Source organism: Micromonospora olivasterospora, assembly GCF_007830265.1.
In the GTDB taxonomy this organism is placed as follows: domain Bacteria; phylum Actinomycetota; class Actinomycetes; order Mycobacteriales; family Micromonosporaceae; genus Micromonospora; species Micromonospora olivasterospora.
Genome location: NZ_VLKE01000001.1, coordinates 5,789,829 through 5,847,499 on the forward strand (window position 1 = coordinate 5,789,829; position 57,671 = coordinate 5,847,499).

The 57,671-nt window shown below is 75.4% G+C and carries 46 protein-coding genes and 9 pseudogenes (2 of these 55 cut by a window edge); 26 read left to right on the forward strand and 29 right to left on the reverse strand.

The window, feature by feature from the left end:
- From JD77_RS26590 to JD77_RS26630, 9 genes and pseudogenes are all read right to left on the reverse strand, one after another.
- Positions 1-1,105: pseudogene (locus JD77_RS26590) on the reverse strand (MFS transporter); it reaches 121 nt to the left of the window's first position.
- 356 nt (positions 1,106-1,461) lie between these two features.
- On the reverse strand, positions 1,462-2,352 hold the full coding sequence (locus tag JD77_RS26595; RefSeq protein WP_145776654.1) for an SPFH domain-containing protein: 891 nt from the start codon (positions 2,350-2,352) through the stop codon (positions 1,462-1,464).
- A gap of 345 nt (positions 2,353-2,697) precedes the next feature.
- Complete coding sequence (locus tag JD77_RS26600) at positions 2,698-3,474, reverse strand: RibD family protein (RefSeq protein ID WP_145776655.1); 777 nt, start codon at positions 3,472-3,474, stop codon at positions 2,698-2,700.
- 56 nt (positions 3,475-3,530) lie between these two features.
- Positions 3,531-4,184: a GTP cyclohydrolase II gene (locus JD77_RS26605; RefSeq protein WP_145776656.1), complete on the reverse strand. Its 654-nt coding sequence runs from the start codon at positions 4,182-4,184 to the stop codon at positions 3,531-3,533.
- 12 nt (positions 4,185-4,196) lie between these two features.
- The gene (locus tag JD77_RS26610) at positions 4,197-5,162 is read right to left on the reverse strand and encodes a lysylphosphatidylglycerol synthase transmembrane domain-containing protein (RefSeq protein WP_145776657.1); all 966 of its coding nucleotides are present in this window, start codon (positions 5,160-5,162) and stop codon (positions 4,197-4,199) included.
- A pseudogene (locus tag JD77_RS26615) lies at positions 5,159-5,994 on the reverse strand (class I SAM-dependent methyltransferase). Before JD77_RS26615 ends, JD77_RS26610 begins: the two are co-directional and overlap by 4 nt.
- Before the next feature lie 73 nt (positions 5,995-6,067).
- On the reverse strand, positions 6,068-7,114 hold the full coding sequence (locus JD77_RS26620; RefSeq protein ID WP_246141352.1) for a glycosyltransferase family 4 protein: 1,047 nt from the start codon (positions 7,112-7,114) through the stop codon (positions 6,068-6,070).
- A 32-nt stretch (positions 7,115-7,146) separates the two neighbouring features.
- On the reverse strand, positions 7,147-7,545 hold the full coding sequence (locus JD77_RS26625) for a 6-pyruvoyl trahydropterin synthase family protein (RefSeq protein ID WP_145776658.1): 399 nt from the start codon (positions 7,543-7,545) through the stop codon (positions 7,147-7,149).
- Positions 7,546-7,549: 4 nt separating this feature from the next.
- Positions 7,550-8,551 carry a zinc-dependent alcohol dehydrogenase gene (locus JD77_RS26630; RefSeq protein ID WP_145776659.1) on the reverse strand — a complete coding sequence of 334 codons (1,002 nt, stop codon included), beginning with the start codon at positions 8,549-8,551 and terminating at the stop codon, positions 7,550-7,552.
- A gap of 110 nt (positions 8,552-8,661) precedes the next feature.
- Between JD77_RS26630 and JD77_RS26640 the strand changes: the two are divergent.
- Positions 8,662-11,090, forward strand: a pseudogene (locus JD77_RS26640) (CDP-alcohol phosphatidyltransferase family protein).
- 39 nt (positions 11,091-11,129) lie between these two features.
- On the opposite strand, the gene JD77_RS26645 reads toward JD77_RS26640, so the two are convergent.
- Entirely contained in the window at positions 11,130-11,390 is a 261-nt protein-coding gene (locus JD77_RS26645; RefSeq protein ID WP_170286317.1) for a hypothetical protein, read from the reverse strand.
- A 123-nt stretch (positions 11,391-11,513) separates the two neighbouring features.
- Here JD77_RS26645 and JD77_RS26650 point away from each other — a divergent pair, with 123 nt between their 5' ends.
- On the forward strand, positions 11,514-11,783 hold the full coding sequence (locus JD77_RS26650) for a DUF1343 domain-containing protein (RefSeq protein WP_145776662.1): 270 nt from the start codon (positions 11,514-11,516) through the stop codon (positions 11,781-11,783).
- A 67-nt stretch (positions 11,784-11,850) separates the two neighbouring features.
- On the opposite strand, the gene JD77_RS26655 is transcribed toward JD77_RS26650, so the two are convergent.
- A complete protein-coding gene (locus JD77_RS26655) occupies positions 11,851-12,594 on the reverse strand; it encodes a GntR family transcriptional regulator (protein WP_145776663.1) in 744 nt (247 codons plus the stop codon).
- Between the two features lie 268 nt (positions 12,595-12,862).
- Between JD77_RS26655 and JD77_RS26660 the strand changes: the two genes are divergently transcribed.
- The 8 genes and pseudogenes from JD77_RS26660 (at position 12,863) to JD77_RS26690 (ending at position 21,952) form a co-directional block, all read left to right on the forward strand.
- Complete coding sequence (locus tag JD77_RS26660) at positions 12,863-13,969, forward strand: ABC transporter substrate-binding protein (protein WP_145776664.1); 1,107 nt, start codon at positions 12,863-12,865, stop codon at positions 13,967-13,969.
- Positions 13,970-14,076: 107 nt separating this feature from the next.
- A pseudogene (locus tag JD77_RS35660) lies at positions 14,077-14,652 on the forward strand (ATP-binding cassette domain-containing protein); the annotation flags it as partial.
- Positions 14,653-14,865: 213 nt separating this feature from the next.
- Positions 14,866-15,684, forward strand: coding sequence for an ATP-binding cassette domain-containing protein (locus tag JD77_RS35665; RefSeq protein ID WP_425463599.1), 819 nt, complete (start codon positions 14,866-14,868; stop codon positions 15,682-15,684).
- Positions 15,681-16,640 (forward strand): ABC transporter permease, encoded by a 960-nt coding sequence (locus JD77_RS26670; protein ID WP_145776666.1) that lies wholly within the window; start codon positions 15,681-15,683, stop codon positions 16,638-16,640. The genes JD77_RS35665 and JD77_RS26670 overlap by 4 nt, the downstream gene beginning before the upstream one ends.
- Positions 16,640-17,659, forward strand: a complete 1,020-nt coding sequence (locus JD77_RS26675; protein WP_145776667.1) for an ABC transporter permease — start codon at positions 16,640-16,642, stop codon at positions 17,657-17,659. The genes JD77_RS26670 and JD77_RS26675 overlap by 1 nt, the downstream gene beginning before the upstream one ends.
- Positions 17,652-18,536 carry a 3-hydroxy-5-phosphonooxypentane-2,4-dione thiolase gene (gene lsrF / locus JD77_RS26680; protein ID WP_145776668.1) on the forward strand — a complete coding sequence of 295 codons (885 nt, stop codon included), beginning with the start codon at positions 17,652-17,654 and terminating at the stop codon, positions 18,534-18,536. Before JD77_RS26675 ends, lsrF begins: the two co-directional genes overlap by 8 nt.
- 66 nt (positions 18,537-18,602) lie before the next feature.
- Complete coding sequence (locus tag JD77_RS26685; protein WP_145776669.1) at positions 18,603-20,264, forward strand: glycerol-3-phosphate dehydrogenase/oxidase; 1,662 nt, start codon at positions 18,603-18,605, stop codon at positions 20,262-20,264.
- A complete protein-coding gene (locus tag JD77_RS26690) occupies positions 20,261-21,952 on the forward strand; it encodes an FGGY-family carbohydrate kinase (RefSeq protein WP_211372681.1) in 1,692 nt (563 codons plus the stop codon). Before JD77_RS26685 ends, JD77_RS26690 begins: the two co-directional genes overlap by 4 nt.
- A gap of 55 nt (positions 21,953-22,007) precedes the next feature.
- Here JD77_RS26690 and JD77_RS34205 read toward each other — a convergent pair.
- Positions 22,008-22,709 (reverse strand): annotated as a pseudogene (locus JD77_RS34205) (snapalysin family zinc-dependent metalloprotease); the annotation flags it as partial.
- 197 nt (positions 22,710-22,906) lie between these two features.
- Here JD77_RS34205 and JD77_RS26700 point away from each other — a divergent pair.
- The 3 genes from JD77_RS26700 to JD77_RS26710 all read left to right on the forward strand — a co-directional run bounded on the left by JD77_RS26700 (position 22,907) and on the right by JD77_RS26710 (position 25,184).
- The gene (locus JD77_RS26700) at positions 22,907-23,317 is read left to right on the forward strand and encodes a VOC family protein (protein ID WP_145776670.1); all 411 of its coding nucleotides are present in this window, start codon (positions 22,907-22,909) and stop codon (positions 23,315-23,317) included.
- Between the two features lie 131 nt (positions 23,318-23,448).
- Positions 23,449-24,042 carry a glucoamylase family protein gene (locus tag JD77_RS26705; protein ID WP_211372682.1) on the forward strand — a complete coding sequence of 198 codons (594 nt, stop codon included), beginning with the start codon at positions 23,449-23,451 and terminating at the stop codon, positions 24,040-24,042.
- Between the two features lie 50 nt (positions 24,043-24,092).
- On the forward strand, positions 24,093-25,184 hold the full coding sequence (locus tag JD77_RS26710) for an SRPBCC family protein (RefSeq protein WP_145776672.1): 1,092 nt from the start codon (positions 24,093-24,095) through the stop codon (positions 25,182-25,184).
- Between the two features lie 17 nt (positions 25,185-25,201).
- Here JD77_RS26710 and JD77_RS34210 read toward each other — a convergent pair whose 3' ends face one another.
- The 5 genes and pseudogenes from JD77_RS34210 to JD77_RS26730 all read right to left on the reverse strand — a co-directional run bounded on the left by JD77_RS34210 (position 25,202) and on the right by JD77_RS26730 (position 29,866).
- Positions 25,202-25,525, reverse strand: a complete 324-nt coding sequence (locus JD77_RS34210) for a flippase-like domain-containing protein (protein ID WP_246141353.1) — start codon at positions 25,523-25,525, stop codon at positions 25,202-25,204.
- A gap of 32 nt (positions 25,526-25,557) precedes the next feature.
- Positions 25,558-27,543 (reverse strand): annotated as a pseudogene (locus tag JD77_RS26715) (phosphatase PAP2 family protein); the annotation flags it as partial.
- A 30-nt stretch (positions 27,544-27,573) separates the two neighbouring features.
- Positions 27,574-28,755 (reverse strand): YncE family protein, encoded by a 1,182-nt coding sequence (locus JD77_RS26720; RefSeq protein ID WP_170286553.1) that lies wholly within the window; start codon positions 28,753-28,755, stop codon positions 27,574-27,576.
- A gap of 92 nt (positions 28,756-28,847) precedes the next feature.
- Entirely contained in the window at positions 28,848-29,372 is a 525-nt protein-coding gene (locus JD77_RS26725) for an MFS transporter (protein ID WP_145776673.1), read from the reverse strand.
- A gap of 128 nt (positions 29,373-29,500) precedes the next feature.
- Positions 29,501-29,866 carry a hypothetical protein gene (locus tag JD77_RS26730; RefSeq protein ID WP_145776674.1) on the reverse strand — a complete coding sequence of 122 codons (366 nt, stop codon included), beginning with the start codon at positions 29,864-29,866 and terminating at the stop codon, positions 29,501-29,503.
- Positions 29,867-29,989: 123 nt separating this feature from the next.
- Here JD77_RS26730 and JD77_RS34215 point away from each other — a divergent pair, with 123 nt between their 5' ends.
- A complete protein-coding gene (locus JD77_RS34215) occupies positions 29,990-30,790 on the forward strand; it encodes a sigma factor (protein WP_145776675.1) in 801 nt (266 codons plus the stop codon).
- On the opposite strand, the gene JD77_RS26740 is transcribed toward JD77_RS34215, so the two are convergent.
- The 9 genes and pseudogenes from JD77_RS26740 to JD77_RS35675 all read right to left on the reverse strand — a co-directional run.
- Complete coding sequence (locus JD77_RS26740) at positions 30,756-30,953, reverse strand: hypothetical protein (protein ID WP_145776676.1); 198 nt, start codon at positions 30,951-30,953, stop codon at positions 30,756-30,758. The two genes, JD77_RS34215 and JD77_RS26740, sit on opposite strands and share 35 nt — an antisense overlap.
- A 61-nt stretch (positions 30,954-31,014) precedes the next feature.
- Positions 31,015-31,458: a signal peptidase I gene (gene lepB / locus JD77_RS26745; RefSeq protein WP_145776677.1), complete on the reverse strand. Its 444-nt coding sequence runs from the start codon at positions 31,456-31,458 to the stop codon at positions 31,015-31,017.
- A complete protein-coding gene (locus JD77_RS26750) occupies positions 31,455-33,257 on the reverse strand; it encodes an ABC transporter ATP-binding protein (protein WP_145776678.1) in 1,803 nt (600 codons plus the stop codon). Before JD77_RS26750 ends, lepB begins: the two co-directional genes overlap by 4 nt.
- Positions 33,254-33,763: a thioredoxin domain-containing protein gene (locus tag JD77_RS26755; RefSeq protein WP_145776679.1), complete on the reverse strand. Its 510-nt coding sequence runs from the start codon at positions 33,761-33,763 to the stop codon at positions 33,254-33,256. Before JD77_RS26755 ends, JD77_RS26750 begins: the two co-directional genes overlap by 4 nt.
- Before the next feature lie 120 nt (positions 33,764-33,883).
- The gene (locus JD77_RS26760) at positions 33,884-35,281 is read right to left on the reverse strand and encodes an NB-ARC domain-containing protein (RefSeq protein WP_145776680.1); all 1,398 of its coding nucleotides are present in this window, start codon (positions 35,279-35,281) and stop codon (positions 33,884-33,886) included.
- 69 nt (positions 35,282-35,350) lie between these two features.
- Entirely contained in the window at positions 35,351-35,878 is a 528-nt protein-coding gene (locus JD77_RS26765; RefSeq protein ID WP_145776681.1) for a MauE/DoxX family redox-associated membrane protein, read from the reverse strand.
- Between the two features lie 112 nt (positions 35,879-35,990).
- Positions 35,991-36,404: a tetratricopeptide repeat protein gene (locus JD77_RS34220; protein WP_246140975.1), complete on the reverse strand. Its 414-nt coding sequence runs from the start codon at positions 36,402-36,404 to the stop codon at positions 35,991-35,993.
- Positions 36,405-36,488: 84 nt separating this feature from the next.
- Positions 36,489-37,475, reverse strand: a pseudogene (locus JD77_RS35670) (tetratricopeptide repeat protein); the annotation flags it as partial.
- A gap of 11 nt (positions 37,476-37,486) precedes the next feature.
- A pseudogene (locus JD77_RS35675) lies at positions 37,487-38,794 on the reverse strand (AfsR/SARP family transcriptional regulator); the annotation flags it as partial.
- Positions 38,795-39,004: 210 nt separating this feature from the next.
- Between JD77_RS35675 and JD77_RS26780 the strand changes: the two are divergent.
- From JD77_RS26780 to JD77_RS26800, 6 genes are all read left to right on the forward strand, one after another.
- Positions 39,005-39,193: a hypothetical protein gene (locus JD77_RS26780; protein WP_145776684.1), complete on the forward strand. Its 189-nt coding sequence runs from the start codon at positions 39,005-39,007 to the stop codon at positions 39,191-39,193.
- Between the two features lie 111 nt (positions 39,194-39,304).
- On the forward strand, positions 39,305-39,850 hold the full coding sequence (locus JD77_RS26785; RefSeq protein ID WP_145776685.1) for a TlpA family protein disulfide reductase: 546 nt from the start codon (positions 39,305-39,307) through the stop codon (positions 39,848-39,850).
- Entirely contained in the window at positions 39,847-41,715 is a 1,869-nt protein-coding gene (locus tag JD77_RS26790; protein ID WP_145776686.1) for an ABC transporter ATP-binding protein, read from the forward strand. The genes JD77_RS26785 and JD77_RS26790 overlap by 4 nt, the downstream gene beginning before the upstream one ends.
- Positions 41,715-42,395, forward strand: a complete 681-nt coding sequence (locus JD77_RS26795) for a S26 family signal peptidase (RefSeq protein ID WP_145776687.1) — start codon at positions 41,715-41,717, stop codon at positions 42,393-42,395. Before JD77_RS26790 ends, JD77_RS26795 begins: the two co-directional genes overlap by 1 nt.
- 165 nt (positions 42,396-42,560) lie before the next feature.
- A complete protein-coding gene (locus JD77_RS32525; RefSeq protein ID WP_170286554.1) occupies positions 42,561-42,728 on the forward strand; it encodes a hypothetical protein in 168 nt (55 codons plus the stop codon).
- A gap of 133 nt (positions 42,729-42,861) precedes the next feature.
- Positions 42,862-43,059 carry a hypothetical protein gene (locus JD77_RS26800; RefSeq protein WP_145776688.1) on the forward strand — a complete coding sequence of 66 codons (198 nt, stop codon included), beginning with the start codon at positions 42,862-42,864 and terminating at the stop codon, positions 43,057-43,059.
- A gap of 33 nt (positions 43,060-43,092) precedes the next feature.
- Here JD77_RS26800 and JD77_RS26805 read toward each other — a convergent pair whose 3' ends face one another.
- Positions 43,093-45,651 carry a helix-turn-helix transcriptional regulator gene (locus JD77_RS26805; RefSeq protein WP_211372683.1) on the reverse strand — a complete coding sequence of 853 codons (2,559 nt, stop codon included), beginning with the start codon at positions 45,649-45,651 and terminating at the stop codon, positions 43,093-43,095.
- Positions 45,648-46,931 carry an Hsp70 family protein gene (locus JD77_RS26810; protein ID WP_170286555.1) on the reverse strand — a complete coding sequence of 428 codons (1,284 nt, stop codon included), beginning with the start codon at positions 46,929-46,931 and terminating at the stop codon, positions 45,648-45,650. The genes JD77_RS26805 and JD77_RS26810 overlap by 4 nt, the downstream gene beginning before the upstream one ends.
- Before the next feature lie 252 nt (positions 46,932-47,183).
- On the opposite strand from JD77_RS26810, the gene JD77_RS26815 reads away from it, so the two are divergent.
- From JD77_RS26815 to JD77_RS26825, 3 genes are all read left to right on the forward strand, one after another.
- A complete protein-coding gene (locus tag JD77_RS26815; RefSeq protein WP_145776690.1) occupies positions 47,184-48,176 on the forward strand; it encodes an IniB N-terminal domain-containing protein in 993 nt (330 codons plus the stop codon).
- Positions 48,177-48,293: 117 nt separating this feature from the next.
- Complete coding sequence (locus JD77_RS26820; RefSeq protein WP_145776691.1) at positions 48,294-50,150, forward strand: dynamin family protein; 1,857 nt, start codon at positions 48,294-48,296, stop codon at positions 50,148-50,150.
- A gap of 232 nt (positions 50,151-50,382) precedes the next feature.
- On the forward strand, positions 50,383-51,849 hold the full coding sequence (locus JD77_RS26825; RefSeq protein WP_145776692.1) for a P-loop NTPase family protein: 1,467 nt from the start codon (positions 50,383-50,385) through the stop codon (positions 51,847-51,849).
- Positions 51,850-51,937: 88 nt separating this feature from the next.
- On the opposite strand, the gene JD77_RS26830 is transcribed toward JD77_RS26825, so the two are convergent.
- Positions 51,938-52,519 (reverse strand): type 1 glutamine amidotransferase domain-containing protein, encoded by a 582-nt coding sequence (locus tag JD77_RS26830; protein WP_145776693.1) that lies wholly within the window; start codon positions 52,517-52,519, stop codon positions 51,938-51,940.
- Positions 52,520-53,030: 511 nt separating this feature from the next.
- Here JD77_RS26830 and JD77_RS35680 point away from each other — a divergent pair.
- From JD77_RS35680 to JD77_RS26845, 3 genes and pseudogenes are all read left to right on the forward strand, one after another.
- Positions 53,031-53,206: pseudogene (locus tag JD77_RS35680) on the forward strand (transposase); the annotation flags it as partial.
- 328 nt (positions 53,207-53,534) lie between these two features.
- The gene (locus JD77_RS33025; protein WP_211372684.1) at positions 53,535-54,437 is read left to right on the forward strand and encodes a hypothetical protein; all 903 of its coding nucleotides are present in this window, start codon (positions 53,535-53,537) and stop codon (positions 54,435-54,437) included.
- Positions 54,434-57,671, forward strand: partial view of a hypothetical protein gene (locus JD77_RS26845; protein ID WP_145776694.1) — the 5' portion only. Its footprint extends 2,741 nt past the window's final position; 3,238 of the gene's 5,979 nt are visible here — the first part of the coding sequence; its start codon is at positions 54,434-54,436; the stop codon falls past the right edge of the window. The genes JD77_RS33025 and JD77_RS26845 overlap by 4 nt, the downstream gene beginning before the upstream one ends.

Genomic DNA, 57,671 nt, shown 5'->3' on the forward strand with positions numbered 1-57,671 from the left:
ACGCCCACGATGGTCAGGTCGGTGCCCATCCCCGCCAGCGAGGTGACCGTGGCCCGACCCGGCCCGGTGATGCTCGCCTGCAACCGGGCGCCGGTCAGCACGGTCGCGAGCTGGAACGCCGCGAACGCCACGGCGATCAACACGAACCCGGCCGGACGCCCGACGCCCGCCCCGGCCGCCAGGGCCGACGCGGCCAGCGCCAGCAGCCCGGCGAGGCCGCGCCGGCCCCACCGCTCCCCCACCGGGGCGAGCAGGCCTCCGACGGTCACCCCGGCCCACACCAGCAGGACCAGCAGCGGCACCGTCGACTCTGCCACGCCGGATTCCCGGGCCAGCAGCGGCACGTACTCGCCGACCGCGTCCCACACCGCGGTCACGACCGCCACCAGCAGCACTGCCCGGCGTACGCGGGCATCGGCGCGGACCTCGGCCAGGCCGCACCGCAGGCTGCCCCACCAGCCCCGCCCCTCGCCGGGCCCCCGGGCACGCGCGCCGCGGCTCCGGCGGGGACGTCGGCCGCGCGGTGCTCGGGGAAGCCGGTGGCGACGGCGGCGGCGAGCAGGCACACCAGCACGCTGGCCGCCCCTACGGCCGGGTACCCACCCCAGGCGAACACCGGCCCGGCCAGCGCGATCGACGCCATGACCGCCAGCACCTCCGCCGTGCGGGCGCGGCCGATGACCCGGGCGTACCGGCCGGCCGCGCCCCCGCGGTCCAGCTCGGTGAAGACGAGCGCCTCCAGCGCCCCGGTGCGCAGCGCCCCGCCCGCGCCCCAGAGCACGAAGCCGGCCGCGAACGCCGGATACGACGGCACGAGCACCCACAGCGCGAACCCGGCGGCGGCGCACAGCGGCGCGAGGCACAGCAGCAGCCGACGCGACACCGTGTCGGCCCACGCCCCCGACGGGAGTTCCAGCACCAGACCGGCCGCCGACCAGACGGCGAACAGGGCGGAGATCTGCCACACGGACAGCCCGGTGTCGCTGAACAGCAGCGCGTACAGCGGATAGAGCAGGACGAGGTCGGACAGGAACGCGTAGCCGTACAGGGTGGCCGCCAGCCGGCGGACCGACGTGTCGGGCACGCGGGTGGAGATCAGAACCATGGGACCTTCCACGGGGATGCGGACGGACACCCGAGGTACGCATCCCCGGCGGCCCACTGACGGCGGTCGTCGACGTCGGATCAACCTCGCCAGGGCCGGAATCGTTTCGGCAGGTGACGCGCGGCGTGCCGCGCCACCTGCCGCCCCCGGACACGCCCGCCGCCCCGCCGAATCGGCGCTCGTCCTGTCGGGCGGTCCCCTGCTCGGGTGACGGCGGTGTCCGCATCCCGGGTGGCGTGAGCGGTGCGGGTCGGCACAGCCCGTAAAGCATCCTAGGAGGCTAGGTGTCGTGCCGGGGCCCAGCCCGCGCAAGCCCGGCGCGACCGGAAGGCCCAGGGACGCGGCCGGGGCGCGCGTCACCGGGCCGGCGGCTGACCGCGGTGGCCGTCCGCCCGCTCACCCGTCGGTGCGGCGACCGGCTCCCGCTCGGGCGTGCCGGACGGGCCACCACCCGGCGCCGCGGCGGGCTCGGCCGGCCGGTGGCCCCGGGCGACCACGTCGAAGAAGCGCAGCAGCTCGACCGGGAAGGGCATGACCAGGGTGCTGTTCTTCTCCGCCGCCACGTCCACCACGGTCTGCAGCAGCCGCAGCTGGTACGCCCCCGGAGTGTCCGCCATCGTCCGGGACGCGTCGGCCAGCCGGCGGGACGCCTGGAACTCGCCGTCGGCAGCGATGACCCGGGCGCGGCGCTCCCGCTCGGCCTCGGCCTGCCGGGACATGGACCGCTTCATCCCCTCCGGCAGCGACACGTCCTTGACCTCGACCCGCTCGATCAGCAGGCCCCACGGCTTCTCGGTCGGAGCGTCGATGACCGCCTTCAGCTCCGCGTTGATCCGGTCCCGGTCGCGGAGCAGGGTGTCCAGGTCCGCCTTGCCGATCACCGAGCGCAGCGCGGTCTGCGCCACCTGGAGCACCGCGGCCGGGTAGTCGCGCACGTTGACCAGCGCCTTGACCGGGTCGACCACCCGGTAGTAGACGACCGCGTCGACGGTCAGCGTGACGTTGTCCCGGGTGATGACGCCCTGCGCGGGCACGCCGATGACGGTCGTCTGCATGCTCACCCGCACCATCCGGTCGGCGACCGGCACGATCAACTGCAGGCCGGGCTGGCGGACGCGGTCCAGCACCCGTCCGAAGCGGAAGACGATGCCGCGCTGGTACTGCTGCACCATCCGGACGCTCAGCGCCAGCAGGAGCAGCGCGAGCACGACGACGATGATCAGGCCGACGACGGCGCCAACTGCCATGTCCCCCTCGATCCCGGAGGCCTCCGCCTCCCGGCGCCGCACATACCCGCTGCGCAGCCCGGCATTCGCCCCGGTCCCACGTCGCCGCCCGGCACGGGCGGGTGGACCGGCGCGAACCGGCGTGCCGGGGCGGACGCGGCGGGCAGGCCGCCGGGTGGCGCACGCCCGTCGCGGGTCACCGCCCGGACGGCGTCGCGCGGGCGGCCGGCGCAGCCGGACACGTAGCCGTGCGCCTGGGCGGGCACGTTGCTGTGATGGCCAGGCGCTCCGCGCTCGGTGTCCGGGCGGCCCTGCGTGACCTGCCCCCGGGCCGGAGAAGCTGAGGGCGCCGAGCGGACCGCCGAATCACACGTGACCCGGGTCGCTCCCGCAGCGGTCGGAGAGGGCGTAACGCAGTAGCACGACGTCGCCGATCTGGCGGGCCTCCGCGAGGATCGCCCGCCGGCCCGGGTGCCACGGGAACCGGCCGTCGCCGGGGAACCGGGGCGCGCGGCGGTCGCCGACGAAGAACGGGGCGACCACCAGGTGCAGCTCGTCGACGAGCCCCGCCCCGAGGAACTGCGTGTGCACGCCCGCGCCGCCCTCGACCATCAGCCGGCGCACCCCCCGGGCGGCCAGGTCGGCCAGCACCCCGGCACAGCCGACCGGCTCGCCGGCGTCGGGGCCGGCCGACGCGACGCCACCGGCCCCGACGCCGCCCGCCGGCGCCGTGCAGCCGGGCGGCGCCTCCACCACCGTGGCCAGCCCGGCCAGGCGGTGCCGGGCCTTCTCCAGCGCCGCCGGCGCGCAGTAGACGATCCGCTCGGCGTCGCCGACGGTAAAGAACCGGGCCGCCGGGTCGAGATCGCCGGTGGCGGTGACGGTGACCTTCGTCGGCGACGGGGGCAGGCCGCGGGCGACCCGCCGCTGCTGACGCTCCGGCGAGCGCACCACCAGCCGCGGGTCGTCGAGGCGGACGGTGCCGGCGCCGACCAGGATGGCGTCGCACCCCGCCCGTACGGCGTCGACGCGGTCCAGGTCCGCCTCGTTGGACAGCAGCAGCCGCTGGTCCGTGGCGTCGTCGATGTAGCCGTCGATCGACATGGCACAGGACAGCAGCACGTACGGCCGGTCCTGCGGCACGACCCCGCCGTCCGCCACAGTGGGGCCCGGGCGCGCGGGGCCCGAGGCCGGGGCGCTCACGGGACGACGGAGAGGTCGATGGTGTGGGCTGCCCGGCTGACCTTGGCCGCCAGGTAGCCGGCGTTCGCCGGGGACAGGTGCAGCGCCGTGGGCACCCGTCCGACCACCTCGATCCCGAGCCGGCGCAGCTGCTCGGCCTTGTCCGGGTTGTTGGTGAGCAGGGCCACCCGGTCGGCCCCGAGGGCCAGCAGCATCTGGGCGGCGACCGTGTAGTCGCGCTCGTCGGCGCCACGGCCGAGGGCCAGGTTCGCCTCGTAGGTGTCCAGCCCCGAGTCCTGCAGGGCGTACGCGTCGAGCTTGGCGTACAGGCCGATGCCCCGGCCCTCCTGCCGCAGGTAGAGCACCAGGCCGCCCGGCTCGGCGATGCGCTCGACCGCCTCACGCAGCTGCGGACCGCAGTCGCACCGCTGGCTGCCGAACACGTCCCCGGTCAGGCACTCGCTGTGCGGGCGGACCAGCGCGGGCGGCCCGCCGGCGGCGGCCCGGTCCAGGGCGGCCGCCCAGTCCCCCACCCCGAACGCGAGGTGTTCGCCGCCGTCGGACAGGCCGTGGAACGAGAACACCCGGGCGGTCGTGGCGTAGCCGTCGGAGAAGCGCAGCGGAACCGTCACCTGCGTCCGGACGGTCGCGCTCGGCAGTGCTCGGGACATGGCTCTCCTTCGTCAGGCGGTCAGCCGCTCGGGGCGCGCCGGCCGGGTGACGGGCCCCGGGCGGCGGCGGGCCAGCAGCACCACCGCCCCGGGCAGGCTCGACACCAGGACCAGGGCCCCGTACACCGTGGCGGTGGCGACGCCCTGCGCGGCGGTGAGGCCCGCAGCCCCGAACGCCCAGGCCGCCACCCCCTCGCGCGGCCCGAACCCGGCCACGTTCAACGGTATGCCCATCGCCAGCAGCGCGAGCAGGGTCAGCGGCACCAGTCGGGACAGCGGCGCGGCCGCCCCCGCCGTACGCGCGGCGACCAGGAAGGTGGCCAGGTGGCCGGCGACCACCGCGGCGGAGGCCAGCAGCACCCCGCACCAGGTGCGGCGGGCCAGCAGGCCGGCACGGACGTCGGCCACCGCCGCCCGCAGCGCCCGTGCCCAGGCCGACGCGCCGAGCCTCGGCGCCGCCCAAGCCAGCAGCACCGCGCCGAGCGTTCCGGCGGCGAGCAGCGCCACGGCCACCGGCAGGTACGGCCGCACCGGCGACGGGAACGCGGCCAGCACCACCACCGCGATCACCCCCTGGACCAGCTGGCCGGCGGCGCGCTCCCACACCACCGCCCGCACGCCCCGGCCGAGGTCACCGGCGTCGCGCCCGTGGCGGACCGCGCGGTCCACATCGCCGAGCACCCCGCCGGGCAGCGTCGCGTTCAGGAACACGGCCCGGTAGTAGTGCGCCACGGCCGCGCCGAGCGGCAGCCGTACGCCGAGCCCGCCCGCGACGAGGCGCCACCGCCAAGCCGCGCAGACGGTGGTGAGCAGGCCGGCGCCGAGCGCCGCCGCGAGCGCCGGGCCGTCGATCAGGCGCAGCCCGGCGACGAACGGGCCGCCGCCCACCTGCCGCAGCAGCAGGGCCAGCACGGCCACCCCGGCGAGCGTCCGCGCCCACCGCCAGAACGACGCGGGCAGCCCCGGCACGACGCTCATGGGCAGCCGGCGAGCAGGTCGCGGTGGTCGACGAGAACGCCGAGCTGGCCGGCCCGCGCCTGCGCCAGCCGCCGGCGGCCGTACGCCTCGGCGGGGCCGGCCAGCTCGGGCCGCTGCTCGCGGGCCGCGTCGAGCCAGCCGGCGAACCACTCGGCCGCCAGCGCTGCCTGCTCCGGGCCGAGCCGCCAGGGGCTGGGCCGGACGGTCGCCGCCACGCCGTGCCGGGCGAACGCGGCGACGCAGGCCTCCGGGGCGTCCGGGCCGAGCAGCGTACGCCCGGCGACGGTGCGCCGCTGGTGGTCGTTGAACGCCTTGGCGACCTCGTCGTCCAGCGGGTGAGGCGGGGTCAGCTCGACCCGGCCGACCACCGAGAGGGTGAACAGGGTGGGGCGGCCGGCGCAGGCGGCGACGACCCGCTCGATCTCCTCGGCGGTGAGCATGTCCAGCAGCGCGGACGCGGTGACCAGCGAGGCGCCGGCGAGGTCGGCGGCGGTCAGCCGGGTGATGTCGGCCCGCCGGGTCGCCACGGTGACCGGGGCGCCGTCGGCGGCGGCCAGCCGGGGGTGGGCGCGGCGGAGCAGGACGGGGTCGCGGTCGTACAGGACCCAGTGCTGCGGGCCGGGCAGCCGGGGGCCAGCCAGCGGACCATCGACCCGGTGCCCGCCCCGAGGTCGTGGACGACGGTCGGCCCGCCGCCCGTAGGGGGGCGGCGCAGCGGTTCGAGCAGGTCGGCGGCGCGCGCCGCCGCGTCGGCGGCCTCCCGCAGCCGCAGCCAGCCGGCGAAGGCGTCCGGGTCGTGGCTGACGCCGGTGGGGTCGTAGCCGTCGCTCATGTCGTCACCTCGCTGCGCTCGGCGCCGGCATGAGCTGTGGCACTGAGCTGGCTGATTCGCTCGCTGCGCTCGCTCATGTCGTCGACTCCTTCAGCGCGGCGGCGAGGGCCGCCGCGGTGGCGTCCCAGCCGGCCAGGGTGTCCCGGCGGGCACGGGCGGCGCGGCGCAGCCGCTCCCGCAGGCCGGCGTCGCCGAGCCAGCGGCGCAGGGCGGCGGCCAGCGCCGCCGGGTCGTCGGGCGGCACCAGCAGGCCGGGCCGCTCGCCGCCCGGGGCGAGCCCCAGCGCCTCCGGCAGGCCGCCGACGTCGGTGGCCAGCACGGGTACGCCCCGCGCCAGCGCCTCGGTGACCGCCATCCCGTACGTCTCGCCGCGCGAGGCCAGCACCAGCAGGTCGGCGGCGGCGTACGCGGCCGCCAGCCCGGGGCCGGTACGCGGGCCGATCAGCCGTACCCGCCCGGTCAGGCCGGTCCGCTCGGCCCGCCGGCGCAGCCCCTCGGCGAAGTCCGGGGCGCGGGTCGTCGCGCCGACGCACACGCAGCGCCAGGGCAGGTCGGCGACCGCCGCCAGGGCGGTCAGCAGCACGTCGTGGCCCTTGTGCGGGGCCACCGCCGCCACGCACAGCAGCTCGGTGCCGGCGGGCGTCCCGGCCGCCGACGGCGCGGGGTCGACCCCCGGCGTGGCCACGTACACCCGGTCGGCGGGGAGCGCGTACCGGTCGAGCAGTCGGCGGCGGGCCCAGCCGCTGGTGGCCACGACGGCGGTGGCGGCGGCCAGGGCGCGGGCCTCGACGGCGTCCTCGCGGGGCAGGTGCACCAGCACGACGAGGCGGAGCCGGCCGGCGTGCGGCGCCAGCGCGTCCGGCGCCACCGAGGCGACCAGCCCGTCCAGCAGCACCACCGCGCCGTCGGGCAGCGCCGCGAGGCGTCCGGCCAGGTCCGCCCGCGCCGCCGGGGTGGGCGCGGGCCAGCCGCCCGGCACCGGGTGCTCGCGGACCCGCCAGCCGGCCTCGGCCAGCCCGCCGCAGACCCGCCGGTCGTAGTGGTTGCCGCCGCTGGGGGTGGCCGGGTCGTCGATGTCGTCGGGCAGCACCACGTGCACCTCACGGCCGCCCGCGCCCACCGCGGCCACGGCGGGCGCTCGTAGCGGGCCGGTCACAGGGGGCGCTCGTAGCTGGCCCAGGCGACGTGCGACTCGTGCAGGGTGACGGCGATCGCGGTCAGCCCGCTCGCCCCCGCACCCAGGTCGCCCGCGCGCACCCGGTCGGCGAGCCGGTCGGCGACCGTACGGGCCAGCACCTCGGTCGTGGTGTTCGTCCCGGCGAACGCCGGCTCGTCGTCGAGGTTGCGGTACGTCAGCTCGCCGAGGATCTCCTTCAGCGCGTCCGTGGCCCGGCCGATGTCGACGACGATCCCGTCGGCGTCGAGGTCGGGCCGGCGGAACGTGGCGTCGACGACGAACGTGGCCCCGTGCAGGCGCTGCGCCGGCCCGAAGACCTCGCCCCGGAAGCTGTGGGCGATCATCATGTGATCGCGGACGGTCACGCTGAACATGTTGTCACTCCCCCTGGTAGGTGATGAGGTGGCACAGCGCCGGCAGGCGTCCCGCGCTCAGTGCGGCGAGCACGTCCGGCAGTTCCGCGAACGGCGAGCGGCCGGTGATCAGCGCGTCGAACGCGGGATCGGCGAGCAGTTCCAGGGCCAGCGCGAGCCGGTCGGCGTACGTGCGGCTGCCCCGGCGGGCCGGGGCGACCCGGCCGACCTGGCTGCTGCGCACGGTCAGCCGGCCGGAGTGGAACGCCCCGCCCAGCGACAGGGTGACGGGGCGGTCGCCGTACCAGCTCAGCTCCAGCACCGTGCCCTCGGGGGCGAGCAGGTCCAGCGCCCGCTGCAAGCCCGCCGAGGTGGCGCTGGCGTGCACCACGAGGTCGCGCCCGCCGGTGGCCTCCTCGGGCGGGGCGAAGTCGACGCCGAGCGCCGCGGCCACGGCCGCCCGGCCGGGGTCGGCGTCGACCAGTTCGACCCGCACCCCGGGGAAGCGGGCGAGCAGCGCCGCGACGCAGGCGCCGACCATGCCGGCGCCGACCACGCTCACCCGGTCGCCGACCAGCGGCGGGGCGTCCCACAGGGCGTTCACGGCGGTCTCCACGGTGCCGGCGAGCACCGCGCGGGCCGCCGGCACCCCGTCCGGTACGGGCACCACCGCGTCGGCCGGCACCACGTACGCGGTCTGGTGCGGGTGCAGGCAGAAGACGGTACGCCCGCGCAGCGCCGCCGGGCCCCGCTCCACGACGCCGACGCTCAGGTAGCCGTACTTGACGGGGGCGGGGAAGTCGCCCTCCTGGAACGGGGCGCGCATGGCGGCGTACTGGTCGGTGGGGACCCGGCCGGCGAAGACCAGCGTCTCGGTGCCCCGGCTGACCCCGGAGTACCGGGCGCGGACGAGCACCTCGTCGGGGCCGGGCGCGGGCAGCGTCGCCTCCCGGATCTCCCCCGCCCCGGGCTCGCGCAGCCAGAACGCGTACGCCCGCGAGGCGTCGGTCGTTCCCTCGTGGCGCACCTCGACCTCCTCGTGGTTTCCCGGCGGTCGAACCGTCCGGGCCCGCCGTCCGTGGTGTGTGTCGACGGTCGGCGACGGCCGTCCCGTCGATCATCAGTCACGGAGGCGCGGTGCCCAGGGTTCAACGCGGTCCGGTCACCGGACCGATCGCCCAGTTCGTCGTCCTGGCGGGCCTGGACGCGACCGTCGGGCTCGGCCCGGCCGGTTGGTGCGCCGGGCTGGCGTACGGGATGGTCGTCTGCGCCCTGCTGGCGCGGGGCCTGCGCCGGGCCGGGGCGGCCGGACTGGGGCCGGCCGACGTGGTGACGTTGGGCCGGGCCCTTCTGGTGGGCGGGGTGACCGCGCTGGTCGTGGACGGGTTCGACCGGCCGGCGCCCGTGCCGCCGCTGGTCGCGCTGACGGTGATGGCGCTGCTGCTCGACGCGGTGGACGGGCAGGTGGCCCGGCGCACCGGCACCGCCAGCGCGCTCGGGGCGCGCTTCGACATGGAGGTCGACGCGTACCTGATCCTGCTGCTGGGCGCCCACCTGGCGCCGACGGTCGGCGGCTGGGTGCTCGCGATGGGGGCGATGCGGTACGCCTTCGTGGCCGCCGGGTGGGCGCTGCCGTGGCTGCGCGGCACGCTGCCGCCGCGTCCCTGGCGCAAGGTGGTCGCCGCGACGCAGGGCGTGGCCCTCGCGGTGGCCGCGGCCGGGGTGCTGCCGCCGGTCGCGGCGACCGCGCTGCTGGCCGGCGCGCTGGCCCTGCTCGTCGAGTCGTTCGGCCGGGACGTCGGCTGGCTCTGGCGGCGCCGGGCGCGCCGACGCCCGGGTGCCGAGCCGGCCCGGCTGCCGGGCGGGGTGTCGGCGTGAGGGGCGGCGACGCGGGGCGCCCGCCCGGCGGCCGGTGGCGGCGCCTGCGGGCGGGCGTGACGAGCGGGCTGGCGGGGCTGCTCGTGCTGGCCGTCCTCGCCGCGCCGGTCCGGCCGGGCGAGGTGACCCCGTGGGCGTTCCTGCGCCTGCCGGTCGAGGCCCTGCTGGCCGCCGCCGTGCTGCTGGCCCTGCCGGCTCGGGTCCGGCGTCCGGTGGCCGCGCTGGCCGGGGCGGCGCTCGGACTGCTGGCCGTCCTGAAGCTCGCGGACCTGGGATTCGCCGGCGCGCTGGACCGGCCGTTCGACCCGGTGTCCGACTGGGCGCTGCTGGACGACGCGACCGGCTTCCTCGCCGACTCCGTCGGCCGGGCCGGGGCGACGGCCGCCGTCGTCGCCGCCGTGCTGCTCGCCGTCGGCCTGCTGGTGCTCGGCGCGCTGGCGGTGCTGCGGCTGGCCGCGCTGCTCGCCCGGCACCACGCCGGGGCCACCCGGGCCGTGGCGGCGCTGACCGTGGGCTGGGTCGCGTGCGCCGCGTTCGGCGTGCCGGTGGCCGACTCCGGCGCCAGCGCCCTCGTGCGCGACCATGCCGCGCGGGTGCGCGTGGGCCTGGCCGACCGGGACGTGTTCGCCGCGCAGGTCGCCGCCGACCCGTTCCGGGACGCCCCGGGCGGGCAACTGCTGACCGGCCTGCGCGGCAAGGATGTCGTCGTCGCGTTCGTGGAGAGCTACGGGCGGGACGCGGTCGAGGACCCGGAGTTCGCGCCCGGGGTCGGCGGGGTGCTCGACGCGGGGACCGCCCGGCTGCGGGCGGCGGGCTTCGGCGCCCGCAGCGCGTACCTCACCTCGCCGACGGCGGGCGGCGGGAGCTGGCTGGCCCACGCCACGCTGCTGTCCGGGCTGTGGATCGACAGCGAGCAGCGGCACCGCAGCCTGCTGGCCGGGGACCGGCTCACCCTGGGCGGCGCGTTCCACCGGGCGGGCTGGCGCACGGTCGGGGTGATGCCGGCGGCCGTCGAGGACTGGCCGGAGGGCCGGTTCTACGGGTACGACGAGTTCTACGACAACCGGGCCCTGGGCTACCGGGGGCCGGCGTTCGGCTACGCCCCGATGCCCGACCAGTACGCGCTGTCGGTCTTCCAGCGCCGGGAGCGCGCCGGCGCCGACCGGCCGCCGGTGATGGCCGAGATCGCGCTGACCTCCAGCCACTCCCCGTGGACCCTCGTCCCCCGTCCGCTGGGCTGGAACGAGCTCGGCGACGGCTCGGTGTTCGGACACGCCACGACGGTCACCCCCGGCGGCCGGGACGCGGTGCGCCGCTCGACGGCGCAGGTGCGCGCCGGGTACCGCAGCAGCGTCGAATACACCCTGGCGACGCTGATCTCGTACGTCGAGACGTACGGCGACGACGACCTGGTGCTGGTGTTCCTCGGCGACCATCAGCCCGCCCCGGTGGTCACCGGCCCGGACGCCGGCCGGGACGTGCCGGTGACCGTCGTGGCCCGTGACCCGGCCGTGCTGGACCGGATCGCCGGCTGGGGCTGGCGGGACGGCCTGCGCCCCGGCCCGGGGGCGCCGGTGTGGCGGATGGACGACTTCCGGGACCGGTTCCTGGCCGCGTTCGGGTCGCGGCCCGGCCCGGCCGGGTTTCCGCCGTCCGGGGCGTCGCCGGGCGCCGTCCCGCGCCGCTGACCGGGGTGCCGCGCGTTCGGTCGCACCGGGTAGACGGCCTCAGGCGGCCTCGCGGTCGGCGCCGCCGCGCTGCGCGGGCACCGGCTGCGCGGGCAGGGCCAGGGGCTCCGGAGTCTGCTCGGCGGGCGACTGCGCCGGCGCGGCGCCCCGGGACAGGCCGAGCGCCCGCTCGGCGTTGACGAGCGGGGTGCACGGCGAGGGCTGGTCTGCGCAGAGCAGGTTGCGGCAGCGGCCGTTCTCGTCCGGCTCGTGCGCGCTGGCGACGTCGTACGCCAGCCGCCACAGCAGCGGGTCCGTCACGTCGGCCGGTGGAACTGTGCCGTCACTGGCCCGGTGGTGCGGTGTTTCGGACACGCGTGACCCCTCTCGTCGTCGCTGGCTCCCACTCTTCACCGCCCGGCGCCGCCGTCAAACCTGCTGGACGTGAGAGTTTCGGCACGTCACCCCGCCCTCGCGCCGGGTGATCACGAGGGGCGGCGGCCGGGGGTGGAGTTCCGGGAGGCGTACTTCTCGCCGACGTCCGCCGGGCAGAAGCCGGCGCTGCTCAACAAGCTCTGCGCGGGCGTCGAGGTGAAGATCGTGGACCGGGCCGCGTACGACCCGATCCGCGCCGACGTGGCCGACGTGGTGGGCGCCTGGGCCGACGAGCTGGCCGCGTTCGACCGGCAGCGCCGGCCGTACCTGCTCTACTGACCGGGCGCGGCGGCCGGGCCCACCCGGCCGCCGTCCTGGTCGGACCGTCGGACGTGGGGCGTTCCCGTCAGCGGATGCCCACGTAGAACCGCGTCTGGTCGCTGCGGTGCAGGGCGTGGTACGCCTCGAAGCGGGTGCCGTCGGGCAGCCAGGCCACCGACTCGATGCCGAGCAGCGGCGTGGAGGTGGTGACCTCCAGCAGCGCGGCGTCCTCGGGCTCGGGGAAGACCGCCTCGATCCAGCGGTCGGCCGCGGCGGGCTCCAGCCCGTACCGGCGGCGCAGCACGTCGTACAGGGACTGGTTCTCCAGCACGGCCCGCTCCAGGCCGGGCACCAGGGCGGCCGGCAGGGCGGTGTCGACGAGCAGCCACGGCTGGCCGTCGACGCTGCGCAGCCGGCGCATCCGCACCACCGGCGCGCCCGGCGGCAGCCGCAGCAGGTCCGCCTCGCGCTTGTCCGCCTTCCCGAGACTCTGGCTGACGGTGTGGGTGGTGACCCGGCGGCCGGACTCGCGCAGGTCGTCGGCGGAGCCGGAGACGGAGCCGACGAAGCGCAACTCGGTCTTGCGCGGGGCCACGAAGGCGCCCCGCCCCTTGACCTTGTAGATCATCCGCTGCTGGACGAGCTCGCGCAGCGCCTCGCGGACGACCGTCCGGGACACGCCGTAGATGTCGCTCAGCTCCGCCTCCGAGGGCAGCGGCTGGTCCGGGCCGATCTCACCGGTCTCGATCTGGCCGCGCAGTGCCCGCATCAGCTGCATCCACAGCGGCTCGCCCGCGTCCCGCGTGAGCCGCCGGTACGTCATCGTCATGGATTCCCTCTCCCATCGACCGGCTACAGCATGCCATGGCCATTCCGAGATGTCATGACAGGCTTTCGACCCGGTTGCGGGAGGCCGCAGGTGGTCACGCCTCCGCAACCGGCTCGACTGTGATCTGAAACACCTTTGTGATTTCCATCTAGCGCACCTGTCACTACAGGTCTGTAATGACTGGCGCGCCGTTCGCGGTCCCCTGCCGGTCCGGCGCACCCGACACCACCACTCCCGCTCCGGCGGGTCCGCCCGATGGAGGCCCCCCATGCGCACCACACCCCCGCCCCGGCGTCGACGGGCCCTGTTCGCCGCCGCCCTCGCCGTGGCCCTCGGCGCGACGGCGACCGGCTGCGGCTCCGCCGGCGGCGACAACGCCGCCGCGGGCGCCGGCGACGACAAGCCGTTCATCGCCCTGAGCAACGGGTTCATCGGCAACGGCTGGCGGCAGACGATGATCGCCAAGTTCGAGGCCGCCGCCACGCAGGCCCAGAAGGACGGCCTGATCAGCAAGTTCAAGGTCGTCAACGCGCCCGGCGAGAACTCCGCGACCGAGCAGGTCGCCCAGATCAAGAGCCTGCTGCTGCAGAAGCCCGACGCCCTGCTCATCGACCCGGCCTCGCCGACCGCCCTCAAGCCGGTGATCGAGCAGGCCTGCAACGCCGGCATCAAGGTCGTGGTGTTCGACTCCGCCATCGACGCGCCGTGCGCCCACGTGCTGCTCAACAGCTTCAAGGACTGGGCGACCGCCGCCGCCCAGCCGCTGATCGACGGCATCGGCGGCAAGGGCACCGTCATCGTCAGCCGCGGCGTGGTCGGCTCCCAGCCGGAGGCCGAGATGTACCAGACCACCCAGGACATCCTCGCCAAGTACCCCGACGTGAAGGTCGCCGCCACCGTCAACGGCCTGTGCGACGGCGCCAAGGCGCAGAAGGCCGTCCTCGGCGTGCTGTCCAGCGTGCCGAAGATCGACGGGGTCATCGGCTGCGGCGACGGCTACGGCGTCGCCCAGGCGTTCACCACCGCCAACAAGCCGATCCCGGCGCTGACCTTCGAGACCAACGGCCGCGCGCTGAACTACTGGAGGGACAGCAAGCTCGACAACGGCTCGGTCGCGGTCATGTCCGACCCGGGCCAGTCGGTGGCGGCGCTGTGGGAGGCGCTCGACCTGCTCGCCGGCAAGGACGTCCCGAAGGAGCTGACCTTCCCCATCGTCCTGGTCGAGCAGAAGGACCTCGCCGCCTGGGCCGGCGCGCTGAAGCCCGACGAGTACGCCGCCTGGCCGTGGACGCAGGAGCTGTTCCGCCAGCAGGTGGAGGCCGTGAAGTCCGGTGGCGACCCGGTGCGCCCGCCGATCCCGACGGCCGCCAACTGACCCAGGCCGTCGAAAGGCGGCCCGGTCGCCCCGACCCGCACCCGGCCCACCGGCCGGACGGGTCGGGGACGACCGGGGCCCGCCCCCGACCAGAGGAGAAGCGGATCATGCACGTCGACAACCCGCCGCCGGGATCCGTCGCCGCCCCGCCGCGCGACGACCGGTCCCCCGCCGCGGCGCGAACGGTGGTCACCACCCGTGGGGTGACCAAGGCGTACGGACGCACCCGCGCCCTCACCGGCGTGGACCTCGACGTCCGCGCGGGCGAGGTGGTCGGCCTCGTCGGCCACAACGGCGCCGGCAAGAGCACGCTCATGCGCGTCCTCGCCGGCCTGGAGCCCTGCGACCAGGGCACGGTCGTGGTGGGCGGCACCCAGGTGTCGCCGCGCGACGCCGGCCCGGGCGCCACCGCCTTCCGCGGGGTACGCATGGCGTACCAGGAGACCTCGCTGTGCCCAGACCTGACCGTCGCGGAGAACATCTGGCTCTCCTCGCGCCACTGCCTGCCGCGGCTGGGCTGGCGGCGGGCGGCCGGGGCGGCGGTCCGCCGCCGGCTGGACGAGATGTTCCCCGGGCACGGGGTGTCGCCCCGGGACCGGGTCGCGGACCTGTCCATCGCCCGGCGGCAGATGGTGGAGATCGCCCGGGCCAGCCTGGTCGACCGCCTCGACCTGCTGATCCTGGACGAGCCGACCGAGTCGCTCGGCCCGGACGCCGCCCGCACCCTGTACGACCACGTCCGGCGGCTCGCCGCCCGGGGCACCGCCGTCCTGCTCATCTCGCACCGCATCGGCGAGGTCCTGTCCGTGGCGGACCGGGTCGCGGTGATGCGCGACGGCGCGGTGGTGGCCGAGCGGCCCGCCGCCGGCCTCGGCGAGCGGGACGTGCTCCTGCTCATGGGGGCCGAGGTCGCCGAGTCCGCCGCCGTCACCGCCCCGGCCGGCGCGGGCGCCGACCGGCCGGCGCTGGCCGAGCTGCGCGGCGCGACCGGCCAGGGGCTGCGCGACGTGTCGATCCGGGTCGGCGCGGGCGAGGTGGTGGGCCTGGCCGGCCTCGCCGGCCAGGGCCAGCAGGAGGTGCTGGAGCGGCTCTGGCGCCCGGTCCGCCGGGACACCACGGTCCGGGGCACCCGCGCGTACGTGCCGGGCGACCGGCAGCGCTCCGGGGTGCTGCCCCTGTGGTCGGTGGCGGAGAACCTGACGATCACCGCGATGCGCGGCCTGGCCCGGGGCGGGTTCCGGCGGATGGCCGCGGAGACCGCGACCGTCCGCGGCTGGGTCGACCGGCTGGCCGTGCGCGGCGGCGCCGACGCCGCGATGACCGAACTCAGCGGCGGCAACCAGCAGAAGGTCATCGTCGCCCGGGCGTTCGCCTCGACGGCGGACCTCGTCCTGCTCGACGACCCGTTCCGGGGCGTCGACGTGCACACCAAGACCGACCTGTACGCGCTGATCCGCGAGGAGGCGGCCAGGGGCCGCAGCGTCGTGTGGTACTCGAGCGAGAACGCCGAGATGGCGCACTGCGACCGGGTCTACGTGCTGCGGGCGGGGCGGGTCGTCGCCGAGCTGAGCGGCGACGAGATTTCCGAGGAGCGGATCATCGCCGTCTCCTTCGCGGAGTCCGCCGCCGGATCCGAGTCCGCGTCCGGGCCGGTCCCGGCCCTGTCCGGGGCCGCGTCCCCCGCCACGTCCGAGTCCACCGGAGCACCGCGATGACCAACCTCGTCGCGGCGGCCGTGCCGCCGCGTGCCCTGCTGCGCCGTACCGCGCCCGCGGTGGTCAGCGCCGTCGCGCTGGCCGCCATGGTCGCCGTCTGCGCGTCGTTGCAGCCCGGCGTGCTGACCGTCCCCGGTCTGACGCTGATCCTCTCGGCGACCGTCCCACTGGTCGTCGCCGCCCAGGCCCAGATGGTGCTGATGTCCGTCGGGGACATCGACCTGGGGATCGGCAACTTCGTGGGCCTGGTGACCGTCGTCTCGGCCACCCTGCTGGTCTCCTCCCCCGGCGTGGGCGCGCTGGTGCTGCTCGGCCTCGTCGCCGGGTACGCCGTCCTCGGCGCGCTGATCCACCTGCGCCGGGTGCCCTCGCTGATCGCCACGCTCGGCGCGTCCTTCGTGTGGCTGGGGCTGGGCCTGTTCCTGCTGCCCACCCCGGGCGGCACCACCCCGTCCTGGCTCGCCACCTTCGGCTCCTGGCAGCCGGCCGGCTTCCCCGCGCCGGTGCTGCCGATCCTGGTCGTCTCGGCGCTGGTCTGGCTGCTGTCCTCGCGCAGCTCCGTCGGGGTCCGGGTCCGCGCGCTGGGCAGCAACCCCGTGGCGCTGCGACGGGCCGGCCTGCGTCCGCTGGCCGCTCGGGCGGTCGCGTACGCGGTGGCGGGCGCCCTCGGCGTGCTGTCCGGGCTGGTGCTCGCCTCGCAGACCGGCGGCGGGGACGTGTCGTCGGCCACCAGCTACACGCTGATCAGCGTCGCGGCCGTGATCCTCGGCGGCGGCTCGTTCGCCGGCGGCACCGCCGTGCCGTGGGGCGTGGCCATCGGCGGGGTCACCCTCGGCCTGGTCAGCGTCGTCCTCAGCCTGCTGGACGTGCCGTCGAACATGCAGTCGGCCGTGCAGGGCGTCATCGTGCTGGCCGTGCTCGCCGGCCGCGTCGTGGTCGGAAAGGTGCTCCGCTGATGATTCCCCGTACCCTCGCCCGCCCCTGGATCTGGGGCTTCCTGGCCGCCGCGCTGGTCTGGGTCACCATCCTGGCCATCTCCTCCCAGGGCGGCGGGCAGACCGTGTCGCTCGCCCTGTCCCTGGCGCCGTACCTGGTCGTCGTGGGCCTCGGCCAGATGCTCGTGATCACCGCGGGGCCGGGCAACATCGACGTGTCGGTGGCCTCCGTCGTGTCCCTCGCCGGGTTCGTGTCGGTGCAGGTCGCGGCGACGACCGGTTCCGTGGCGCTCGGCATCCTCGCCGGGATCGGCACCGGCCTGGCCATCGCGGTGATCAGCGTGGTGGCGATCCTCGGGCTGTCCGTCCCGCCGATCATCGCCACCCTGGCCGCCGGGCTCGTCGCCTCGTCGCTGACGCTGTCGCTCGCCGACGGGTTCACCGCCGTGCCCGACGAGGGCCTGCGCCGGCTACTCAACCTGCGCCCGGCCGGCGTGCCCGTGCTCGCCGTCGCGGTCGCCGCCCTGACCGCGCTCGTCGTGGTCCTGCTGCGCCGCACCACGTACGGGCGGTCGCTGCTCGCGGTCGGCCAGAGCCGGCCGGCCGCGGAACGGGCCGGCGTCCCGGTCGCCCGGGTCATCGCGGTCACCTACCTGGCCAGCGGCGCCCTCGCCGGGCTGGCCGGGGCGCTGCTCGCCGCCTACATCGCGCCGTCGCCCGACCTGGGCACCCGCTACCTGCTCGACTCGGTCGCCGTCGTCGTGATCGGCGGGACGCTCATCTCGGGCGGCCGGGCCGTGCCGGTCGGCATCTGGGGCAGCGCGCTGTTCTTCATCCTGCTCGACGGCCTGGTCAACCTGGTCGGCTGGAGCACCGCCGCGCAGAACCTGCTCAAGGGCGGTCTGGTGCTGTTCGTCCTCTTCCTCGCCGGTGGCGGCGCCCTGCGCGGCCCCGCCACCGGCGCCCGAACCCGTCGCCGGTCGCGCCCCGCGGCCGCGACCACCCCTGCAACGATCACAGGAGACACCACCCATGGCTGACACCGACGGTCTGCTCGAGGCCCGCACCTTCACCGGGGGCGGGCGCCCGACCACCGGCTTCCACGTCAAGGGGGCGCAGGCCCAGGACTGGGGCCTGCAGAACCGGCTGTCGCGGATCTTCCAGCCCAACGGCCGGACCGTGATGCTCGCCTTCGACCACGGCTACTTCCTCGGCCCGATGGCCGGGCTGGAGCGGATCGACACCATGATCGCCCCGCTCGTGCCGGACGCCGACGCGATCATGATGACCCGGGGCGCCCTGCGCACCAGCATCCCGTCGCACAGCACCGCCGGCGTGGTGCTGCGCGCCAGCGGCGGCCCGAGCGTGCTCAAGGACCTCTCGGACGAGCACATCGCCCTGGACATCGAGGACGCGGTGCGGCTCAACGCGGCGGCGCTGGCGATCCAGGTGTTCATCGGCGGGGAACACGAGTCCCGCTCGGTGGCGAACCTGGCCGCCCTGGTCGACGCCGGGCAGCGGCACGGGATCGCGGTGCTGGGGGTGACGGCGGTCGGCAAGGACATGGTCCGCGACGCCCGCTACTTCCGGCTCGCCACCCGGATCAGCGCCGAGATGGGCGCGCACATCGTCAAGACGTACTACGTCAACGAGGGCTTCGAGACGGTCACCGCGGCCTGCCCGGTGCCGATCATCGTCGCCGGCGGCAAGAAGCTGCCGGAGCTGGACGCGCTGACCATGGCGTACCGGTCGATGCAGGAGGGCGCCGCGGGCGTCGACATGGGCCGCAACATCTTCCAGAGCGAGCACGCCGCCGCGATGCTCGCCGCGGTTCGGGCGGTGGTGCACGACGACCTCAAGCCCGCGGAGGCGTACGAGCTCTTCCAGGACCGGGCGGCCGGTTCCGCAGCCTCCTGACCGTCCCCGAGGGGCGCGGGACCGCCCACCGGTCCCGCGCCCCGCACCCCCTCCCGGGAGCCCCCCATGCCACACCCGCAGACCGGCACCGGTGACGTCGTCGACCTCGTCGTCATCGGTGCCGGCATCAACGGCCTCGCCATCGCCCGAGACGCCGCCGAACGCGGCCTGAGCGTCGTCGTCGTCGACCGGGGCGACGTCGGCGCCGGTACGACGGCCACCTCCAGCCGGCTCATCCACGGCGGCCTCAAGTACCTCGAACGCTACGACTTCACCCTGGTGCACGAGTCGATCCGCGAACGGCACCTGCTGTTCCGCAACGCCCCGCACCTCGTGCACGACTACCCGATGCTCATCCCGTTCTACGCCGGCGACAGCCGGCCGGGCCCGCTGATCCGGCTCGGCCTGGCCGCGTTCGACGTCCTGGCCGCCGGGCGCGGACGCGGGCGCAGCCGGGGGATGTCCACCCGGGCGATCGGCCGGCGCTGGCCGCACCTGTCCCAGCGGGGGCTGCGCGGCGGCGTGCTGTTCAACGACGCCCAGGTGCCGTGGGCCGAGCGGCTCTGCGTCGAACTGCTGATCGACGCCGAGCGCCTCGGCGCCACCGTGCTGACCTACACCACGGTGACCGGCCTGATCGTCGACGACCGCCGGGTGCTCGGGGTACGCACCCGCGACAACGACACCGGCGAGGCCGGCGAGATCCGGGGCCGGCTGACGATCAACTCCGCCGGGCCGTGGATCGACCGGATCCTGGACGGGCAGGTCGAGAGCCGGCGCCTCAACGGCGGCACCAAGGGCAGCCACGTCATCGTCGACCCGTTCCCGGGCGCCCCCGACACCTGCATCTTCTTCGAGGCCGCCGCGGACCAGCGCCCCATCTTCGTCTTCCCGTGGGAAGGCCGGTACGTCCTGGGCAGCACCGACCTCACGTACGAGGACGACCTGGACGAGGTCGTCGCCAGCGACGCGGAGATCGACTACCTGCTCACCGAGGCCAACCGGCTGTTCCCCGACGCGAACCTCACCCCGGACGACGTGCTCTACAGCGTCGCCGGCGTCCGGCCGCTGCCGTACACGGCCGGCGTGTCGGACAACGCGAAGATCAGCCGGGGGCACACGGTGCTCGACCACGCGCCCGCGTACCGGGGACTGCTCACGATCATCGGCGGCAAGCTGACCACCCACCGGGCCCTGGCCGAGGACGCCGTCGACGAGGCGCTGGAGGTGCTCGGGCGGCCCCGCCGCCGGTGCGCCACCCGCACCCGGCCGCTGCCCGGCGCGGACGCCGCCGACTGGCCGGCGTTCCGGGCCGGGTTCCTGCGCGCGCCGGCGCCGTTCACCCCGGAGCAGGCCGCCCGGCTGGTGGCCGTCTACGGGATCCGGGCCGCCCGGGTCCGCGAGCTCGTCGTGGCCGACCCCGCGCTGGGCGAGGTCGTCGACTCCCGGACCGGTGCGGTCGCCGCCGAGGTGGTGCTCGCGTTCCGGGAGGAGGGGGCCCGGACCTTGGCGGACGTGCTGCTGCGACGTACGCTCGTCGGCCTCGGCCCCGACATGGCCCTGTCGGCGGCCGTGACCTGCGCGGACGTCGCCGTACGGTACCTCGGATGGGACGCCGGGCGGGCCCGGTCCGAGGTGGCCGCGTACCGGGCGGAGCTACGACGGTTCCGCCCGCGGGTGCTGCGCCTCGCCGAGGCGACACCGACCAGTGACAGGAGGGCGTCGTGACGGCTGCGAACATCTGCTACCTCGGCGTCGACGTCGGGCTCACGGCCACCAAGGCCGCCGCGTTCGACGTGGCGGGCAACGAGCTGGCGGTGGTGCACGCCCGCACCCCGCGCACCAGCGTCACCGCCCACCGGCACGACGTGGACATGGCCGTCCTGGCCGACACGGTGCTGTCGCTGCTCGCCGAGATCGGCGGCAAGCTCGCGGCCGACGGGTACGCCCCGGCCGGCATCGGGGTCGCCGCGCACGGCAACGGGCTGTACCCGGTCGACGCCGCGCTGCGCCCGGTCGGGCCGGCCATCGCGTCGTCGGACAGCCGGGCGCAGCACGTCGTCGCGGCGATCCCGGCCGACGGCGCCCGCCGGCTGGCCCGGGAGACCGGCTCGATCCCCTGGGCCGCGCAGCCGGCCGTCCTGCTGCGCTGGCTGCGCGACGCCGAGCCGGCCGCCTACGCCGCCACCCGGTGGGCGCTGTCCTGCAAGGACTGGGTCACCTCCCAGCTCACCGGCGCGCCGAGCGCCGACTACAGCGACGCCAGCGCCTTCGGCATGGTCGGCCTCGACAGCCGCGCCTACACGCCGACCGCGCTGGAACTGGTCGGCCTGCCGGCCGCCGACCTCGGCCGGTTCCCGCCGCCGCGGCGCTCCGACGAGGTCGTCGGCGGGCTCAGCGCGGCGGTCGCGGCCCGCACCGGGCTCCCCGAGGGGCTGCCGGTCATCGCCGGGTGCATGGACTGCGTGGCGGCGACCCTGGGGGCCGGCGGCCGGGAGGTCGGGGACGGCACCATCATCGTCGGCACCTGGGCCATCAACGGGGTGGTGGTGCCCGCCCGCAGTCCCGCCCCCGAGGTCACGCTCAGCGCGTTCATGCCCGACCCGGCCACCATGCTGGCCATGGAGGTGGCGCCGACCTCGGCGGCGAACCTGGAGTGGCTGGCCTGCGCGGCGGTCCCGCACGCCCAGGCGGGCGGCGTCGCCGCCGCGGACCTGTTGCGGGAGGCCGCCGCGGTGCCGCCGGGCGCCGAGGGGCTGCTGTTCCTGCCCTTCGTCAACGGCGCGCCCGAGCACCCGTCGGCGTCGGGCACGTTCCTCGGCCTCTCCAGCAACCACCGACGCGGGCACCTGGCCCGGGCGGTGATCGAGGGCGTGGCCCAGTACCACCGGGTGCAGCTCGACCGGGTGCTCGCCAGCGGCGCGGACGTCGGTGACCGCCCGTGGCGGCTGGCCGGCGGGGGCGCCCGCTCGGCGGTGTGGGCGCAGATCTTCGCCGACGTGCTCGGCCGACCGGTGCGCCGGCAGCTCACCAGCGAGCTGGGCGCCCGGGCGTCGCCTCCCTGCTACCCGGTGCGCTCGGCCACGACGTGCCGCCGTGGACCGTCGACGACGCGGACGACCTGTGCGTGCGGCCGGGGCCGGACCGCGCGGCGTACCTGGCGCACGCCGAGGTGTTCGACCGCTGCCTCGCCGGCATGTCCGCCGTGTGGTCGGAGGTGGAGCGGTACCGCACGGGCGGCGGGCCCGCCTGAACGGTACGACGCGACCGGCCGGGGCCGGCGGAAGACCGCCGACCCCTGCGTGCTTCGACGCGACCGGCCGGGGTCGGCTGAGACCGCCGACCCCGCCGGGGCGTCACCGTCGAAGCGGCGTCAGCGCTGGGCGCCACCGGCGCGGCCGGCCAGCTGTCGTTGAAGACCTGCGTGCCCTGCGCGCCCGGCGACGCGGACCGGAACCACGAGTCGACCGCGGCGGACTCGGTCGGGTGCGGGTACGGGTTGGTGCAGCCGGTGCCGGCGCTGCCGCCGGACATCAGGAGGGCACAGTTGCCGTTGTAGTTGTCGGCCAGGCCGAGAATGTGCCCGATCTCGTGGGTCATGATCCGCAGCGGGCTGTACTGCTGGGCCTGGTAGTAGTCGATGACCACGTAGCCGTTGCCGAGGCTGTAGCGGACGGCGTACGAGCCGCCGCCGTAGGTGTAGTAGATCATCAGGTTCGTGCCGCACTGGGCCATGTTGGCGTTGTTGGTGTAGGCGTTCCAGATCGAGGCGGCCTGGTTGGCGTACCCGGCGAACGGGCCGGCCTGGCTGGTGTTGTAGCAGACGTAGGTGATGGCGAGGGCCGGCCCACGGCCAACATCTGACCGCCCTGGGCGCCCCGCGACGGCGGCCTCCCGGACGACGAGGTCGCCGACGCACGCCTCGTCGAGCCGGCCCGCGTTGTCCACGACCAGCACGTCGCCCGGCCGGGCGCGCTCGATGGCCTCCAGGAAGACGTCCACGCTGCCGGCGTGCCGGGCGGGCAGCACCCAGCCGGCGAGGCGGCTGCCGGGCCGTACGGGGCGGGTGCCGTCGGGGGCGCACCGGACGGTCACCCCGGCCCGGACGCAGGCGTCGGCGAGGTGCGCCGTGGTCAGCGCCGTGTACCGCCCGGGGGGCTGCTGCTGTTCCATCGCCGCATCATAGGAGCGCGCGGTGCCCGTCGACGTGAGTCGATCCGGCCACTTCCCGGGGCATTCCGGCCAGGCGGGCGGACGGGACGGCCCGCGTCGAGAGAAGCGGAGTCGCGGCACGCCCGTCCGCGTGTACGCCCTGCTCACGGGCGACTGCGATGCGACGATGGGCGCCGACACCGAGCCAGGAGGATGCTGTGGCCTCGCAACTCAACCCGTACCTGAACTTCGACGGCAACGCCCGGGAGGCGATGGAGTTCTACCACCAGATCTTCGGCGGCGACCTGTCGCTGGCCACGTTCGGGGAGTACGGGGGCGATCCGGCGATCGCCGACCAGATCATGCACGGCATGTTGCGCACCCGCAGCGGTTACGTGCTGATGGCCTCCGACACGCCGCCCGGCATGCAGATCCAGCGGGGCAACGCCGTGACCGTGTCCATCAGCGGCGACGACGCCGACGAGCTGCGCGGCTACTGGGAGCGGCTCAGCGAGGGCGGCGTGGTGGGGGTGCCGCTGGAGAAGCAGGTGTGGGGCGACGAGTTCGGCCAGTGCGTGGACCGCTTCGGCACCGCGTGGATGGTCGACATCATCCCGCCGCAGGGCTGAGCCCTCCCCGGGGCCGCCCCAAGCGACCCCGGGTGTATCGGCGGCGTGGCCGGGTACGGACGGCTGCCCGACGCCGTCCGAGCGCGCACCGGCGCCGCGCTGGTCGCCCGGGCGCACGCCCTGCGTCGCCGGTGCAGCCGCCGCCCGGCTGCTCCGTGGCCGGCAACTACCGCGGCGGCCCGGACGTCTACTACACCTGCCACCACTACGGCGCGTTCAACACCGAGCCGCGCATCGCCAGCTACCTCGGCATCGCGGCCGGCCAGATCCCGCCGGAGCACTACTTCGGCACGTTCCGCACCTTCGGCATGGACGGGGCGGGCTACACCTCCGACCAGGAGCGGACCACGGTGGACTACGGGTACGGCGAGTGTCGCCCCGCGCAGCCGGTGCCGGCCCGGTACGGCCACGGCGTGGTCGCGCCGCACGCCTCGTTCCTCGCGCTGCGCTACGCCGAGGGCGACGCCCTGCGCAACCTGGCGAACCTGCGGCGGGACTTCGACGCGTACGGCCCCGGCGGGTTCTACGACGCGGTCGACGTGACCAGCGGGCAGGTGTCGAAGCGGTACCTGGCGCTGGACCAGGGCATGGTGCTGGCCGCGCTGGGCAACGCCCTCGCCCATGACGTGCTGCGCCGGCCGTTCAGCGGCGGTGCCATGAAGGAGCGTGTCGCGCCGCTGATGCGGATGGAGGAGTTCTCCGTCCCGCGCGGGCCGCGCCCCTGACGTCCGGCCGGCCGGGTGCGCGCGGGGCGGCGCACCCGTAGAGTCTCGCCGTGATCGAGATCGGCACGCAGGTCGACCTGGCCCACCCCGCAGACCGGGTCTGGCATGCATTGACTGATCCCGGGCTGCTCGCCCGATGGTTCACCGAGGTCGACGTGGTGGGCGACGCCTCGAAACGGCTGCTGCTGCACACGGTCGGGCTGCCCGGCTTCGACGCCACCGTGGACGCGGAGGTGACGGACTGGCGGGTGGCGGAGCTGGTCGCGTTGCGGTGCCAGGAGGTCGACCGGCGCACGCTGCTGACCTGCACCCTGGGTCCCACTGCCGACGGCTGCCGGCTGCTGCTGCGGGAGTCGCTGGAGGGCGGCGACTGGCCGGCCGAGGACCGCGCCCGCCGCCAGGAGTGCTACGAGCAGGCGCTCACCGGGCGGCTGCCGGCCATCCTGGACTGGTTGGCCTTCCAGCAGGTGGACCTGCGACGCGGCGACATGGACGCCACGGCCGTCCTGCCCGTGGTCGCCGCCGACGGCAGGGGCCCGGCGGCGGGCCGCAGGCGCCGGGTGGCGCTGGTCGGGGTGGCCGGCTTCCTGCTGATCGCCGGTGCGCTGGCGTGGACCGTGCTGCCGTCCGAGCCGGAGCCCGCCGCCGGCCCGCTGCCGGCGACGTCGCCGAGCGCCACCGCGAGCTCCACCGCCGGCGCGACGAGCCGCGCGCCCCGGGCCAGCTCCTCCCGCCGTACGCCGACGCCCGGTGAGAGCATCCCCGCCCCGAGCGCCACCCCCGCCGGCGCCCCCTCGCGCGGCGCGGCCGGCCCTACCCCGCCTGCCACGGCCGAGCCCCTGGCCGCCCGCTACACGAGCAAGAGGAACCGGCTGCTCGGATACACCGGCGAGGTGGTGGTCGACAACCCGGCCCGCGTGGCACAGGAGTGGACGGTCGTGGTGACCCTCGCCGAGGGCAGCACCCTCGACAGGGTACGGGGAGCCGAGTGGCGGCAGGACGGGGACACCGTAACCTTCACCGGGCCGCCCGTACCGGCCGGGCAGTCGCAGGCGTTCGAGTTCGACGTGCGCGACGCCGCCCCCCGGGAGAAGGCGCCCGAGAGCTGCTCGGTGGGCGGCCAGCCGTGCGCCGGCCTGTGACCCTGCCCGACCGGCGGTCACAGCAGCCGCCGGCGCAGCAGGGCCCGGAGGGCGACGTAACCGGGCAGGGCGGGTAGCCAGAAGGTCGCGAGCCGGTAGACCAGGACGGCGGCGACGGCGGTGTCGGCGGCCACCCCGTACAGCAGCAGCCCGGACGCCAGGGCGGCCTCGGTGGCGCCGAGCCCGCCCGGCGTCGGCGCCGCCGTGGCCACGCCCTCCCCCACCAGGCACACCAGGATCGCCGGGGCCAGCAGCCGCAGGTCCAGGTGATGGCCGACGGCGAGCAGCGCGAGGTACAGGCCGACGCCGTAGGCAAGAGAGAGCGCCACCGACGCCGCCACGAGCCGCGCCAGGCGCTGCCGGCGGGCCAGGGCGCGCAGGGCGGCGCGCGTGCGCGCGAGCGCGGCGCGCCCCGGCGGCGTACCCGGGGCGCGGCGAGGGCGACCGCGGCGGCCAGCAGCACCGCCACGACGCCGAGTAGGACGGGCAGCGTCCTGCCGGCGGCGGCGTTGGTCAGCGCGCCGGCCGGCCGGCGCGCGAAGGGCAGCAGCACGGGCAGCAGCGCCGCCACCGAGACGACGCCCGCCAGCCGGGAGACGGCGACCGCGGTGGCGGCCTCCGCCCCGCCGACGCCCCGCTGGTGCAGGTAGCGCAGGCTCAGCGCGGCGCCGCCGACGGCGCCCGGGGCGAGCCGGTTGGCGAAGGAGGCCGCCACCTGCACGACCGTGGCCTCGCCCAGGGGCACCCGGTCGGCGACGGCCAGCCGCAGCACGACCGCGCTGAGCACGAAGGTGGCCGCCGACGCCAGCAGGGTCCCGGCGACGGCCGCCGGGTCAGCGTGGGCGATCAGGTGCAGCGCGGTGCGTACCTGGCCGACCTGCGGCAGCAGGAGGTGGACGAGCAGGCCGAGAACGAGCACCAGGGCGATGCCGCGGGGGGTGATCCGGACGATCCGGGCCAGCCGGTCCGCCCGGTCCGGGCAGCGCCGCAGGATCTCCGCGCGCAGCTGGTCGAGCAGACCGGGACGCCGCCGCAGGACGGCGCGGCCGGCGCGGGACAGCGCCGGCCGTTGCAGGTACGGCAGGCCGTCGGCGACGTGCGCGGGCCCGAGCTCGGCGACGGCCGCCTCGACGACCGCGGCCGGGTGGACGCGGCCGGCGAGGGCGACCAGCAGCTCGACGACGTCCCGGGCCCGCTGGTCGGCCCGGGCGTCGTCGGTGCCGCGACCGAGGCCGACGAGGTGCGCCGTCCGCCCGCCGACGAGGATGTTGTCGGCGCGCAGGTCGCCGTGGGCGAGCCCCGCGCGGTGCAGCAGCGCCACCTGCCGGCAGGCATCCGCCACCGCCGCGAGGGGCACCGGGCCGGGCGTGCCGCCCAGCGGGGCCGCGTCGACGAACTCCTGCACCAGCAGCGCGTCCCCGCCGGGGGCGGTGGCGGTCGCGACGAGCGCCGGTACGCGGACGCCGGCCCGCCTTGCCAGCAGAATCAGGTACGCCTCGTGCTCGTACTTCTGCTTCGCGTCGACGTACGGCGGCTCGTCGGCGACCCGCCGGTAACGCAGCCGCCGGTAGAGCGTGTACACCCAGTCCGCGTCCCGCTGCTCGCCGCCGGTCACCTTCACGAACAGCCGCCGCCCGGCCGCGGTCACCGCCCGCCAGGGCCGCGAGCCGCGGGCGTCGCCCGCGAGCGGTTCGAGCCGCGCCACGTCGAGGCCGTGCCCGGCCAGCGAGCGGCGCACCCGGGCGGCGGACCGGTCCGGGCCGACCTCGCCGGCGGCGAGCCGGGTCAGGCTCACGGCGAGCCAGCCGACCAGGAACCCGCCGACCGCGTCGGCGGGCAGGTGCGCCCCGACGTGTACCCGCGCCGCGGCGACCAGGACGATCAGCGCCCACAGCGGGCGACGCCACCGCGCGCCGCCGGCGCGCGCGGCGACGAGGCACAGGGCGGTGGCGACCGCGACGTGCCCGGACGGGTAGCCGAGGGCGCCGGTGACCGCCTCGTGCAGCCGTACGTCCGGCAGCAGCGCCGCCGGCCGCTCCCGCGCCACCGCGGCCCTGACCGCGATGGCGAGCCAGTACCCCAGGTTGCCGGCCAGCAGCAGGTCCCTCGCCAGCGCGACGCGCCGCAGTGCGCCCGCGACGACCGCGGCGCCGAACACCGCCGGGTACGACCCGGCCTGCATGACCACGACCAGGGCGGGGGTGACCCCGGCCGGCAGGCGGTTGAGCAGGGTGAACAGGTCCCGTTCCCACAACGCGGCCGGACGGTGGCGCACCGCGAGGCTCAGCACGACCAGCAGCGCGGCCGAGGCGGCCAGGTCGACCAGCAGCGCTGGCGCGGGGCGGTGTGTGCGGGCCATCGCCGGTGCTCGCCTACGACGCCGGGCGGATCAGCGGATGTTGCCGGTGTGGCCCAGGGAGTAGCGGCCGGGCTGGGGCCAGATGGTCAGGCCGTGCGGGCCGGCGCCGACCGGGATGCGCCTGAGCAGCCTGCCGTCGCTGGTGCGGATGACGTAGACCTCGTTGTGGTAGCGGCCGGACAGCCACAGGGTGCTGCCGTCCGCGGACAGGCCGCCCATGTCGGGGCTGCCCCCGCCGGGAAGCTTCCAGGTGGTGGCGGGTTTCAGGGTGGCCAGGTCGAGCACCGTGACGCTGCCGGCGTCGCGGTTGGTGACGTAGGCGAGGCGGCTGTCGCGGCTGAAGTAGATGCCGTGGGCGCCCCGGCCGGTGGGAATGAACCCCTCCTGCCGGGTCGCCGTGGCGTCGAAGACGTAGACGCCGTGGCCGCGCATGTCGGCGACCAGGAAGTGCCGCCCGTCGGGGGTGAGCCGGGTGTCCTGCGGCATCCCGTCGGGCGTCTCGGTCAGCGTGAACTCCCGCAGCTTGTCCAGCGTGACGGTGTCCAGGACGAGCATCCGGTTGGCGAACTCGCAGCTGAACAGCATGATCCTGCCGTCGGCGGAGTAGTCCATGTGATTGATGCCCGCGCAGGAGGGGAAGCGCACGGAGCGCACCCGCCGCCAGTCGCCGAGGTCGTAGAAGTCGAGCCGCTGGTACGCCTCGGCGACGACGATCGCCTGCTTGCCGTCCGGGGTGAAGTAGAGGTTGTAGACGTCCTCCAGCTTGCGGAACGCGCCTGGCTCGCCGGTGCGCGGGTCGATGGGCACCAGCCCGCCGTCGGGGATTTTGCTGGAGGCCACGTACAGCGTCCGCAGGTCGTACGAGGGCACGACGTGCTGCGGCTCGGGGCCGCCGGGGAAGGTGTCGACGACCTGGTACGTCGTCGGGTCGATCACCGACACGTCGTTGCTCTTGGTGTTCGGCACGTACACCAGCGGACGGTCCGCGCGTACCGGCTCCGCGAGCATGTTCGCCCGCGCCGCCGCGTAGACGTCGCCGGCCGTCGGGTACGCCGGCATCCCGGCGACCAGCGGACCGAAGGGCGGCCCGGAGGACGCGCGCGGGGACGGCGTCGCCCCGGGGCGCTCCCGGCCTGCCTCGGTCGCCGTGCAGGCGGGGGCGGCGAGCAGCGCCACTCCCAGCAGAGCCGCCGGCCGCCGCAACCTCGTCACCACGGCAGATTATCGACATTCCACGCCCAGGCTGGACGTTTCACCACGCGTGGGGCGCGGCGGCGGGCCACGGTGACGACGCGGCGGCGGGCTCAGTCCGCCGCGAACGACCGCCCCCGCCAGCCGGCCAGGGCGAGGCCGACAAGGCCCGCCGGCCCGGCGAACACGGGCACGCCGGCCAGCGCGCCGGCCTCGTACCAGGCGGCGCCCAGCGCGGAGCCGGCGACGATGCCGACCTGGAAGACGATGCCGTGCACGGCGGTGGCGGTCTCGGCCCGGGGACCGGGGGCGCGGCGCAGCACCGCGAGCGCCATCGACACGACCAGCACGGAGAACGCCCCGCCCCACACCAGCAGCAGCGGCACCCCCGCCACGGGCAGCCGCAGCCACCCGGCGAGCCCCAGCCCCAGCAGGGCGGCCCCGAACGCCGCGGCGGCGGCCCGCACGCCCGCGACCGGGGACCGATCCGCCAGCCGGCCGCCCAGGGAACTGCCGACGACGGCGGCCACCCCGTAGGCCAGCAGGACGGCGGTGAACCCCGTGCCCCGCACGCCGAGGCGCTCGTCGGCGTACGGCGCGACGTAGGTGAACAGCCGGGTCGGGCGCTCACCAGTCATGGACCGTGACCCCGTTCTCCCTGACCATCAACAGCCCCGAGGCCCGGTCGTGGAAGCGCCGGCTCGCCCGGGCCCTGGACCGGGCACCCGGCTCCCCCGCCTGACTCGGTGCGGAGGGCCGGTGGCCGTCAGATCGCGGTCGCCCGGGAGACCTTCCACTCGCCGTCGACCGGGACCAGGGTGAGCACCACCCGGTTCTGGTCGACCTTCTCCCCCGCGGTGTTCACGTTGCGCCGGTACTGGTTCAGGTACACCAGCAACTCCACCCGGTCGGCGCTGGCGGTCACCACGCCCGTCGCCGACACCTCGGCGGCCACCACCGCCTGCTGCTTGCCGGCGGTCTCCTTCAGCGCCGCCGTCGTCTGCGCGTACTCCTGGGCAAACGCGCCCGTGGCGAAGGTCCGGCCGTTGGCGACGCTGTCGTCGAACGTGCGGTAGTCGTAGGAGAAGATCGCCTTGGCGGCGGCCGGAGCGGTGGCCAGCGCCTGCCGCACGGCCGCGTCGCGCTGCTCGGTGCGGTGGCCGGTCTCTCCGGCCGCTCACCGTGGGGTAGGCAAAACTGCCGGGATGCCGCTAACGTGCGTTAACCGGCCGGCAACGAAGGCGTCCCGCACCCCATGGCCACCACCATCGAGCCAACGCTCGTCCGTCGGGCCGCCGAGGGCGACCGGGCGGCGATGGGCGACCTGCTCGCGGAGTTCCACCCCCGGGTGGTGCGCTACTGCCGGGCCCGGCTCGGGCGCGTCGGCGGCGCGTACACCACCGCCGACGACGTCGCGCAGGAGGTGTGCCTGGCGGTGATGCGGGCCCTGCCCCGCTACCGGGAGCAGGGCAAGCCGTTCTCGGCGTTCGTCTTCGCCGTCGCCGCGCACACCATCGGACGCGCCCACGACGCCGTCGCGGCGGGCCGGCTCGACGCGGCCAGGGAACTGGCCGAACAGGCCCGGCTGGAGCTGGAGCGCGTCGCCGATCCCGCCGCCGTCACCCGGCTGCGGGCGGAACTGGCCGGCGTGCTGCGCGAGCTGGACGTGGCCGCACCGGCGCCACCCCAGTCGGCGGCACCCGCGCCGGCCCCCGCCGCTTCGAGGACCGACGGCCCGGGCGGCGCCACCCACGGCCCGGCCCCGGGCACGGCCCGGCCCACGCCGCGACCGTCGGCACCGGGCCCTCGGCGACGTCCCGGCCGGACCCGCCGCCGGCGCCGCCCGGGCTGCCGGCGACGTCGCCGCCGATGCCGTCGACGGTGCCCCCGTTGCCCCCGCTGCCCGGCCTGCCGCTGCCCAGCGGCGGCCTGCTCGACTGAGAAGGGAAACGCCTCGGGATCCCGGTACACACGGCGGTGCTCCGCCCGCTACGCGGACGGAGCACCTGTCGGGACGACGGTCAGCAGTAGCCGCACAGGCCACACGCGCCGTTGATGTACCTGCCGTCGCACCACTGCGACCAGCACGACTTGAGGCTGCTGCCGCAGGCCTGGCAGTAGTAGTAGTCCGTGCAGCCGGCCGCCGAGACGGCGGAGGCGGTCGTCTTCGGCACGAAGGCCGACACCATACGGTCCGCCAGTTGCCCGATCCTCTTCACGTGACCCTCCTTGTACCCAGGGAACTGACCTTGCACAACCAGGATGGCCGTGGATGGGAACCTAGCTCGCAATCCCGGACGAACCTGGACGGGCAGGGTGGGTGGACATCGCTCGCACGACCACGCCGAGCATCAACCCGGCGTCGTAGTAGCCGAGCCGGCGGGAATCCAGGCTCTCGCGGGCGTTGTCCCCGAGCAGGAGGAGCCGCGCGGGCGGCACCAGCTCGTCCCGGACGGAGGTGATGCCGGGCGGAACCGGGTCGCCCGGCACCGCCACCACCCTCTTGACCACCCGCTGCGGCACAGCCAGGTCCGGTTCGGCGGCCACCACCACGATCTGGCCGACCCGGACCCGGCGGGCCGGACGTCGCCGCACCAGCACCCGGTCGCCCGGCTGGAGGGTCGGCCGCATGCTGGGCCCGGAGACGGTGACCACCAGCCACCGCGACCGCAACCAGGCGAGGAGTCCGGCAAGGAGCACCGCGGCTGTCAGCGCCCAGATCATCCCGCCGGCTCCAGCTGGTAGCCCGCGGCCTGGAGGGTGAACAGCCGGGCGTAGTGGCTTCCGCGCTCCATCAGAGTCCGGTGGTCACCGAGCTCGGCGACCACGCCGTCCACCAGCACGGCGATCAGGTCCGCGTCACGTACGGCGGCCAGCCGGTGCGAGATGAGCAGACTGGTCCGGCCGCCGCGGTGCTCGGTGACGCGGCTGTGCACCTCGTGCTCGGCCTCGGCGTCGAGCCCCGCGCTCGGCTCGTCCAGGATCAGGAAGTCCCGCCGGTCGCGGAGAAACGCCCGGGCGAGAGCGAGTCGCTGCCACTGGCCGCCGGAGAGAACGACGCCGGTCGTGGGATCGCCCTCGTCGGCGGGACCGAAGAACATCCGGGTCAGCATGGTGTCGTAGCCGGCCGGCAGCCCCTGCAGCTTGTCGTGGATCCCGGCCAGCTGCGCCGCCCGGACCAGCCGCCCGGCGTCGGCGAGCGCCGACAGGTCGCCCACCGCGATGTTCTCGCGGGCCGTCAGGTCGTACTCCACGTAGTCCTGGAACACCGCGCCGATCCGCGCCCGCAGGTCGGCGACGGCGAACTCCCTGATGTCGACGCCGTCCCAGAGGATCGCGCCGCGCTCGGGGTCGTAGAACCGGCAGAGCAGCTTGACGAGCGTGCTCTTTCCCGCCCCGTTCAGCCCGACCAGTGCCACGGACCGTCCCCTGGGGATGCGGAGGGTGACCCCGCGCAGCACCCAGTCGTGCTCGGGGCTGTAGCGGAACCACACGTCGCGCAGCTCGATGCCGTCCCGCAGCTCGCGCAGCTCCCGGGGATGGGCCACCGCGGACAGGTCCGGCGGCGCGTCGACCACGTCGCGGTAGTGCGAGAACAGCAGCAGCTGCTGGTGCGTGCTCGCGTACTGCCCGACCAGGCCCGACAGCGCGGTCTGCACGCCGGCCACCGCCGCCACGAACATCGACACGTCGCCGATGGACGCCGTACCGCGCCAGGCGGTGGCCAACGCCCAGAGCAGGCCGCCGCCGGCCACCAGCGCGGTCAGCACCGCCAGGGCGCTCTGGATCCGGGCGTCCCGCCGGTCGAGCGCGCGCCGCGCGCGGTCGGCCTCCCGGCGTTCGGCGAGCATCCGCCGGCGCAGCCAGCCGCCGAGGCCGAACAACCTGATCTCCTTCGCCGCCTGCACGCCGCCCAGCAACTGCGCGTAGAACAGCTCCCGGCGCTCGGTGGGACCGAGCTGCCAGGCGAGACCGGCCCGCTGGCGGGCCAGCAGCAGCTCGGCGATCAGGGTGGGAACCGCGGCCAGCAGGACGACGGCCGCCATCATCGGGCTGACCGCGATCAGCGAGCCGAGGAAACCGCCGACGGTGAGCGCCCCGCGGGCCAGGCCATGGCCGCCACCGACCAGCTGGCCCGACATGCCGCACGCCTGCTGCGCGAGCCGGAGCCGGTCCTGGAACGCCGGATCCTCGAATCTACCCAGGCCGGTGAAGCGTTCGACGGCGACGAACAGCCGGTCCAGGGCCCGGAGGCCGACGGCCCGGCCGATGTCGGCCCGCAGGTAGTCGGTCCAGTGCGGCACGAGAGCCGCCGCCACCGCGACCGCGACCAACGCCGCGGCCAGGGCCAGCAGGACGTCGAGCGGGCCGCGTTCGACGATCCCGTCGATCGCCAGCTTGGTCAGCCAGGCGGTCGCGACAGGCGCGAGCCCCGCCAGCACCGCCAGCACCGCGTAGCCGCTGACGGCGAGCGGCGCAGCGGGCCAGATCAGGGCCACGAGGTAGCGCAGCGTCCTGATCATGCCCGCAGCCGCGCCTTCCGCCTCGGCAGATCCGCGGCCCGGGGGGCAACGGCGACGATCACCCCGTCCCGGACCAGGCAGTAGGCCGGGAATCCCTTGACGCCGAATCCACGCTGCATCGCACCGTCGACACGGTCCTCGACGACCACCTCGGCGACCGCACGAAGCCGGCCGGCGACCTCGCGCCCCTCGTCGTCGCCGCCGGACACCACGGCCACGACCCGGTCGCGGGACCGCGCGTCCGCCAGGAACTCCGGCAGCTGCCGGTCACAGGCGTCGCAGCCCGGCGCGAAGAACCCGACGAGGGTCTCCTCGGACAGGTCGACGCCGGGATGTCCGACCGAGGTCCCCGGGGGTGACATCACCGGGCTGGCGGACATGGCGGAGGCGCCGCCGGTCGCGGCCCGGCTCTGCTCCCGCAGCCGACGGATGACTCCGAAGGTCAACAGCAGGTTGAGCACGCCCAGCGTGCCCACGATCAGGACGGCGGACATCAGCGCGGTCATCTGGCCCCCTATACGGACTCGTGGCGCACCCCGTCACGGCCGCGCCATCACCGGAACGACCATGGCCCCCGGCGGCGGCCGCCTGGCGGATCCCGGACGGTCTCGGACGCGGGTGCGGCGTCAGTGGACGAGACGACCGTTGCGGTAGTGCTCCGCGAGCCGGGACAGTGCGGCGCGGCGCTGGCTGATCGGCTCGTCGGTGCGCACCCGCTCGATGGCGTACGCCCGCACCATGCGGTGGAACCCGAACGCGTCACCGGCGGCCCGTTCCAACAGGTGCGCGGCCGCGAGCGTCTCCAGGTGGCGCCGCGCGGTCTCGACATCCAGGCCGACGAGAGCCGCGGCGGCGGGGCTGTCCACCTCGCGCCGGTTCAGCGCCAGCAGCCGCAGCACCCGTCGCGTTTCGGCCGGGAGATGCCGCTCGGACGCCGCCAGCGCGTCGCGAAGGCCGCCCGCCAGCACGAGCGCCGGCAGCGGCTTGAGATAGTCCGCCAGCAACCAGTCCGGATGTCGGCCGAGGTGCTCGCCGATGACCGCCACCGCCAGGGGCAGATGCCCCACGGACGCGGCGATCCGCCGGACGATGCCCGGATCGGCGCCGAGCCGGAGGTGTCCGGCGATCCGGCCCAGCATCGAGAGCGCCTCGTGGGCGCGCAGCGGCCCCAGGGGCACCTCCTCCACCCGCGCCAGCCCGGGCAGCGTGTAGCGGCTGGTGATGATGGTGAAGGACCGCGCGCCGGTCGGCAGCAGCGCCTCGACGTGATGCCCGGGGGCCGCGTCGTCGAGCACGACCAGGGCGTCCTGGTCGCGCAGCAGGTGCCGATACCGGTCGATCCGGCCGTCCAGCGTGGCTGGGATCTCGTCGCCCCGCAGGCCGAGGAGACGCAGGAAGTCACCGAGCACCGCCCCCGGGTCGGCCGGCGGACCGGTCGGCGCGCAGCCACGCAGGTCGGCGAACAGCCGCACCCGGTGCAACCGGCCCCGGCCGACCAGGTGGTGCGCGGCGCGGAGGGCCAGGCTCGTCTTGCCCACGCCGGGCATGCCGCGGATCACCACCGCTCGACACGGCGAGGCCAGCGCGGCCAGCTCCGTCACCCGGCGCAACTCCCGGTCGCGGCCGACGAAGTCCGGAATCCCGGGAGGCAGTTCCTTCCTCGCGTCGACCAGCGCCGCCGCGACCGTCTCCCCCCGGACGTGCATCAGGGCGCGGCGCCAGCGCTCGGCGTACGCCGCATCGTCGTGCAACGCCCGGACGATCGCCACCAGCAGTTCCTCGTCCAGCCTGCGCCGGCCGAGGGTGAAGTAACCGGCCACGGTGCTCCGGGTGGTCAGCTCGCCGGCCGGCCGACCGGCCCGCTTCCAGCCTCCGTTCACCGCGTCGGTGATCGCTGTGTAGGGGCGGTCCCCGGCCCATGCCTTGAGCAGGCGCAACCGGGCGACCAGGTCGTCCAGGGTGGTCGCGCCGGCCGGGTCGGGTGGACGGACCTCCGCTCTGCTGGTCGGACGGACGAACGCCACCTCGAACACCCCCGAATCACGTGCGAAGAGCGCGCCACGACGTCACGGGGCGCCCGCCAGGAGTTTCCGTCAGGCGGGCGACCGGAAGAGGGCGACCAGATCGTCGAGCGCGACGACCAGCGCGCCGAGGAGCAGGCCGGCGAAGACGGCCAGCGAGGCCCCCGCGAGCGGCAGCTCCGCGGACGACACCGAGGCCGCCAGGCCGAGCCCGGCGGCGGCCGTCAGCGCGCCGTTGCGGACGACGTGTTGCCAACCGAGCGGCGTGTCGGAGGCGCCGAAGCAGCGGCACGGCGCCCGGCGGCCGCGGCGGACGGTTCGCGCCACGCCCACCGTGAACGCCGCCAGCAGCAGGCCGGCCAACGCCGACCCGGCCGTCCCGCTCCACCTGGCGGGACACAGCAGGAGCAGCACCACCGCCGCTTCGGCGGCCACCGTCGCGGCCGCCGCGGGCCGCAGGACGCTCACCGGCACGGCGTCCATCTGCCGCAGCGACCGGACGAAGGCGGTGTAGCTCGCCCGGCCGGACACCTTGCCGGCCAGCGCCGTCACGAAGACGACAGCGAGCAGAGCCCGCGCTCCGACCTCCAGATAGCGCATGCGACGTTACTCCTTTCGATCCGGACCGTGGGCTTCCCGAGCTCGCCCTCCACCGTCGGTGCCGGGCGTGTAAAGCCGGTGGAAGCCCGGTGGACCGAGCGACGACCTCAGGTCACGGGCGCGGGCCGAGGGAGACCATGTCGAGCGCGGTCAGCTTGCGTTGCAGCTCCGGCACGGCGGGGTGGCCGAGTTCGTCGGCGATGTGCAGCGCGTGCCGCCAGGTCGCCCGGGCCGCCTGCGGATCGCCGCCGGCGCGGTACGTGTCGCCGAGGTGGTCCAGGATGCCCGCCTCGTTGTACCGGTCGCCGAAGCCGCGGACCAGGTCGAGCGCCCGCTCGTAGCAGGCGACCGCGTAGGCGTACCCGCCGAGCTGGTGGTGCGCGTGCCCGAGGCTGTCCCACGCGCCCGCCTCGGCGTGGCGGTCGCCGATCTCCTGGTCCAGCAGCACCGCCTGGGCGCAGTACTCGAGCGACCTGCGGTGGTCGCCGAGCATGCCGTGCAGCCACCCGGCGTTGTTCAGCGCCATGGCCTGTCCGGCCCGGTGGCCGGCCTGCCGGTACAGCGCCAGGGCGCGTTCGTTGTGCTCGAGCGCATCCCGCCGGTGGCCCCGCTGGTCGCACACCCAGCCCAGGCCCCGGTGCGTGTGCGCCCGGCTGACGAGGTCGCCCAGTTCGGCGTACCGCTCCAGTGCCTCCCGGAAGTGGAGCTGGCCGTCGTCGAGCCGGCCCAGCTGGGTGTGGACGACGCCGAGGCTGCGGTGCGCGGCGGCCTCCCAGGAACGGTCCCCAAGCCGCCGCGCCGCCGCCAGCGCGGTCCGCTGCGTCGCGGCCCAGTCGTGCCAGTGCCCCCGGTAGTCGAAGAACGTGTCGAGGGTCCAGGCCAGCTGCCAGGCGTACGCGTCGAGGCCGGCGCGGACCGCCAGTTCGACGACGCCCAGCAGCGCCGGGCGCTCGGCGGTGAACCAGGCCAGCGCCGCGGCGTGGTCGGCGAGCTCCTCGGGCGCCACCGCCGGGCGGCGGCCGGCGCCGGGATGCCGTCGCGGTGCGGGGCGAGCAGCCGCGCGGCCCGGTGGGCGGTGCCCAGGTAGTGGCCGACGAGGCGGTGCTGGGCGGCGTCCCGGTCGGCCGGCGTGTCGACGGTGTGGGCCAGTTCGGTGGCGTAGGCGCGCAGCAGGTCGTGGAAGGTGTACCGGCCCGGTGCGTGCTCGGTGACCAGGTGCAGCTCGCACAGCTCGGTCAACAGCGGCCGTACCCTGCGTACCGGGAGACCGGCCAGGCTGGCGACGACCGGGACGGTGACGTCCGGTCCCGGGCTCAGGCCGAGCAGGCGGAACATCCGGGCGGCGTCCGCGGCGAGCGCCCGGTACGACCAGGAGAAGACCGCCCGCACGTCGGTGGCCGCGTCCCCGTTGGCGAAGCCGTCCAGGCCGACCCGGCCGGTGCACAGCTCCGCGGCGAGGGCACCCAGCGGGAATTTCCGGTGCACGCAGGCGCGGGCGGCCACGACGGCCAGGGCCAGCGGCAGCCCGGCGCAGGCCGCGACGACCTCGTCGACCGCGAGCGGCTCGACCACCAGCCGGTCCACGCCCAGGCGCCACTCGAGCAGCAGCCGTGCCTCGGCGGCGGTGAGCACGTCGAGCACGAGCGGATCGGCCCCGTCGGCGGCGGCGAGGCCGGTCATCTGGTTGCGGCTGGTCACCAGCACCGCGCTGCCCGGCGCGCCGGGCAGCAGCGGGCGCACCTGCGCGGCGTCCCGGGCGTTGTCGAGCACCACCAGGATCCGCCGATCCGCCAGCAGGCTGCGGTACAGGCCGACCCGCGCGTCGAGGGTGGCCGGGATCCGCTGCGCCGGCACGTGCAGCGCGTCCAGGAAGCCGCGCACGGCCTCGTCGGGAGTCGTCGCCGCGCCGCCGGGGTCGAATCCGCGCAGGTTCACGTACAGCTGGCCGTCGGGGAACCGGTCGGCGACCGTGTGCGCCACCCGGACCGCGAAGGTCGTCTTGCCGACGCCCGCGGGCCCGGTCACCACCAACGCCTCGCGCGCCGACATCGGGTCGCACAGGTGCCGCCGGGCCCGCTCGAACTCCGCCGTGCGACCGACGAAGCGCACCGGCTCCGGCGGCAGCAGGCAGGGCGCGGCACGCGGCCCCGGCCAGGCCGCGGGCGGTGCCTCCCGGCGGAGGATCGCGCGCTGCACCTCGTGCAGGCCGGGCGCGTCGAGGCCCCGCTCGCGCAGCAGGGTCAGCCCCTCGCGGCACACCTGCGCCGCCTCCTCCACGCGCTGCTCCGCGTAGAGGGCGAGGGCCAGCAGCCGGCGCAGCGCCTCGTCGTACGGCTCGTCCGCGACCGCTCCCACGAGCTGGCCGACGGCCTCCGGGTACCGGCCCAGGGCGCACAGCGCCTCCGCGTGGCCGCGCCACACCGACCGCCGCATCGAGTCGAGCCGGGCGATCTCCCGCAACGCGAAGGGCTGGTCGGCCACGTCCGCGTACGCCGGACCGCGCCACAGCGCCAGGGCCTCCCCGAACACCGCCGCCGCCCGCTCCGTCGCGCCGTCGGACAGCAGTCGGCGGCCCTCGTCGTAGGCGCGCTCGAACCGCCACGCGTCGATCCGCTCCGGCGGCAGGTCCAACTGGTACCCGACGCTGCCCGCGCTGCCGACCGTGACGAGCACGCGGGCGTCGGCGGGGTCGGGGGTGAGTGCTCGCCGCAGGTGCGAGACATGGCTGCGCAGCGTCGCCGCCGAGGCGCTCCGGTCGCCCCACAGCAGGGTCATCAGCCGGGCGGCCGGAACCGGCCGACCGACCTCGACGACGAGCACCGACAACAAGGCGACCAGCCGGGGACCGAGGCGCACCGGCGTGCCGTCCCGCTCCGCCCGCACCGGTCCGAGCACGCCGACCCGCAAAGCTCCCACCGTGAGACACCCCCGTGTACGGCAGCCCGAGTTCGATCATATCGACCAGTTCCAACGCGGCGGTGCCCGTGGCCGCCGAAGTTCCGTCCGGCGCGCGGCCCTCGGGCTCCACCCGCCTTCCACGCCGGTTGCACCCGGCCCGGCGACGGTGGTCACCAGCGTGCGGGACCCGCCCCACGCGTACCACGGTCGCGCGGAAAGGAGTTCGGGATGTACAGGCTCATGGAGAAGGTGGGCGGCAGGCTCCTCGGGATGTTCGTGCCGGAGGTGGAGGCCGCGGCGGCGTCGGCCAACGCCTGCCGGTGGAAGTACTTCTCCAGCTGCTGGCAGTGCGGCTACGGCGCCTGCGACGCGTACTGCTGCGACGGGGCCGGCTGCTCGACCATCGTCTGCTACTGACCGGCCGACCCGGCCGGCGGGCCCCGGCCCGCCGGCCGGGTCACACCCCCAGTCCACACGCGGGTCCGCGGGCTCGGCCGGCGGGCCGCGGCGCAGCCTCCAGGAGAGACCATGCCCTTCCTCATCGCGGCGCTCGCCCTCGTCGGGGCGCTCTGCCTGCTCGACCTCGTCCTGACCGTCGGCGTCGTCAAGCGGCTGCGCGAGCACACCGCGCTGCTCGCCGAGGTCGTCCCGCCGTCGCCCGCCGTCACGGTGGGCCAAAAGATCGGACCGTTCGAGGCGACCACGGTGACCGGCGAGCCGGTCACGACGGACCGGCTCGGCTCCGGCACCCTGGTCGGCTTCTTCTCCCCCACCTGCGGCCCCTGCAAGGACAAGCTGCCCAAGTTCGTCGCGCACGTGCGTGGCCTGCCCGCCGGGCAGGAGCGGCCGCTGGCGGTGGTGATCGGGGACGCCGAGCAGGCCGGGGACTTCCTCGCCGAGTTGGGCCCGGTCGCGCGGGTGGTCGTCGAGCGCGGCGACGGCGCGGTGAGCAGCGCGTTCGGCGTACGGGCGTACCCGACACTGCTGCGGGTCGACCGCGACGACGCGGGCCGGCTGGTGGTCGCCGCCAACCGGGTGGAGGTCGACCGGCCGGCCCCGGTGGCGGTCGGATGAGCCGCCGACCGCCGGCCCCGGCACCCGGGCCGGGGGCGCTGGCCCGGGTACGCGCCGCGGCGACGCTCACCGCGCGGGCGGCGCCGCTGCGCCTGACCGGGTACGCCGGGCTCACCCTGCTCGGCGGCACACTGCCGGTGCTCGCCGCCTGGCTGACCAAGCTGGTGCTCGACGGCCTGGTCCGCGGCGCCGCGCTCACCGGGCTCGCGGCGCTGGCCGGGGCGCTGGCGCTGGCCGGCCTGCTGACCGCGGCCGTCCCGCAGCTCACCGAGTACCTGCGGGCGGAGCTGGACCGGGCGGCCGGGCTGCGCGCGCACGACCGGTTGTTCCGGGCGGTCGCCGGGTTCGTCGGGTTGCGGCGGTTCGAGGAGCCGGGGTTCCTGGACCGGCTCCGGCTGGCCCAGCAGTCCGGCGGGACCAGCCCGATGCAGGCGGTGGACGGGGTGCTCGGGGTGAGCAGGGCGGCCCTGACCATCGCCGGTTTCCTCGGTTCCCTGCTCGTGCTCAGCCCACCGATGACCGGGCTGGTGCTGGTGGCCGCCGCGCCGACCGTGATCGCCGAAGTGCTGCTCGCCCGCCGCCGGGCCCGGATGCTCTGGGCGATCGGGCCGACCGAGCGGCGTGAGTTCTTCTACCGCAACCTCCTGTCCACCGTGGAGGCGGCCAAGGAGATCCGGCTGTTCGACCTCGGCCGGTTCCTGCGCGGCCGGATGCTGGCCGACCGGCGCCGCGCCGACGCCGCGCGCCGCGCCGTCGACCGGCGCGAACTGGTCGTCCAGGGCGGCCTGGGGCTGCTCGCCGCAGCGGTCTCGGGCGCGGGGGTGGTGTGGGCGGTCGCCGCCGCCCGGCGCGGCGCGCTCTCGGTCGGCGACGTCACGGTCTTCGTCGCCGCGGTGGCCGGGGTGCAGAGCTCGCTCGTCACGATGGCCCGCGAGCTGGCCCGCGGCCACCAGGCGATGCTGCTGTTCGACCACTATCTCGCCGTGACCACCGCCCCTCCCGACCTGCCGCTGGCCGGCCGGCCGGATCCGCTGCCGCCGCTGCGCGGCGGGATCGAACTGCGCGACGTGTGGTTCCGCTACTCCGCGGAGCACCCGTGGGTGCTGCGCGGGGTGGACCTGCGCATCCCGTACGGCGCGACGGTGGCGCTGGTCGGGCTCAACGGCGCCGGCAAGTCCACGCTGGTGAAGCTGCTGTGCCGGTTCTACGACCCGACCCGGGGCAGCATCCGCTGGGACGGGCTGGACCTGCGCCGCGCCGACCCTGCCGAGCTGCGCCGCCGCATCGGCGCGGTGTTCCAGGACTACATGCACTACGACCTGACGGCGCACGAGAACATCGCGCTGGGCGACCTCGACGCCATCGGCGTCCGGGACCGCGTCGAACGGGCCGCCGCGCGGGCCGGCGTCCACCGCCGGCTGACGGAGCTGCCGGACGGCTACGACACCCTGCTGTCCCGGGCGTTCTTCCTCGACGCCACCGGCGCGCCCGACCAGCCCGGGGTGGAGCTGTCGGAGGGGCAGTGGCAACGGCTGGCCCTGGCCCGGGCGCTCATGCGGGACCGGCCGGAGCTGCTGATCCTCGACGAGCCGTCCGCGGGCCTCGACGCGGAGGCGGAACAGGAGATCCACCGGATGCTCCGGCGACACCGGGCCGGACGTACGAGCCTGCTCGTCTCGCACCGGCTGAACACCGTCCGCGACGCCGACCTGATCGTCGTACTCGCCGGGGGGCGGGTGATCGAGCAGGGCGACCACGCGACGCTGACGGCGCTGGGCGGCGAGTACGCCCGGCTGTTCCGGTTGCAGTCGACCGGCTACCGGGACACCGCGCCGGGCCTGGTGGCCACCACCGGGGAACACTGATGGACGACGTGCCGGCCCGGCCGGGCACCTCGGCGCCGGAGCGGGTCCCGGCGCTCGGGCACCCCGGCCCCCCGCCCGCACCGGACCAGGTGGTACGGGATCGCGGGCGTACCGCGGCCGGGCGCGCGCCACTGACGCCGGCGCTCGTGGTGGGGCTGCTGGCGGGCTCCGCGGCGGTGCCGCTGGCCGCCACCGGCACCGCCTGGGCGCTGGGGTTCGCGCTGCTGGCCGCGGCGCTGGGGGCCTGTCTCGGCGCCGTCGCCCTGGTCGCCCGGCGGCTCGTAGCGGTCACGGTGCGCGGGGCGAGCATGCAGCCGGCCTTCCACGACGGGGACCGGGTCCTGGTCCGGCGCACCGCGACGCCCGCGGTGGGGCAGGTCGTGGTGGTGGAACAACCGGCACCGGACGGCCGGTGGCGACGCTCGCCGTTGCCGGCATCGGCCGGCCCGGCGGCGGTGGCCGGCCGACGTTGGATGATCAAGCGGGTGGCGGCGGTGCCGGGCGACGCCGTGCCACCGGTGCCCGCCCTGCGCGAGCACGTCGGCGAGCGGGTTCCGCCGGGCCGGCTGGTGCTGCTCGGCGACAACGCCCCGGCCAGCCTGGACTCCCGCCAGCTCGGGTACTTTCCGCTGGACCGGACGCTCGGCACGGTCCGGCGGCGGCTGCGGCCGACCGCCTGACCACGGAACGGGGGCTGAGGTCGGTCCGGGGCGGGCGCCGCAGGCGTCGCCCTGCTCCTGCTGACCGGCCCGGCCGTCGCCGGCCAGGCCGCCCCGCCCGAGGGCGACCCCGGCGGCCACGTCGTCCTCGAACGGTTCCCCGACGAGGCGGCGAGCGTCGTGGAGGTGACCGTGGGCGACACCGGCCAGCTGGACGACTCCGGGCCGCGCGAGGCCGGCCGGGCGGTGCCGCTGGCCGCGGTCCGGCAGGTGCTGCTGACGAACGCGCCGGGCGGCGGGAGGGGCGATCCGCCGCTGCTGGCGCCGGACACCGCGATGTGGTTCAGGCCCTGATCGCGCCCGCGACGCATACCTTCGCGCACCCCGGTCGGGCTGTAGACATCCTTCCTCCGGGGGCCTATCGTCTCGCCTTACATCGACACTTATAGATGGAGGCGATGATCGATGCGAGTCACACGATGGGCGGTTGCCCCACTACTCGGTCGTCGGCTCCCTGAGCGGGAGCAACGCGGTCAGCGTCTACTGCCAGGCCACCGGCACCACCGTCACCGGCAACAAGGGCACGACGAACATCTGGAACCGGATCGGCACCAACCGCTACGTCTCCGACGCGTACGTCAACACCGGGTACAGCGGCTTCATCCCGGGCGTGCCCCGCTGCTAGGCGCCGCCCCACCGCCCCGGGCGGGCCGGGGCCTCAGCCCCGGCCCGGCCCGGGCGCGTCCCGGGCGGGCACGATGGCACGCAGCCGCGCCAGCAGCTCGCTCCGGCTCGCGCAGTCCAGCCGGGCGCGCATCCGGGCCACGTGATGCTCGACCGTCTTCGCGGAGATGAACAGCCGGTCGCCGATCTGCTTGTAGGTCAGGCCGGCGAGCACCAGCTCCGCCACCTCCTGCTCGCGCCCGCTGAGCCGTCCCTCGTCGGCCCCGCCGGCCGCGTCCGGGGCGGCTCCCCGGCCCGGCCCGCCGCCCGCCGGCCCCGCCGGCCGCCCCTGCAGCATCCGCGCGCACTCCAGCAACGCCGTCATCGCCCGCCGGTCGGCGGTACGGATCGCGGCCTGCCCGGCGAGGCGGGCGGCGTCCCAGCAGAGGCCGGCGCCGTGCAGCCCCCGGGCGGCGGCCTCCACCCGCTCCTGGTCCACGACGCCGCGCAGCACCTCCACCCAGGACTGCGCGGCCGTCGACACGACGGCGGCGTACCTGCTGTGCTCGGCCATCCGGGCCAGCGCCGCGACGTGGTCGTCGACGGCCGCCGGCTCCTCCGCCAGGATCGCGGCGTGCAGCCCGCTCCAGTGCACCGGCGCCGCCCACAGCGCCGGGTCGCCGAGCCGCTCCAGCAGCCGGCGCGCCTCCGACAGGTAGGGGCTCAGCCGGCCCAGGTCGCCCAGGCGCGCCGCCGCGATGGCGAGCTCGCCCAGCGGCAGGAGCGTGAACAGGTCGACGGGGTGCCGGACGATCGCCTCGACGGCGCGCTCCCAGCTGCGCCGCAGGGCCGGCAGGTCGCTCTCCCGCCGCGCGACGCCGACCTCGAGGGCGGTGGCGAAGAGCAGGTCCCGGGACTCCATCGGGCCGCCCCGGGCCGCGGTCGCCAGCGCCTCGGCCGCGGCCGTCGTGCGGCCGCGCACCATGAGGATCCAGGCCAGCAGCAGCCGGTGCCGCCGGACCAGCAGGTGGCCGCCGATCCGGTGGGCGACGGCCCGCTCCAGTACCCGTTCCCCGATGTCCAGCTCGCCGGTGCCGAGCGCGACCAGGGCCGCGAGGGCGGCCGGGCTGTCCGGCAGCAGCACCGCCCGGCCGGTCGGCTCCAGCAGGGCGGCCGCCTGCACGAACGTGGACAGCGCGGCGGCCGGCGCGGTGAGGCTCTCCCGGGTGCCCCGGGCCATCAACCGCGCGGCGCCGGCGAGCAGGGTCGGCGGTCCGCCGGGGCCGCCCGGGCCGGCCGGCGGCGCGGCCGGCGGGGCGGGCTGTCCGATGCCCACGGCGCCGATCTCCGCGAACGCCGTGGCCGAGGCCGTGCCCGACCAGCGGTACAGCTCGACGGCCCGCCCGAGATGCCCGCAGTGGACCAGGGCGGTCGCCGCCACGGCCGCCGCCTCGGCCCGGTCCGCCGGATCGGCCTCGGCGACGGCGACCAGCCGGTCCGCCAGCCGGAGCGCCGAGCCGAGGTCACCGGCGAGCGCCGCGGCCGCCGCCTGCCGGCCGGCGGCCGGACGGCCGGCGGCGGCCGCCACGGCGAACAGCTCGGCGGCCAGGGCGGGCTCGTCCGGCAGCGCCTCCTCGGCCGCCGCCTCGGCCGCGCCGGCCGGGCAGCCGGCGGTCACGCCCGCGCCGCGCAGCGAGCGCACCAGCGGCAGCAGCGGCCCGCCGCGCGCCAGTTGCAGCTCGGTCAGCCGCTGCCAGACCTCTCCGCGCTGGGCCGCCGGGCTCAGCGCGGCGACCGCGCGCCGCACGATCGGCGCGAGCCGGTCGTCCGGGCCCAGCAGTCCGGCCGCTCTGGCCCGGGTCGACAGCTCGTCGACGGCGTCCGGGGAGCGGCGCAACAGGACGCCGAGCAGGTCCGCCGGCAGCGGCACGCCGCCGGCCACGACCAGCAGCAGCTGCCGTACGTCGGGATCCAGGCTCGCCAGGTCCGGGCCGTACCCGGGCACGACCGCCTCGGGCAGCTCAAGTCGGACCGGGCCGTCCGGCGCGGCGGCGGCCTGCTCCCGCAGCGCGCGGACCAGCCGGTCGACGTCGCGCGGCACCCCGCCCGTCTGCGCCTGCACGAAGTCGGCGAGCGCGGGCTGCGGGCGCAGCTCGGGTACGCCGGCGACGAGGGCGGCCGTCTGTTGCCCGGTGAACGGGCACAGCGGCAACGACCGCCCGGTGCGGCCCAGCGCCTCCGACAGCTCGGCCAGGCCGGCCGGCCGGGGCCAGGGCCGGTGGGCGACCACCACCCGGCAACGGCGCGTGTCGACCAGCGCGCGCAGCTCGCGCAGGAGTTCCTCGTCGAGCGCGTGCGCGTCGTCGACGAGGAGCACGCCGTCCGGGTCGAGCGACGCCGTGTCGGGCCCGACCGGCAGCACGCGCGCGCCGGCGTCGGCGTAGCCGCGGGCCAGCTCCCGCAGGAGGGTGCTCTTGCCGTGGCCGCCGGGCCCGACCAGGGCCACGGCCAGCGGCGCGTCCGGGTCGGCGGCCACCGCGGCGAGCAGCGCGCGGCTCGGCCCGTCGAGCAGCAGGGGCAGGTCACTCGGGGCGCGCAGGACGGCGGTCGTCACCGGCGCCCCCGTCCCCGGCCGCGCAGGGCGGCCAGCCGGGAGGCGCGCGGCAGTTCCAGTGGCGCGACCCGCACCGGGGGCCGCGGTGGTGGCTCCGGCCGGTCGTTGGCGTACCGGTGCGAGGCGCGGTCGGCGCGGCGGCCCGGCTCGGCGCGGTCCGGCCGGGCCTCGCGGTCAGCCCCTGGCCGCGGCTGCGTCCTGGTCGGGCGCGGCGCGACGACCTGGCCGGCGGCCAGCGCCGCGCCGACGGCGGAGGTCGCTTGCGGATCGGCCTCCACCTCGACGGGGCGGGCGAACCGGGCGGCCAGCACCTCGGCGACCAGCGGGGTCCGCGCGCAGCCCCCGGTCAGCAGGATGGCGTCGAGGTCGGCGGGCGCCAGGCCGGCGGACCGGAGCGCCTGGGCCGTCAGCTCCACCGTGGTCCGCACGGCCGGCCGGACCAGCTCCTCGAACTCGGCCCGGCTCACCGGGACACGGATCGGCCCGTGCGGCAGTCGCAGGGCGACGTCGGTGTCCGTGGCGACCGTCAGGTCGTGCCGGGCCCGCGCGCAGCGGGCGAGCAGTTCCGCCGCGGCGGGCCCGTCGCCCGGGTCGCGCGGCGCCGCCTGCCGGCCCAGCACGTCCCGGACGTGCCCGGCCAGGGCCTCGTCGAAGTCCGCGCCGCCGAGCGGTTCGAGGGTGGCCGGCACGCCGAACACCTCGAAGCCGCCGTGCGGGGCCCGGCGCACCAGGCCGGCCTCGAACCCGGTGCCGCCGAGACAGTAGACCGCAGCGGTGGCGCCCGTGAAGCCGCGGGCGGCGTGGGCCTCGGCGGCGGTGATCGGCTGGGGCAGCAGGGTCACGTCGGCCAGGCCGATCTCCCACAGCGCCCGGTGCAGCAGGTCCCTGCGGTACGGCCCCCAGCCGGCCGGGTGGCTGAGCACGACGGCCTCCGGGCGCGCCTGTTCCCGGGCGGTCACCTGTTCGACCACCCACGCGACCAGCACCGCGGTGAGCGCCTGCGCGGTGCACGCCTCGCCGCCCACGATCAGCGGCACGTCGTCGCCGACGCGACCGACGAAGTCCCGCGCCGTACGGCCGTTGTCGGCGCCGCCCGGCGACCCGGCGGATTCGCCGACCGCGAACGAGCCGTCCCGGGCCAGCCGCAGCGCGGAGGGCACGGCCGTCGACTGCGCGTGCAGCCGCTGCACCTCGGGCCGCGCCCAGGTGGCGTCCTGGCGTCGGGCGAGGGCGGCGACGGTGCTGGTGCGACCGAGGTCGATCCCGAGGACGTACGGCATGCGCTCCCACCTCCGCCGTGACGTGACGCGCCGGAGTCGGACACGCCGGCGTCGAACGGCAACCACCCTGTCCGGAATCTGAACCGTCCGCTGTTCGTACCAGGGCTCGTACATTATCGGCCCCCTAGTCCGGCCGATCAGGTGTCCCTAATCCCCTAACGAACGAGGGTCCCTGACCCTGGTGGCGATTCCCGCCGGATACGGGGCCCGTCCCCGATGTCCGGTTCGCCGCTCCGTCACTACTGTCGGTCCGTGTCAGCCGAACCCCGCGAGACGCCTGAGGAGAACCCGTCGATGCACGACAGCCAGACGCTGCACGATTTCGTGTTGAACCTGCTCACCAACCCCGACGCCCGGTCGGCGTTCGACCTGGACCCGGAGGGCGCACTGCGTGCGGCCGGGCTCAGCGACATCACGGCGGCGGACGTGCAGGACGTGGTTCCGCTCGTGGTGGACTACGTGCCGGTCACCGGCGTCACCTCGCTGGCGCCCCTGGGCGACCAGCTCGGTTCGACCCTGCCGGCGGTCGACCCGACCGACGCGATCGGCCAACTGCAGAGCGTCACGCAGCAGATCGCCATCCCCACGGCGACGACGAGTGTGGACGTGAACGCGGGCGTGCTGGGCGCCATCAGCGTCGACCCGACCGGCCTCGGCGCCGCTGCGGCGCTGCCGTTCGGCGTCGCCGTGGGCGCCAGCCCGACGGTCGTCGGCGCCGACCTGTCGGCGGGGTACGACGTGGCGCACACGCTGGACGCGGGCCTGGTCGGCGGCTCCGCGGTCGACGGCCTCGTCGGCCCCGACATCGCGGACCCGGTGATCGTCCCGGTCGGCGGCGCGGTCGACGGGGTGCTCGGCGGCGGCCTCGACCCGGCCACCGGCGTCCTCGGCTCGCCCCTCGGCGTGGCGGACGGCCTCGTCGGCGCCGACGACCCGCTCGGCACGGTCGGCGGGCTCGGCGACCACCTCGGCGGCGCCGGCGGGCTCGGCGGCCAGCTGGGCGGCGTGGGCGACCAGCTCGGCGGCGCCGGGATCGTGCCGGACGTGCCGGGCACGGTGGGCGGCGTCACGGACCAAGTGGACGGTGTGCTCAAGGGCGTCACCGGAACGGACATCACCGGTGGTGTCAGCGGCGGTACGAGCGGCAGCGTGAGCGGCAGTGTAGGCGGCGAAGCCGAGGTCCACGGCGGCGCACACGCCTCCACCGGGGGCGGGCTGCTGGGTCTCACGGACGGGCTGCTCTGAGAAGAGGGGTGCCGACGCGACACGAGGGCCGGACCGTACGTCGTACGGTCCGGCCCGTCGCGCGTTTCCGCCAGACCCCCACTTGATAATTAAGCTGAAATCCGCACACTTGGTGCGGTGATCGCGCCGATGTGGCTGGACGTGTTCGACGAGATCGCCCGGGCGTGTGTGACACACGGGCGGGACGACCTGCTTCTCTGGCTGCGTCAGCGGCGCGCCCAGCTCCTCGACCCCACCCTGCGCGTCCTCGTCATCGGGGAGCCGAAGCAGGGCAAGAGCCAACTCGTCAACGCCCTCGTCAACGCGCCCGCCTGCCCGGTCGGCGACGGCCGCACCACCGTGCTGCCGACCGTCGTCCAGCACGCCGAGACGCCCACCGCCACCCTGGTCCGCACGCCGCTGCCCACCGCCGGCCGGCCCGCCGGCCCGGCCGCGCCGGCCGCCGACCGGACCCCACTGCCGATGGCCCAGGTCGCGGTCGAGATCGCCGGTCGGGTGCCGCGCCGTCCCACCGTCGAGGCGGTACACGTCGAGATCGGACTGCCCCGGGGCCTGCTCGGCGCCGGGATCGTGCTGGTCGACACGCCGGGCACCGACGAGCTGGACGCGATCCGCGGCCCGGCCGCGTCGGCCGCGCTCGCCCGGGCCGACACGGTGCTGATGGTGTCGGACTCCACCCGGGAGCTCTCCGTCGCCGAGTTGAACATCCTGCTGCACCTCGTCCGGTCACACGCGAACGTGGCCGTCGTGCAGACCAAGACCGACCTGGTGGCGAACTGGCGGGCGGTGGCCGACCGCAACCGGCAGCACCTGGCCAGCGCCGGGATCCCCGCGTCGCTGATCCCGGTCTCGGCGGTGCTGCGGCTGCGGGCCGCGGCCGGCGACGACCGTGCGCTCAACGCCGAGTCGGGCTTCCCGCCGCTGATCGCACGGCTCATGCGCGACCACGGCGACAAGGGCGACCGGCTGGCACGCACGTCCGTGTGCCTGATCGGCCGGACGGTGCTCGAGCAGCTGGCCGCGCCGCTGCGCGCCGAACTGTCCGACCAGGAGGCGGCGGAGCAGACCGGCCCGATCTCGCGGCTGCACGCCGCGCAGCGCGAGATCGACGAGCTGCGCCGCTGCACCACGCGGTGGCAGAACACGCTCTCCGACGAGATGGCGCACCTGCTGTCCGACATCGAGTACGACCTGCGTGATCGGACCCGGACGATCCTGCGCGAGGTCGACGAGGCGTTCGACCGGGCCGACCCGCTGGTCGGCTGGGAGACCTTCCAGGAGTGGCTGGACGGCAGCCTGGTCGAGGCGGCCGAGGCGAACCACCGGTGGTTCGGCCAGCGGTGCGAGTGGGTCGCGGCGCAGGTGGCGAGCCACTTCACCCGGTACGGCTACGACGTCCCCCCGCAGTGGCAGGTGCCGCCGCCGGACGACGTGGTCGACCGGTTGCCGGTGCTGGAGCCGCCGACGACCGATCGCTTCACGGCCAGCCAGAAGCTGGTCAGCGGCATGCGCGGCTCGTACGGGGGCGTGCTGATGTTCGGCCTGGCGCTGACCCTGGCGGGGATGCCGATGATCAATCCCGTGTCCGTCGGCGCCGGCGTGCTCTTCGGCGGCAAGACCATCCGGGACGAGGGCAAGGCCCTGCTACGGCGGCGGCAGGCGACGGTGAAGACCGCCGTCCAGCGGCACGTCGACGACTTCTTCCTCCGGACGACCAAGGACTGCCGGGACACCGCCCGGCAGGTGCAGCGGGTGATCCGGGACCACTTCACGGGGGTCACCGAGGAGCTGCAGGAGGCGATCGTCCAGTCGTTCCGCAGCGCCAAGCAGGCGGCGGACGCCGACGCCGCCGTGCGCGAGCAGCGGCAGCGCGAGATCCAGCAGCGGATGCGGCGGCTGGCCGCACTGTACGAGCAGGCGCAGGGGCTGGCCTCGGCGCGGCCGGCCCCGGTGTCGCTGGAGCCGCGGCCGTGAGCGCGAGGAGCGAGCCGGTCCTGCGAGCCCCGCAGCCGCGAACCAAGGAGGCACCGTGAGCGCGAGGAGCGAGCCGGTCCTGCGAGCCCCGCAGCCGCGAACCAAGGAGGCACCGTGAGCGCGAGGAGCGAGCCGGTCCTGCGAGCCCCGCAGCCGCGAACCAAGGAGGCACCGTGAGCGCGAGGAGCGAGCCGCTCCTGCGAGCCCCGCAGCCGCGAACCAAGGAGGCACCGTGAGCGGCGGCAAGCGGCTCGACGAGGCGGTCTACGAGCTGCTGCGCGACGCCCTGGACCGGTTCCGGGACGACCCCCGGGCCGTCGGCCACCTGCGGCACCAGCTCGACCGGCTGGAGGCGCCCCTGCACGTCGCGATCGCCGGCCCCTGGCAGTCGGGCAAGTCGACCGCGCTCAACGCGATCATGGGCGAGGAGGTCGCGCCGGTCGAGGTGCCGGAAGGCCGCTGTGTCCTCACCTGGTACGAGGACGCACCGCATCCCCGCGCCACGGCGTACTCGTCGGCGGGACCGCCCCAGGTGCTGGCCGTCACCAAGTCGCCCACCGGGATGCGGGTCGACCTCGTGGGGTTACGCCCGGGCGAGGTCGACGACATCGTGGTGCGGTGGCCGACCCGCGCGCTGCGGCAGGCCACCCTTATCGACACGCCCGCCGTCGCGCCGCCCGGCGAGGACGGCCGGGCGCCGGTGCTCGACCGGATCCTGCGGGACGCGGACGCGGTGCTGTACCTGACCCGGGACGGGCGCGACAGCGACCTGCAGATCCTGCAGGCCACCCGGACGGGCGTGGTGGACCAGGCTGCGCCGGCCAACGTGATCCTGGTGCTCTCCCGGGCCGACGAGTTCAACGGGGGCCGGGTCGACGCGCTACTGACCGCCCGGCAGCTCGCCCGCCGGCTGCGCCGGGACCCGCGGGTCGACGCGCTCTGCGTGAACGTGGTCGCGCTGAGCGGCCTGGTCGGCCTGGCCGGGCGGCTGATGGGCGAGTCCGACTTCGCCGCCCTGGCCGCGCTGGCCGGCACGCCCCGCGGCGAGCTGGAGCAGTCGCTGCTCTCGGCGGAGCGCTTCCTCACCACCACCACGCCACCGGCACGGCTCGACGCCGGCGTCCGCGCGGCGCTGCTCGACCGGTTCGGCCTCTTCGGGGTACGGCTGGCCACCACGCTGATCCGTACCGGGTGCGACAGCCGGGTCCGGCTCTCCGCCGAGCTGATCCGGCGTAGCGGCTTCACCGAGCTGCGGGAGTCGATGAACCGGTGCTTCGTGGACCGGTGCGACGTGCTCAAGGCCCGCTCGGCCCTGGCGGCGCTGGAGGCTCTGCTGCGGGCCGAGCCCCGGCCGGGCGGCACCGATCTGCTCGCCCGGATCGAGCGGATCCTGGCCACCACGCACGACTTCCGGGAGCTGCGGCTGCTGGCATCGCTGCAGGATGCCGCCGGCACGGTCGACCCCGACCTGCTGCCGGAGGCACAGCGACTGCTCGGCGGCAACGGCACCGCGCTGCCGGCCCGGCTCGGCGTCGAGCACGACACCACCCCCGAGCAGCTGTGGCGCCTCGCCTTCGAGGCGCTGCGGCGGTGGCAGGGCCGGGCCGAGGACCTGCGGCTGCTGTTGCCGCAGCGCCGGGCGGCCCGGGTGGTGGTGCGCAGCTGCGAGGGGATGCTGGCCGCCCTGACCGCCCGCTGAGCGGGCGGCCCACCCGCTGACCCGGCGGCCTGACGCCGAGCCGGCGTCCGGGCCGGGCACCGCGCCCGGCCCGGACGTGGCCGTGCGGTCAGGCCGGGGCCGTCTGGCGGGCGTGCCTGCCCTCGGCGATCTCCTCGACCAGCTTGGCGCAGAACGCCGGCAGGTCGCTCGGGGCGCGGCTGGTGACGAGCCCCTGGTCGACCTGGACCTGCTGGTCGACCCACTTCCCGCCCGCGTTCCGGATGTCGGTGCGCAGGCTGGGGTATGAGGTGACCGTGCGCCCCTTGACCATCCCGGTCTCGACCAGGGACCACGGGCCGTGGCAGATCGCCGCCACGGGCTTCTGTTGCTGGAAGAACGCCCTGACGAAGTCCATCGCCTGCGGGTTCATCCGCAGCCGGTCCGGGTTCACCGTGCCGCCGGGCAGCACCAGGGCGTCGTAGTCGGCCGGGTTCGCCTGGTCGACGGTGCCGTCCACGCCGTAGCGGTTGGCCGGTTCGATGTCGTGGTTCATCGACTGGATCTCGCCGGGCTTGATGGAGATCAGGTGGCACTCCGCGCCCGCCTGCTCCGCGGCGGCCCGGGACTGGGTGTACTCGACATCCTCCACCCCGTCCGTGGCGAGGAACGCGACCTTCTTGCCGGTCAGCGACTGCTGCCTGTCAGCCATGGATACGGCCTCCTTCGCGGCGCCCTTCCTTGGCGGCGCCTCGCGGGTACCGATCGCGTTCCCGGCACCCGGATGGGCAAACGAGCGCGCGAGGCAATCATTGAGACTGGTGAGATCGCCTATTCGGCGGTTGCGAGATCAAACGCCCGGCTGAGGGCACCCTGCGTGACGAATCCCGTTGAAGTAACGCAAAACAGCAATCCTGGTGGAGCGAACAGGTAAGAGTGACATGGCGGGTGGAGCGTGCGCTGTCTGCGGCGATGAGGTCGACGCCGACAAGATCGGCCCTTGCGGGCACTTCGCCTCGGACGATGATACCTGCGTTATTTGCGGCGATGAACACGTCCCGGTCGACAACACGCCGGATCACGAGTGCACCGGCGGTATCTGACGAGCGGGCCCGATTATCATCCTCTGTGGTCGCCTGGGGCGTAGTTGGACCAGGTGGTGTCGGGACGCCGAGGATGTGGACCAGTGTGGCCCCGGAGCGCATGTTGGTGCGATGGCATTTCTGAGTTCTCTGTTCAGGTATGCGGCTCGCAGGACTGGGACAATCGCCAAGGCACTCAAGCCGGTTTACACCGTCGCGACCGAGGACGCCGCGCGACCGAGCGGTTCCTGGAGTTCGCCGAGGCCTGGGGCCGCAAGTACCCGGCGATCGTCCGGTTGTGGGAGGACGCCTGGGCGCTCCCATTACTTGTGGCCCTGGGACAGCTATCCAAGCGCGGGGCCTGGATGTGCGGTGGCCCACATGTGGGAGGGATGGCTCGCGTCGCCGATGTCGACTACCGTCACTCTACTGTGGGGGTGCGTAGCCCTCGGTGATCGACACCTTCGGTGGTCGCGGAGGGCCTCGGTCGGGTTGCAGGGCGAGGTGGCGTCTTGGCCGCCGGGTGGGCGGACGGTGCCGAGGCCATCGCCGAAGAGATGGTCGGAAGCTGGGGTGGCGGTCAGCGCGGCTGACTGGTTCGCACTGGGTGCCCCTGTTTCGGGGCAGGAAGGGGAGCGTTGCGCGTTGGCCGCCGCCGTTGCGACCCTTGAGCTCAACGAGAGCGCGTCGCAGGCTTTGGAACGGTTCACCGGGATGAGGGTGTCCCGGGCGGAGCTGCCGTTGTTGCGGGATGACATCGGCACGCTGGGAACGCTGGCGCTTCGGGTGCGTACGGTGCTGGGTCCGTTGCTGGAGCAGACGATCAGGGCGGTCCGGCAGGCGGGGGAGGGTGAGGCCTTCGACCGGTTCGCGGCGCAGACCGCTCCGTTTGTGAGGAAGATGGCCGAGACGGCCGACCTGATGCTCGCCGTGGTCGAGGCGGAGAAGAAGTTCTTCGTGGAGACGGAGGTCGGCAAGCGTACGGCGTTGGCCATGTTCAACTTCATGATTGCCGAGTTCGCTGTCGCCGCGGCGATGTGGTTCTGGAATCCGGTGGGGGCGGCGGCGCACGTCGCGCAGACGCGGACGATCATTCAGGCGATTCTGCGTTCGGCGTTGGTGCGGTCGGCGGCGAGTGGCACGGCGATGCAGATGTTGTTCATGCCGGGTTCTGCGTTGCTGGCCGAGGTGTCGATGATGACCGATGGTCTGCAGCCGGGGGTGAACTGGTCGACGGTCGGTAAGCAGGCGGCGTTCGCGGGGGCGGCGGCGTTCCTGACCACGGTGGGCGGGCCGGCGTTGGGCAGGGCCGCTGGCGTTGTCGCGGGCGCGGTCGGCAAGCTCGCCGTGTCGGATGCCACCAAGCATCTGCTGACCGATGTGCTGACGCGGCCGGTGACGGAGACCCTCGGGGAGGGGCTGTTCGGTATCGGTGCCAGCTTGATGGTCGAGGGGTACTGGGACCCCGGAAATCTCGGTGCGGATCTTCTGTCCGGGGCGATTTCGGGGCGGGCGGGGCGGCCGCGAGCGGGCTCGGGTTCGTCGTGAGTCGCGCCGTGGTGCAGCCCCGGGTGCAGGTGCCTCACCTCGGTCTCACGTCGGACGGTAAGCCGGTCCTGCCGGTGGGGCCGACACCGGTGGGTGGGGACACGTCCACCGGGTACCAGGCTGGGGTCGACGACCCGAAGCCTGCGGTAACCGGCGCCCAGGCCCCGCCGCCCCCGCCGCCGCTGCTGCCGGCGTCGAACCTGCCCACGCCGCACCTGGATCTGTCGGTGCCGTCGTGGTCGGTGTCGAACCTGTCGGTGCCGGCTGCGCCGGTGCCGGCGTGGGTCGCGGCAGCGGGTGGGCCGGTGGTGGAGCAGTGGCAGCGGTTCCAGCAGGAACTGGCGGACCGCTACGGTGGGTTGTTGGCCGGGACGGGGCCGGCGCGGCAGTTCCTGGCCGGGCTTCCGGTGTCGGTCGAGCGGGTGTTCACCGAGTGGGCCGACGCCCGGCAGGGTGATCCGGCCGTGCCCGTTTTCCTGTCTCAGGTCGGTCTGCCCGCCACCGCCCTGACCGACCAGTTCCTGTTCGGTGTCCGGGACCGGGCGGTCGCCCAGGTCACCGAAACCCTCGCGGGGCAGGTCCCGGCGGGCGGGCAGATCCCGGCGGCGGTACGCCCGGAGCAGGTTGTCGCGGCGCTGCCCGGGGAGTTCGACCGGCAGGCGTTGCGTTCGATCGCGCACCTGGCCGTCGGGCACCACCTCGACCAGCACTTCACCACGGGCACACCGGCGACCGTCCCCCTGCCAGGCGGCGTCGTCCCGCCAGGCGGCGCTGGCGTGCCGGGGGCGGCTGGCGTGCCGGGGGGTTCCGGGGCGGCGGCATCGCCGTCGGAGGTCGTGCGCGCCGCGGTCGAGCGGGACGTGCGGGCCCACGTGGACCGGAGCCTCGACGCGATCCTCGGCGCCACCCCCCTACCCGCCGCACCACTGACCGCACCACTGACCGTGCCGCCCGCCGTGCCGTCGGCTGCGGTGGTCAGGCCCGACGCCGCGCAGGTCAACGCCGTGGCGAACGTGGTCCGGCAGACGGTCACCGACCTGCCCGCCCGGGTCACGGCCGCGGCCATCCCCGACACCACCGCGCCGCACACCACCCCATCCGGCACGGACACCCCGGCACACCGGCCTACCGACCTGCCGCCGCTGCCGGTGACTCCCGAGCAGCACACCGCAGCAGCGACCAGCCAGGCAGAAACCCAGTTCACCGCCCTGGCCCGCAAGTACGACGTCGTCGATCCGGCCAACCACGACACCCTCGCCGGTTCCTTCCGACGGGACTGGGTCAACGGATACCACCAGGTACTCGCCCAGGCCACCGGCAACGCCACGCCCGCCACCCCCAGCGTGCCGGCCACGTCCAGTGTGCCGGCCACACCCAACGCGCCGGGTGCGCCGGGCACTCCGGGCACGGCTGGGACGCCGGGCACGCCGGAGGCAGCCGGCGCCCGTGGTGCGGTGCCGGCTGGCGCTGCCTCCCGCGCCGATGGCACGCCGATCCACCACAGCGCCAACGGCAGTGTCAGCGGCCGTGACAGTGACAGCGGCGCCAGTGACAGCGCCAGTGACATGTCTGTCGCCAGCGATGACATGTTCAGCAACCTTGACACCAGCGACGCAATTTCGATCAGTGACGTGTCCTTGCCGGACGAGTCGCTTGGTGGGGTGCCTGGTAAGCGCGGTCTCGGCGACGCGGATTCGTTGAGTGACGCGGATTCGTTGAGTGATGTGTCGTTGCGGGATGATCTGGTCAGTGGCGACCCCGGCAGACACGGCGAGCCGACTGTCGCGGCAACCGGGCAGGCCGTCGCGGCAACCGGGCAGGCCGTTGCGGCAACCGGGCAGGCCGTCGGGATGTTCGGGTCCGGGCAGCGGGCCGCCGACTGGGCCGCTGCGGAGCAGGCGCGTGCCGGCAGCGGTGACCTGTGGTGGTGCGTGGCGGCCACTCTCGATGTGTTCCAAACCGTGTACAAGCGGCTGGGCAACCGAGCGGTGTTCGACGACCGGATCATCGGACCGGACGGCCGGCTCGCGCCCACCATGGGCTGGCCGCAACTGATGGAGATCCTCGACACGGTACCCGAGCGGGTCGCCCACCCGGACGGGGTCGCGGGAGAGGACGTGCTGGCCGCGTTGCGGGCGGCACCGGGGTCGATGGTGGTGGTCAGGGCCGCGCCACCGAACGAACCACAGCACGTGTTCGCCCTCCACAGCCAGCCACAAAAATCCGGGCCGCCGAGGATCCAGGTGCGGGACCCTTTGCTGCCCGACGCCGCCGACCGACCCGAGCCGGACGACCCGATACGTGACCCGTGGCTGCGACACCTGTTCCCATCCAGCACCCGGGTGGCCGCGTTCGACGGAGACGGTCGGCCCACCACCATCACCGATCTCCTCGGCCAGACCGCCCGCCACCCGCGGCCGATCACCACGACCGGCACCGACACCAGCGCGTTCCTGCTCGCCTCCACCAGCACGCCACGCGGCCCGTCCCACGCCATGCGGGCAGACACCACCGCCCCCGACCCGGCGGACTCCCCCAGGTCCGATCCAGTGGGCAAGGACGACCCGTCTGGTCCTGGCCCGGCGTCTAGTGCCCAGGCATTCCAGAACGTAGTCACCCCGGATCTGGATGGGAGAAATCCGAACACACCGCGGCTCGACGATGAGTGGGGGCCGCCGCGGGACACCGAACAGGTCGAGTCCCCGCTGTCTGGGGTGCCAGGGGTGGGTGTCGCGTGGGTGCGGTCGGTGGTGGGGGGCACCGCGACCGTGGCGGCCCCGCAACAGGCGGACGCGGGAGACCACGACCCGCCTTATCTTGACCCGGCGCTTCTTGACCCGGCGCTTCTTAGCCCGGCATTCGTGGAGGGTCCGTGGAGGCCGGACCTGGGCCCAGGTCCGGATCTGGATCGAATGGGTACGCCGACGTTCGATGAGGATGTTTCGTGGGTGCCGTCGGTGGTGGGGGACACCGCGACCGTGGCGGCCCCGCAGGAGGGGGTTCTGGCCGGTGTGGATGGGGTTGCCCGGCCGGTGTTGGAGTTCCCGGTGCCGGCTGATGGGTATTGCGTCTTGTCGGCGCTCGCTGTCGCTGATCCGGTGTGGGTGCGGGACGTGTTGGCGCAGGCGGGCGTGCTGCCGACGGGTCTGTACGAGTGGCTCTCCTCTGCTGACGGGGTGCGCGTCAGTGTGAGGCGGATGGCTGGTGCGGTGCCGGCCGGGTCTGAGTTGGCGC

Excerpts from the sequence above, each read along its gene's own strand:
- JD77_RS34215 (WP_145776675.1), top strand. The coding sequence starts at position 29,990 with ATGGCCACCACCATCGAGCCAACGCTCGTCCGTCGGGCCGCCGAGGGC.
- JD77_RS26595 (WP_145776654.1), bottom strand. The coding sequence starts at position 2,352 with ATGGCAGTTGGCGCCGTCGTCGGCCTGATCATCGTCGTCGTGCTCGCG.
- JD77_RS26655 (WP_145776663.1), bottom strand. The coding sequence starts at position 12,594 with ATGACGATGACGTACCGGCGGCTCACGCGGGACGCGGGCGAGCCGCTG.
- JD77_RS26725 (WP_145776673.1), bottom strand. The coding sequence starts at position 29,372 with ATGACTGGTGAGCGCCCGACCCGGCTGTTCACCTACGTCGCGCCGTAC.
- JD77_RS26785 (WP_145776685.1), top strand. The coding sequence starts at position 39,305 with ATGCCCTTCCTCATCGCGGCGCTCGCCCTCGTCGGGGCGCTCTGCCTG.
- JD77_RS35665 (WP_425463599.1), top strand. The coding sequence starts at position 14,866 with ATGGGGGCCGAGGTCGCCGAGTCCGCCGCCGTCACCGCCCCGGCCGGC.
- JD77_RS26675 (WP_145776667.1), top strand. The coding sequence starts at position 16,640 with ATGATTCCCCGTACCCTCGCCCGCCCCTGGATCTGGGGCTTCCTGGCC.
- JD77_RS26670 (WP_145776666.1), top strand. The coding sequence starts at position 15,681 with ATGACCAACCTCGTCGCGGCGGCCGTGCCGCCGCGTGCCCTGCTGCGC.
- JD77_RS26610 (WP_145776657.1), bottom strand. The coding sequence starts at position 5,162 with ATGAGCGTCGTGCCGGGGCTGCCCGCGTCGTTCTGGCGGTGGGCGCGG.
- lsrF (WP_145776668.1), top strand. The coding sequence starts at position 17,652 with ATGGCTGACACCGACGGTCTGCTCGAGGCCCGCACCTTCACCGGGGGC.
- lepB (WP_145776677.1), bottom strand. The coding sequence starts at position 31,458 with ATGATCTGGGCGCTGACAGCCGCGGTGCTCCTTGCCGGACTCCTCGCC.
- JD77_RS26765 (WP_145776681.1), bottom strand. The coding sequence starts at position 35,878 with ATGCGCTATCTGGAGGTCGGAGCGCGGGCTCTGCTCGCTGTCGTCTTC.
- JD77_RS26660 (WP_145776664.1), top strand. The coding sequence starts at position 12,863 with ATGCGCACCACACCCCCGCCCCGGCGTCGACGGGCCCTGTTCGCCGCC.
- JD77_RS26625 (WP_145776658.1), bottom strand. The coding sequence starts at position 7,545 with ATGTTCAGCGTGACCGTCCGCGATCACATGATGATCGCCCACAGCTTC.
- JD77_RS26750 (WP_145776678.1), bottom strand. The coding sequence starts at position 33,257 with ATGATCAGGACGCTGCGCTACCTCGTGGCCCTGATCTGGCCCGCTGCG.
- JD77_RS34220 (WP_246140975.1), bottom strand. The coding sequence starts at position 36,404 with ATGGCGCTGAACAACGCCGGGTGGCTGCACGGCATGCTCGGCGACCAC.
- JD77_RS26780 (WP_145776684.1), top strand. The coding sequence starts at position 39,005 with ATGTACAGGCTCATGGAGAAGGTGGGCGGCAGGCTCCTCGGGATGTTC.
- JD77_RS26790 (WP_145776686.1), top strand. The coding sequence starts at position 39,847 with ATGAGCCGCCGACCGCCGGCCCCGGCACCCGGGCCGGGGGCGCTGGCC.
- JD77_RS26605 (WP_145776656.1), bottom strand. The coding sequence starts at position 4,184 with ATGTCCCGAGCACTGCCGAGCGCGACCGTCCGGACGCAGGTGACGGTT.
- JD77_RS26685 (WP_145776669.1), top strand. The coding sequence starts at position 18,603 with ATGCCACACCCGCAGACCGGCACCGGTGACGTCGTCGACCTCGTCGTC.
- JD77_RS26755 (WP_145776679.1), bottom strand. The coding sequence starts at position 33,763 with ATGACCGCGCTGATGTCCGCCGTCCTGATCGTGGGCACGCTGGGCGTG.
- JD77_RS26830 (WP_145776693.1), bottom strand. The coding sequence starts at position 52,519 with ATGGCTGACAGGCAGCAGTCGCTGACCGGCAAGAAGGTCGCGTTCCTC.
- JD77_RS26810 (WP_170286555.1), bottom strand. The coding sequence starts at position 46,931 with ATGCCGTACGTCCTCGGGATCGACCTCGGTCGCACCAGCACCGTCGCC.
- JD77_RS26795 (WP_145776687.1), top strand. The coding sequence starts at position 41,715 with ATGGACGACGTGCCGGCCCGGCCGGGCACCTCGGCGCCGGAGCGGGTC.